We start from the raw sequence: 56,570 nt of genomic DNA on the forward strand, positions 1-56,570 counted from the left end.
AGATTTGTCTAGCACTCAAATCAGATTTAGATGTTCATGGAAGTGGAACTGGCTTTTATGCAGATTCAATGGCAACCGCGCTATCGGCTCATTTACTGCGGCATTACTCAACACGCGAACACAAGCTTCGAGAGTATGAAGATGGTTTACCCAAAGACAAATTAAAGCAAGCTATTGAATATATCAACGAGCATTTAACTGATAAAGAGAAATTATCATTGGAGAAAATTGCTACTAAATTGAATATCAGTCACTACTATTTTTGTCGTCTGTTTAAACAATCTACAGGAATGGCTCCTCATCAATACTTGATTCAACAGAGGGTAGAACGGGCAAAGCAGTTGTTGAAGCATACAAAGCGAACGGTTACGGACGTGGCGATAGAATGCGGATTTGCAAACCAGAGCCACTTTGCCAAGCACTTTCGCCAACATACAGGGGTTACACCTAAAGAATTTCGCAAGATGTAGCAAGATCGTGTTCAAAATTGCAAGTTTAAATTGGCAAGAATGTATTCGACTTCAATGAGCAATGTTTGCTACAGTTATATTGTTATTGTTCATGTCCTATGGTTAGAGCAAATAGGCTTATAGATAACTTGATAGACCGTACTAACATTTAGAAACGACTAATGCAGCAGGGTGCGTGATTTTTTGACAGTAATGCATTTTAGTTCAATCTAAAGTCTGCTAACAAGTTTGTGGCATTTCATCACAACACATCTATGAATATCAAACTTTTCGTGTCGTTAGCGCTTGGTAGTGCGATCGCGCTGACTGGTTCTGTAGCAGTAGGAAATATTACACCTGTCTCTAAGTTAAATTACAAAGCGTCTGGGACTGCTAATGCTGTTCTTCAAAATAGATTTTCAACTAAAAAACCAATATATGTCACACAAGCCGGTGCCAATTGGAGTGGTTGGAGTCCAATACCAAGTAATGGAACTACTGATGCAGCTGTATCAGCTGTCAGTTTTAACAATAGACTTTATTTGTTTTCCAAAGGGATTGGCGATCGGAAAATTTATATAAATACATTGTCTAATGGCACTTCTTGGAGTGGTTGGAGTCCAATACCGGGTAATGGGACTACTGATACAGCTGTGTCGGCTGTCAGTTTTAACAATAGACTTTATTTGTTTTCAAAAGGGATTGACGATCAAAAAATTTACGTCAATACATCGCTTAACGGTACTTCTTGGAGTGGTTGGAGTCCAATACCGGGTAATGGAACTACTGATGCAGCTGTGTCGGCTGTCAGTTTTAACAACAAACTTTATTTGTTTTCCAAAGGTATTGATGATAAGAAAATTTACGTTAATACATCGCTTAACGGTACTTCTTGGAGTGGTTGGAGTCCAATACCGGGTAATGGAACTACTGATGCAGCTGTGTCAGCTGTCAGTTTTAACAACAAACTTTATTTGTTTTCCAAAGGGATTGACGATCAAAAAATTTACGTCAATACATCGCCTAACGGCACTTCTTGGAGTGGTTGGAGTCCAATACCGGGTAATGGAACTACTGATGCAGCTGTGTCAGCTGTCAGTTTTAACAACAAACTTTATTTGTTTTCTAAAGGGATTAACGATCAAAAAATTTACGTCAATACATCGCCTAATGGCACTTCTTGGAGTGGTTGGAGTCCAATACCAAGTAATGGGACTACTGATACGGCTGTGTCGGCTGTCAGTTTTAACAACAGGCTTTATTTGTTTTCCAAAGGTATTGATGATAAGAAAATTTATGTCAATACTGAACTTTAGGCTCTGATATTTTCTAAAGTACTATCCAAGGAAACAAAATTGTTGATAACTAAGTGAATGTGTTAAAGAGTAATGTTTGAGGTTATGGTGAGATAACGCTCTCAGTTTCAAGCGAAGTATTTCTGGAAGTGAATTTCTCTTGAAACGCGCCGAACCAACTTAGTTTGCAATCCGCACTACTGATGCTATCTCTGGGAATTTACGAAAGGATAGTTCTTCTACTATCAGAGGCTTTGTATGTAATTACGCAGTAAATGTCAGGCACTCGCTTTTGCTGGAGGAGATTCTCTTGGGGCTTGTCCTGCTAGTGCTTCTTACGATTACAGTGACAGCAGCAACTATATTTTGCAAGCAAGATAACAACAGGGTTACGTTTTTTTGGAGACAAAAGATGAAATTTGTTACGAGAACTACTCTTGCATTACTCTTAGGAACTACAACTTTTTTATCTACTTCTTTTCTTCCTAATACATCGGCGAGAGCGGTTCCAGCTATGGGCTGGCGATCCAGTGCAATCCCATACCCACCGAGTGACTGCTCTAACATTGCTGCAAAGGTCATGGAGCGGATGGGTTTTGGGACAACTAAGGAAGGCACTTTTATCAAAGCATTTACTGGCAAAACTGGTGTTTTAGTTTTTTGCAACCCTAGCACTCAACGATTCACTGGTGCTTGTGGTGGCAGTTCGCTCGTGACGATGTTTGTGACAAGCGAAAGTTCTGAGGAGCGAGATCAAGTCCAAGCCACTATATCCAAAAAACTTTTTGATCTTGGTGCACCAGCTTGTTGGTAATTGATTTTGGATAATTTATTTTTGGTAGCCTCTTAGAAGATGACTTCTCTCTAAAAATAATGTTAATCGAAATTGGCAATTCGTCGAGTGCTGACCGAAATTTCGCTGCAAATCAGCGCTCCCTCTTTCTAAGTTTTAGGTAGTCCTGAGCAGGAATCGGGGTAGCAAAATGTTTGCTCAGGATCATGAAAGCTGTTTGTGGGCGCTCGCCCATTATGGATGAAAGAAACCATTCTGTTTTCTTAGGAGAACTTTAATACGAGCAGTTGTGTAATATCAACCAAAAAGCTTGAGAGACAACGGAATTGTTAGCTGTGCAAGTTTCAATGCTATCAATTCAGAACAATAACGACTACAAAAATTACTTTGAGGTTTAATTATGTTGGATGCTTCTGATCTATCAGGCGGGAGTTTTGATGCCAATGCTATGGGAAGTGTACTGCCAGGATTGGACGCATCGGGTTTACCGTCAGTAACTGCATACGGACTTACTAACTCACTTCAGTCAAATCCGCGTCCTCTTTCTGTTTCTAGCCTACCTACATTAGATTCACCAGTTTCAAGCTTTAGTACTGGAGTTTTTACTGTGGGTGAAACTGGAGAAGTTAGCTTTGACTATCTTGTTGATGGCGGCAAGTATCAAGGTGAATTAGCCATCTTTAGCTTGCAAGGTATTGAGCGGTATGGGATTGGGTCTAAATTGTTTGTACAGGAAGCTGCACTTCGAGCTTCAACGAATTCTGACCTTGGACACATTGTCATTTCAGACCGCACCGAGGGAGCAAGGTTTGATGGCAGTCCTAGTGAACGCAATTTTAATGCGGGACAATACCAAGGTGTAAAGAAATTCTCAATGCGAACTGGTGAACAGTTCGGTATCATGCTCGTTTCTAACGGTACGGTGCAGGATGTTTTGCGTAATCCTGATAATGCTAAGAACCGTCCGATGTTTTCGATGCCAGAAGTGAATCTTGATAGTACAGTTCAGATGGCACAGGTTGTTAACGTAGTAGCAGATGGAAATTCCTTTGCCTTTGAAGATTTGTGGCTAAATCAAAACTCAGACCGCGACTACAATGACATGGTTTTTCAGATACAAGGTGCAAAAGCACAAGTAGCACCACTTAAAGATTTGATTAATCCAGATAGAGACTGGCGTAGTTCACAACAAGGTCAGCAGTTAGAAGAATATGCAGCTAAGTCTCTAGAAGAGTATGAACAATCAATAGTAGACCCGCAAGACTTAGCTGGAAACACAATAGATAAAGCACGTAAAGTTAGCGTATCTAGCCGTGGGAAACTGTATCGGGGTTGGGTAGGCACAATTGATACTAATGACTTTTATTCTTTCAGTTTAGGCACGCGAAATGAGTTTAAATTGTCACTTGATGGTTTAACTTCTGATGCAAATGTTGAGTTATTAGACATCAATGGTAACGTAATTCAGAGTTCAAAAAATGTTGGTACAGCAACAGAGTCGATTAATACGACTTTAGAATCAGGTGCTTACAGAATTCGAGTGAATTCGTCTGGAAATATCGGTACTGCATTCAATTTAAACGTATCTGTCACTCCACTGATTCAAGTTGCAGGTGTCACTATCACAACTACAGGGTCAGAAGAAACAGGTGAAATAGCAACTGCTGAATCGCTGCCACTAATAGAAGTTATAAATTCTAATAATCCAGGCGATAATAGCTTTAGTAGCGATCCTCGTTTTACAGGGATAGATGGGCAGTTAAATAACGGAACTCGCCTTTCTACGGTAATTATAGATACAGGAATTAACTTACAGCATCCTTTCTTTGGTAACCGTATTGCTAATAGCTTTGATTTTGCAGACGATGACCCAGATGCTACAGATGATAGCGGAGATAGAGGACACGGCACGAATGTCACTAGTATAGCTGCTGGTTCTGGTACATACAACACTAGTTCTAAAGATACAGTTACTTACAGAGGAGTGGCACCAAATGCAAATATTATTCACTTGAAAGTATTCGAACAAAATTTAGATACCTTTAGTTTTGGTGATGTTGAACAGGCTTTACAGTGGGTAGTTGAAAACGCAGAAAGATTTAACATTATGAGCGTTAATATGTCGCTAGGTGATGGTAGCAATTACAATACGCTTCAATCAAGAGATTTTAATGAGAAGATCGCAGAACAAACCAGAAAGAAAGGTATAAGTGATGAACTTGAAGCTTTAGCAAGAAAAAATGTGATTGTTGTTTCTGCTTCTGGTAACAACTTTTTCAGCTTTGGTTCTGCTCAAGGTGTAACCTATCCCTCTGCTGACCCTAATTCATTATCAATTGGGGCTGTATATGATGCTAATGTAGGTTCTCAAAGTTATGTAAGTGGCGCGATCGCAAATACCACTAATGTAGACCGCATCACACCATTTTCTCAACGCCATGAAACATTGACAACTGTGTTTGGTCCAGGCGCTATAATAACTGGTGCTGGAATGGAGAATAACGATCTAAATACTAGTAATACTTTTAATGACAACTTCCTAAGTAGAATGTCTGGTACTAGCCAAGCAGCGCCTCACGTAGCAGGGATGGTGGTGCTAGCACAAGAATTAGCACTGCAAGAACTTGGAAGAATACTGACTCCTGCTGAGTTTCGCCAGCTATTACGCGATACTAGCGACCCAATATTTGATGGAGATGAAAATAATAATGGACAGGTGGATATAGGAGACGAGGACGACAATGTTATTAATACACAGCGAACATACCGCCGTGTAAATATGCTTGCTTTAGCGAATGCAATTCTCGATTTAAAGCCACCTAGTGACAGACAAATTGATTTAACTGCAAAAAGTTTTGATGTTGTAGGAGAAAAATTTAATACAGGAGATAACTTTAGTGTTGCCTTCGATATTGAGAATCTAGGTTCAGATAAGTCATATCCCTTCGATGTTAATTTTTATTTATCCTCTGATGCAACTATCTCCGAGCAAGATACTTTATTGGGTAATTTTAGAATTAACAATTTGAATCGTAATAGTAACACTGGAATTATAACACAAAATCTTACTCTACCATCACCAGATAATCCTGCATGGAATAGTTTTGGTAGCGGGAATGCTTATATTGGAATGATTATAGATGGATTAAACGAAGTTGGAGAGACAAACGAAGGTAATAACAGAAATCGTGGAGTTTCTATAGATAAAGATACCATCCAAATTAACCAGCGCGGCAAGTTAAAAGTAACTTTTAATCGAATCCAAGGCGACTTTGATGACTTTCCCTTCGGTTCATCTGACTTTTATGGAGAAGTGTATTTTCCTGGTGATACTTCTCCCCGTAAAACTCCTCAAATTGATAATAACGATGATATTTACCCGAATTGGCAACTAGATTCCAATGTTAGTGGTGTGAAGACACTAATTACTATTTCGGCACTAGACAACGATCCAGTTGTCCAAGATGCTCTGATTATTCTTTTAAATCTCATCTATAACCTTTTCTCAGGTGAAATCACTTTCATTGATGAAATCAATGAATATGTTATAGGAAAAGGAGGTAACCAGATTTATGTACCGCTTAATGATGATGATGGCAGGGGAGGAATATGGTTTACAGTAGATTTTGAACCACAAGCATAAGTAAAAAAGGTGGGTATTTTTAGTACCCACCTTTTTTACAGAATGTGCTTATGGCGCTTGGCATCTAAATGGAGTACACCCCCCTATACCTACCCTTATATTAACTCGGCAAAACTTTGAACGGCTTTTTTCCCACTCGATACTTTAGGAGTCACTTTAGAAGACTTGGGTTTGGGTTTAGCTAATCTAGAAAACGTTGATACAATGGTCAAAACCTGATTGATGCGATCGCTACTACCAGAGAAATTAACACCTTCTTACAAGTTAATAGTACCCTAGATTACTCCGGTGCTGGTTCTAGCTTCAACCTCTACCGACTCAGTTACACTTTTCCGCTATTTGAAGACTTCCGCGTGTCTTTCTTCCCTCAAGGCTTTGCTTCCGATTACGTAGATAAAAACAGCTTTGCTAATAACAGTGCAAGAAACTTCTCAACTTACGGCTTAGTCAACAATCAACTACTACTAGCAAACGATCGCGCCGGAGCAGGAGCAGCAATCAGTTGGAATCCCGGTAAAGGTGCGTTCACAATTAGGGGAGTCTATCGCGCACAACAAGCTGGTCTTGCTAACACCAAACCTGATTTTACCAACAGTAGCCAGCAAGGAGGTCTATTTGATGACCCGAATTTAGGTGTGGTTGAACTTGAGTTTTCACCTTCTAAGACTTTTGCAATTCGGCTTCAGTATAGTGGAGGAACTCAAGATGGAGAAGAATACAATGTCTTAGGTGCTAACTTAGAGCTAGCCCTTGGTAAGAAAGTTGGACTCTTTGGACGCTTTGGTTATGCCTTTAACTTTCCTGGTAATATCCAACCTACCTCTTGGTCAGCAGGTGTTGTATTCCCAGATTTTTTGGCAAAGGGTGCTAATCTTGGGTTTTCTGTAGGTCAACCTCTCATCTTTCAAGAAAGAGATAACCTTCTCGGCTTTTTTAACAGTACCCAAACTAACTACGAAGCGTTTTATAAATTACCAATCAACGATAACATATCAGTTTCGCCAATATTGCAGGTCATCACTGACCCTGGAAACTCGCAAGCAAACACGATTTACACAGGCACTTTGCGGACGGTTTTTTCCTTTTAAATTTTTGTAGAACATAAAAATAGCGTAGCGATCGCATAATTCTGGCATTCAAATGTGTTTTTATTCTAGACAATAGAAACTATTGAGAATAGGCTTGCCTTCTGCAAGAAAAATAACGATTTAAATCTTTGTTCGTAGCCATATAAACCGTAGTAATGGCACAGAGAACGACCATAATCCAACTGCCAACGATGAGAAAGGCGGATAGCTTGGAATTCAGTGCCACAACCATTGCAATTAGAGCGACAACCAACAAACTCAAAATACCCATCAGGAGGTATTTTGCCCATTTGCGACCTTGAAGAACAAAATACATCACTAAAATTGTCAGCAAGATGCGTCCGATTGCCCACCGATCCTTCGCAACAATAACCAGTGCGACATCTAGGATACAAAGCACCACAAACATAAACAGTAGTCTATTTCGCGCTTGTAAGGCAGAACGGTCGGGCTGAGGCATGGCTGCTGTGATGATATTTGCGAATATTAGGCATCTAAAAAAGATCCTAACTCCCAGCCTGCTCATTTTCTCAAGAATTTCTTATCGTTGGGTGGGATTGGATCTTATCGGCTACGCTGTTGTTTAATTCAATACCTTTGCCAATATAGAAGCCTAGACCAATTTTGCCATTTTTGCCTGGTACAAAAACTTTTGCCATTTTCACCGAAAATTTCCGATCCATGTGTATTCTTGAGGTTAAATGCCAGAATCTCAATGTCTTGCCGTGCAGGCTATTGAATAAAAATTCCTTCCGGAAAACCTGAGGCTGTTTTTTAAAACTAATGATTTTTGCCTTGGAACAGCAAAACGGGCTTTCATCATTAAAGCACCACCACTTTACCCTTCAAAAATGGCGAAGGTATTGTTAATTAAAAAACTTAAACCTAATACTTACGTTATTTAGGTGTTCTGCTGTGCAGCTAAGCGGACAGCTTCTAGATCGACTTTCAGCTCTTGAGCAATCTGCTCTACGCTCATTCCCATTTTAAGTAACAGAGGCACAGTGACTCTCAACATTTCAGCTTTCTGTTCTTCGCGACCTTCAACGCGACCTTCAACGCGACCTTCAACGCGACCCTCAGCTTTCGCTTCCTGATAAACTCTTGTCTGCTCTAAAGTCAGTCCCAGCATAGCTTCTACTTCCTCTCTACTCAATGAAGCAAATTTGTAAACGGCGATTGTGGTAATAATGTCGATGATTTCGTTTTTCGGCAGTGTCTCCGTTTCCTCTAATTGTACTCGCTCAATCAATCGACGTGCTTGCTCTGCCATTTCTTGTTCCGATGCAATTGTCAACTGCATCAAGTTGATGCCTATTGGCTGCTGATTTGGCTCCCCCAATTCATCAAGATAAATTCGCTGCACTTGGTCGCTATTCAAAAACATTCGATGGGTTTTGCGATCACTTGGTTCCAATGAGCGTGATGGAAAAATAACGACACAGAACCAATCGTCATATTCCCACCGATTTCGGTTCAAGTACATCATCGACTCAGTAAAGAATCGATAATAGAGATCTTCATCTTTTTGGAATTGAACTTCTGCAAAAAAGATAATTTTGTCTGTTGCGTCCACAGGCGGCAAAAACACGCCGTCGATGCGAAAAGAAGTTTCTTTGACTTCAACCGACTCAAATCGATAATTTTGTGCTCCTTCAGGAGGGTCATTCACTAGTTCAAACAGTAAATCTGGAAACCGCTTAAAAATCTGATAGTAGATAGAATCGCGTTTCATTGAAATATCCTTGAGGTGCTCGTGTCGGTTCTTGACACACTTTTCAGACTGATAGTCTACCAGATAAAGCTTATCTTATTAAAATAACAATGAGTTATTGCTTTGTCTGACTCAAATTTTTACTTTAGGAAAGAAAAAACATGAATTTTGTAGACGTTTTTTCCTGTGAAATTTTGACACAACGCAAAAACAGCGTAGCGATAAAACTTCAGATCGACTACGCTGTTGTTATTGAAAATTTCATCAGGATGAAACCTAAACCTAATACCCGTTTTATTTAGGTATTCTGCTGTGCAGCTAAGCGAACAGCTTCTAGCTCGACTTTCAGATCTTGTGCAATTTGTTCCGCGCTCATAACATAGTGATTGTTCTCCTTTTTACTTCGGAAATCACTGGGTCACGCCAGTGCTGCTGTTGCCTCAATCTCAACCAACGTTTCTGGAGAGGCCAGTGAAGAAACACCGATGCCAGTAATAGCTGGGCGCGACTCTCCTAAATATTGCGTGACAATTGGAGCAATGGTCTCGATGAATTCTCCAAATTCACCACGAATGTAGATGCGAAGGCTAAGCAGATTTTCTACGGAGCTTCCCGATGCATCTAAGACGATGTTTAGGTTAGTCAGCACATTCGAGAGTTGCCCCTCGACGGTATGGCATGAAACTTGGTGGTTCATGTCCCAGTCAACTTGACCAGAAATGTAAACGGTAGCCGTTGCGGTATCGATAACCGCTTTGGACATCCCGTGCGGTCTTCCATCATAAAGTTCTGGCGGATTTATTAGTTGCTTTCTCATCGCGTCTAATCCTTATGCGTGTGAAAATTGGAGAGCCAAATCAATGGTCTGGATAACCAACGCTCTTATTCTGAAGTTTAATGAGTTTCAGCACTCAACTTCTTTCAAATTCTTACAACGCTCTATCAGATTCTTAGGATGTTTACTCATTTGCTTCAAGAGTATTCAGAAGCGATCGCAGCTTGAAGTGAGTTAACTTCTGCGATCGCTCCATCAACATTGAGCGAGTTTTCAATTCTATTTAGCGTTTTTCAAGTTCTTATGGCAGTTTTTCAAATTCTTATGGGATTAACGAACCTGCTTTGGAGTCATTCCAGTGAGACGTTTAAACTGTTGCGTCAGGTGGCTTTGACTAGAGAAGCCGACTTGTAAAGCGATGTCTGCAATTGCTAAGTCCGTTTTCAACAACATCACTTTTGCCTTCTCTACTCGCTGTTGAATCACATACTGATGCGGCGAGATTCCCATTGCTTGCTTAAACAAACTTGCAAAGTAAGTGGGGCTGATGTTAACAACGCTTGCTAATTCAGCCAGAGACAAATCTCGATTGAGGTAAGTGTGAATATAATCGATCGCTTGTTGCAACTGGGCGCGAGTTAAGCTTCTATTCTGAGATGTAATGGTTTGCGTCAAGATGGGTTGCGTCAAGGTCGAATAGTGCCGCAGCAAATGAATCACTAACACTTGGGTCAACGATTCAGCATATAATTGACCCATCATGCCACCCGATCGCAACTCCGCGAACATCAGCATTCCAATGTGATGAAGTTGCAAATCTTGCTGACCGAAACAATGCACGAGGTCGAACCGTTTTGAATCAATGTCGGAGGCTTCAGCAACTTGTCTAATTAATTCCGGTTTTAAGCAGATGTGCAGTGGAGCGCAAATGACACCACTCATATCTCGATCTTGACGCCAATAGCTCGGTTGTCCAGCCGGAACAAAGAGGTTGTCCCCTTTGAGAAGGATTGATTCATGCAAGCGATCGTCCCGTCTTTGAATTAAAGGAGCGGGCTGTCCTGTATGTAAGTAGAGCCAATGATCCGATAGGGCAGGGAGTTCCATTTCAAAAGCTGAAGCAGGACTTTGACACTGCTCAACCAAAACGCCATTCCAGTTCATCTGCCGACTGGAGAACATCAGCGTTTTATTCCACCGTTGGCTGAGTTCGAGCGAGTTGAGAAAGTTGCTTGTCATCTAAAAACTTCCGGAGCAGCAAAAGTGTTCATCAGTTAGTAATCTAACATGATAACCAAAACATCAAATCACGATCCCGCGATTGATGCTTCTCCCATTAGAAAGACTTCGCCAACTCAGCAAGCGATCGATAATTTAGCCCTTTGTACCAGGTTTGCAAGGCATCACTGACCCAGACATAGCGATTTTTCTTACCAAGCATCGCGCAGGTATATAATCTCCTCAATCACCTTGAGAAAATTAGGTAATACCGTAGATGAATTTTTCTTTCGCCAAACAGCAGCAATTTGTCGAGCCAATGTTGCATCTTTCAGCACTTTATATATAACGCCTTCCCGGTGAAGAATTTGGACGTGATTGGGGAGAATAGACACACCTTTTCCTGATGCCACTAAACTCAAAAGTACAACAACTCCAGTGACTCTAATGTTAGACGCGATTTTAGGTTCAAAACCTATTTTTTTACATAAGGTAATAACTTCTCCGTAGAAAGGCAACACATCAAGTGGAGGCAAGATAATCGTCTCATTTGCTAATACTTTCAGAGAAATCTCAGTATCCTTTTGCTTAGCTAGAGCATGATTGGTTGGTAATGCAACAACAAAGTATTCATTGAGAAGAATTTGAAACTCTAAATCTGGGTCATTCCTATCAAAACTGGGAGAGCGTTGAAACACTACATCTAATTCACAATTTTTGAGCATCTGAATCTCTTGTTGAATTTTGACTTCGTGGAGTTCTAGTTCTACATTAGGAAATTGCTTTTGAAACTCTTGTAACACTTCGGGTAGAATACTGTTTGCGACAGCATTGTTAAGACCTATGATTAAACGTCCAATTTGACCAAGACTTGCTTGTTGTGCTTGTGCGATCGCTCGCTCAAGATACATGAGAGCTAACTGTACTTCTTTTAAGAAAACCTTACCGGCTTCAGTTAATTCAATGGGGCGTTTGGTGCGATCGAATAGTTTGATATTTGATGTTTTTGCATTGGCACTTAATGATTTTTCTAGTGTCTGAATACTTTGGGTAAGGTTAGGCTGATGAATTCCGAGACGCTTTGCCGCCTCAGTAAAGTTGTTTCCAGCCTGCACCACTGCCATGAAATTACAGATTTGCCGCACTTCAAGATGATTCAGATGTTGAAAGTTCATCGGCAACCCTAAGCTATATGTTTCATCATATTATAGTATGGTATATTTTACTATATAAGATATTATACTGTTGAACGATGCGGGTTAGCGTTCGATTGAAACAATATGGAACGTAATGAAAATCTGTAGTGTCATGGTTTTTCTTGACGCAAACGCTGTGTTAATTCCTCTCTTTTGTTTTCCCACCATTCCTCGCTAATTTCTATCTTGTTACCGCTATCTAACCCTTCGAGTAAGAGAAAGTCTTGGTAGGGGTGCGGCGGCAAGAGCGCCCCTACATCTTTTCCACGCCTATGTCTATTAGTTGCAATAATTTAGAAGGAGGAGCTTCCAAACCCTCGTTCCCGATCTACAACATATGACTGACAGGTTAAGCTCAAGTACCTTTGTCAATAAGTAACTTGGCACAAAATTCTCCACCCATCTCACACCTATCTTCCAATCAATGGGATATAATTTCATTGCTGATGCCAAAGTCATTAAAAAATGCCATGTGCAAGCAATTGGAATAAACATCTGAAGGAGGTATTTTATGAATAGTGGGCTAGAAGCTTTGCAATCTGTTCAATTTGTTACTGTCAAAGGTAAACGTGTAGCAGTTCTTAACTATGATGACTGGGAAGCACTGGTTGAGTGGCTAGAAACCTTGGAAGATTTGCAAATAGCAAAAACAGCATTTGCTAAGTTAAAAGCAGCAGGTGGCGATCGCCTACGTGCTGGCTGGTTGAAATGGGATGATGTGGAGCCGGAATTAAGTGAGTAATTATACTGTTTACATTCAGCCTGAAACATTTAGCGATATTAAAAATCTTCCAGGTAATATTAAGCAACGTGTTAGAAAAGCAATTCAAGGTTTAGCTGATAATCCTCGTCCTCCTGACAGTAAACGACTCGATCTCCCTGAGTTTGAAGCAGAAGTGTGGCGATTGCGGTTGGATAATTGGCGAATTGTGTACGCAATTACAGAAGAAAACAGTATAGTAGATGTCTTAGCTGTGCGTAAGCGACCACCTTATGACTATGGAGATTTAGAAACATTACTTTCAGACTTAAAGCTCTTTTAAACTTGCTGCTAACAACCAATCTATATATTGGTTACACGTAGCTATTGAGATATAGCTAAGATCTGTAATAATTAACGATCGCAAAGCTTGAAGAAATCCAGATGTAAGTTCTCACAAATCATCACGCAAGATATGAAATCTCCTCAATCGCCTTAGTTCCAAATTTTGCTTTTCACATATTGGTAATCCATAGGTAATTTACAGCTATATGTTTCATAATATTATAGTATGACATATTTTACTATATAAGATATTGTGCTGTATAAGTATAGAACATAGTTGGGCTTTGCAATAATGGAGGGAAGTCAGGATGAATCTCGATCGCGTACAGCACTTGTCCATCAGCAATTCCAATCGCTCTAGTTGGCAATTTTGGATCGATCGCGGCGGTACGTTTACTGACATTGTGGCGCAACGCCCGGATGGTGAAATCGTCGTTCACAAACTCTTATCTGAAAATAAAGAACGTTACAACGATGCTGCAATTCAAGGTATCCGGGAGATTTTAGGAATTCCATCAGATGCACCCATTCCCACAGAACAAATTGCAGCAGTCAAGATGGGAACGACAGTGGCGACGAATGCATTGTTAGAGCGTAAAGGTGATCGCACTCTTTTGCTAATAACTAAAGGGTTTCGAGATGCTCTACGCATTGGCTATCAAAATCGTCCCAACATTTTTGCTCGTCACATTGTGCTTCCCGAAATGCTGTACGAGCGAGTCATTGAAGTTGAAGAACGCTATACTGCCCAAGGAGAAGAATTAATTCCAGTTCAGATTAACGACGCTCTGAGTCAATCGCTTCAAACAGCATACGATGATGGCATTCGGTCTTGTGCGATCGCATTTCTGCACGGCTATCGTTACCCCAACCACGAACAACAAATTGCGGCATTAGCGAAAGATATTGGTTTCACCCAAATCTCAGTCTCTCACAAAGTCAGCCCCCTCATGAAGCTTGTGAGTCGAGGCGATACCACTGTTGTAGATGCCTACTTATCCCCAATTCTGCGGCGATATGTTAACCAGGTAGCAGCAGAACTAGGAAAAGATAAGAACACAACGATTCCTGCTTCATCTCCTCGTTTAATGTTCATGCAATCCAACGGTGGATTAATTGAAGCTGACAGATTTCAAGGCAAAGACAGCATTTTATCGGGACCGGCTGGTGGTATTGTTGGAGCGGTAAAAACCAGTGCAATGGCAGGTTTTCATCAAATTATTGGATTTGATATGGGTGGAACATCTACCGATGTTTCACACTTTAACGGAGAGTACGAGCGCACATTTGAAACAGAAGTTGCAGGAGTGAGACTACGCGCACCGATGATGTCAATTCATACAGTAGCAGCCGGAGGTGGCTCGATTCTCAACTTCGACGGTTACCGTTACCGAGTTGGTCCTGAGTCTGCGGGTGCAGATCCAGGTCCCGCTTGCTACCGTCGGGGCGGTTCGTTAACAGTGACGGATTGCAATGTGATGGTGGGTAAACTTCAAGCCCCGTTCTTTCCTGCTGTGTTTGGTACTGAAGGGAACTTACCACTAGATACTGAGATTGTACGGAACTTATTTGCTCAATTGGCTACAGAAATTTTTGAAAAGACGGGAAGTCAGCGCAAATCGGAACAAGTTGCTGAGGGGTTTTTAGCGATCGCGATCGACAAAATGGCTACCGCTATTAAGAAAATCTCTATTCAACGCGGTTATGATGTTACAGAATATACGCTGTGCTGCTTTGGTGGTGCGGGGGGACAACACGCTTGTCTAATTGCTGAAGCACTGGGTATGACTTCAATTTTTATTCATCCTTATGCTGGGGTACTCTCTGCTTATGGTATTGGCTTAGCGGATGTGCGATCGCTCAAAGAAAAGGCGGTGGAAGTTCAATTAACTCATGACGCAATCCCTGGGTTAGCTCAAACGCTGAGCGCACTTTCCGCTGAAGGGTATGCTGACATGATGCAACAGGGTATCGATCGCTCTCAAATTCAAGTTCTGCTCAAAGTCCATTTACGCTATGCAGGTACAGATTCCGCATTGGTGGTAGATTTTGGCAATCCAGAGGAAGTTTTACCCGACGAGGCTCGTTGTGCTATTCTACGAGAACGCTTTGAGCAAGCTTACTACCAACGGTATGGCTTCACGATGCCCGATAAAGCACTGATTGTTGAAGCGGCTTCAGTGGAAGCGATCGGACAAAGTGGCGAGATTAAAGAGCTAACTGTTGCATTTAGCAGAACAGCACCGCTCAAACTAATCGCCACTGTTAAAATCTATACCAAAGGCACTTGGCACGATACACCTGTTTATCAACGCCATGATTTAAGACCAGGCGATCGCATCACCGGAGCCGCCTTAATTATTGAACCTACAGGGACAAATGTAATCGAGCCGGGATGGTATGCACAATTAACGCAACAAAATCACCTGATTTTAACAAAGGATGACAGCCAGAAGTTAAAGAATGAAATAGAATCAAATCCATCTGTTATTGCTCCTTCCTCGTCTACCCCCGACCCCGTTCTCTTAGAAATTTTCAACAATTTAGTACGAGCCATTGCTGAGGAAATGGGAATTACACTGCAAAACACCAGTTACTCAGTCAATATCAAGGAACGGCTCGATTTCTCCTGTGCTATTTTTGATCGACAAGGACAACTTGTTGCTAATGCGCCCCATATTCCAGTGCATTTGGGTTCCATGAGCGAAAGTGTGAACAGTTTAATTCAAGCTAAAGGAAAAACTCTGAAACCTGGAGATGCTTACGTATCCAACAATCCCTATAATGGAGGGACGCATCTGCCAGATGTGACTGTGATTACTCCAGTTTTTGTCCCTGATTCTACCACTCCGCTATTCTATGTTGCGTCACGGGGACACCATGCTGACATTGGCGGTATTACACCTGGTTCAATGCCACCTCACAGCACTTCCATTGACCAAGAAGGTATTTTACTAGATAACGTGCAAATTGTCGAGCAAGGACGTTTTCAAGAAACAAAGATACTGGAATTGTTGAGTGCAGGGGATTATCCAGTCCGCAATCCCAGTCAAAATCTAGCCGATCTCCAGGCACAGATTGCTGCTAATGAGAGAGGCGTGCAAGAACTTCACCGCATGGTGGAGCATTACGGACTCGCAACTGTGCAAGCCTATATGCAACACGTTCAAGATAATGCAGAAGAAGCGGTGCGACGGGCGATTGATGTGCTTCAAGATGGTATTTTCACGTACACAATGGATGATAGGAGTATTATTTATGTCAAGATTACCATCGATCGCCATAACCGTTCTGCTCGCGTTGATTTCGCGGGGACTTCACCTCAGCAATCTACTAATTTGAATGCACCATTGGCAATTTGCAAAGCAGTTGTGCTTTATGTGTTTCGGACATTGGTTGAGGATGATATTCCACTGAATGCAGGTTGTCTCAAGCCATTGGAGATTATTATCCCAGAAGGCTGTCTGCTCAATCCGCGCTATCCGGCTGCTGTGGTTGCAGGCAATGTGGAAACGTCACAAGCGATCGCTAATGCATTGTATGGTGCGTTGGGTATAATGGCAGCATCTCAAGGCACCATGAATAATTTTACTTTTGGCAACGAGCAACACCAGTATTATGAAACGATTTGTGGCGGTTCTGGGGCTGGTGCTGATTTTGACGGAACTGACGCGGTTCAGACGCATATGACGAACTCGCGGTTGACCGATCCAGAGGTGCTGGAGTGGCGGTTTCCAGTTTTAGTTGAAGAGTTTGCAATCCGTCCTAATAGTGGTGGTTGTGGTAAATATAGGGGTGGTAATGGGGTAATTCGTCGGATTCAATTCCGGGAAGCTATGACAGCAGCGATTTTGTCTGGTCATCGAGTGGTTCCGCCGTTTGGGTTAGCGGGTGGTGAATCGGGGGCTGTTGGATGCAATTCTGTGGTGCGTCGTGATGGGACTATTGAATCTCTGGCTGGTAAAGCTGAAGTTCAAATGCAGCCCGGTGATGTTTTTGCGATCGAAACGCCTGGAGGTGGTGGGTTTGGTGCTTTACCCTCTTCTTAACCTTGTGTGAAAAGTAGGTTGGGTTGAGGAACGAAACCCAACATTCAAAAATCTTGTCCTGTATTGCATCAGAAAAAAGTTATAGAACCGCAGCCTGTAGCAGACGAACGCAGATAAATTTGTACTTCGTACAGGAGATAAATGATGTCAATTTCTGCACTTCCTTCCCAAATCCGTCAGCAATGTCGAACTGGTGAGTTAAAGGCTCCTACACCTGGGCTTGCTCTGGGATATGTTCAAGCTAACTTAGTTGTATTGCCATACGATCTGGCGTTTGAATTTCTGCTGTTTTGTCAGCGAAACCCCAAGCCGTGTCCAATTCTTGATGTTACAGAAGTTGGGAATCCCGAACCTAAATTGATTGCTCCTGGTGCTGATATTAGAACGGATTTACCACGCTACAGAGTTTTTCGCCAGGGTCAGCTTGTTGAGGAAACAACGGATATTAGACCATTTTGGAAAGACGATTTAGTTGCTTTTTTAATCGGTTGCTCTTTTTCCTTTGAGAATGCCATGCTCAATGCTGGGCTATCTGTACGACATATAGAAGAAGGGAAAAATGTTCCGATGTACAAAACAAGCATTCAATGTATTCCCAGTCGAACCTTTTCCAGCCCCCTAGTTGTTTCCATGCGTCCCTTACCCGCACATCATGTCGTTCGATCTGTAGAAGTCACGAGTCGCTATTACAAAGCACACGGATCTCCTGTGCATATTGGTAATCCAGAGGTAATCGGGATTGAAGATTTGGGGAGTCCAGATTATGGAAGTGCAGTTACTCTTCGCGATAATGAAGTTCCTGTTTTTTGGGCTTGTGGAGTCACGACTCAAACTGCGATTCTTCAAGCCAAGCCTGAATTCGCCATTACCCATGCACCCGGACATATGTTTGTGAGTGACTTAAAGGACGAAGAGCTTTTTATTTAGAGTCATAAAGCGTACTTAGTTCTAATGTTTGACTGCTTTTGTGATTCTTACAGTGCTTTATTAAATTCTTATGGGTTAGCGAACTTGTTTCTCCAAGCGAATTGTTAGGTTATTTCTTGCTGTGATACAGTGTGCTTTTCTATCGCTTCAAGAATAACAGACCAGTCAACGCGATGTAGTTCGTGTCCTGTTCCTGGCAATGGTAGTAATACAGCATCCTGGATCTCTGCTTGTAATACCAAGCTATGGGCATAGGGTAAAACACAATCTTCTGTGCCATGAATAACCAGAGTTGGTACAGCAATTTCGTGAAGGCGGTTAAACCATTTTTCTCCACCTTGAAGCAAGGCATGATTAAAGGTCGTCATGAGATTGGGAGTGCGATCGAAGTCAGCTCCAGCTAATTCGCGGATAGCTGATTCATCAAACGGATGGGCTGAACCGGAAATCAATCGCCACGCACCAATTTGATACTCAATCACTGCCTCACGGTTTGCCCAATCCAGTTCACTGGCTTTTGCATGGTATTCAAGGACAGATGGATCGATCCCTGGTATGGTCGGATCGGTTTCAGCCAAGGGTTCCGAGGCGATTAACGTTAGACTTTTGACCCGTTGAGGACGCTTGAGCGTCATAAGTTGAGCGAGGAATCCTCCTAGCGACATCCCCACTAAATGAGCGCTCTGAATTCCATAGCCATTGAGAACACAAAAAGCATCATCCGCTAGATCTTCAACGGAATAGTGGATGTGACCTGACTCGTAACTGGTTGAGCGCCCTGTGTCTCGGTGATCGTAGCGAATCACATAGCGACCCAGAGCAGCCATTTGGCAACAGAAATCTTCCGCCCACCACACGGCTGAAGCCATCGCTCCCATGATTAATAAAATTGGTGGATCGTTTGGAGTACCGAAAGATTCGGAGAAAAGGCGAACTCCATTATGACTAATCCATTTACTTTCCATGTCTTTTCATATATCGGTTTTCTCATATTTTAGGCAACCTTGATTCCAGAGTTTCTCCATTGTAGAAGTCGAATCATTTGGTTTTCCACAATAGTCATTCTTTGCAGCCTGACGGAAGAGAATTTTACAGCGCGTTCGCCGCGTTTCCAGCCTTGGCAAAAGAATTGACCAGTTAAAGTTTTGTACGATGCTTAAAAAAACATATGAGCTATTTACTGATTTTGGTCTATAAACAAAGTATCAAGTTTCGCTAATATTTTTAAGCCTTCTTCTGGATTGCCAGTTGCAGCCATTGCTTTAAACCCGGTGTAGGCATCAAATTCTGCTAGAGCTAAAGTCGATAATTCTTCAATCAGTTTATTGACACTTATTCCTTTGGCTTGAGCAAGTTCTTTTAACCTGTTGTGTTTTTCGTCTGGTAAACGAATAGTTAAAGTAGCCATTCTTAATTCAACTCCTGATAATAATATGATACCGAGAAGCAAAGCAGAAAACGATTTAACACGATGGCGAAGGGAGAAATCAAATGTCTATTCCCCGTTCCCCGTCCCCTATTCCCTTTACTGATTATCTAGGCTCAATAACTTCTATATCTAAACACCAAATAAAGTCATTCACATTAAAGGTATAGATTTTACTAACTTGGTTTTCTAACATAATAGCGATATGAATCAAATCAAAAATTTGACCATTTTTAACTTGTCTTTGTTCTAATAGTTTCATCCATCTTTTGTGTATACTACTTGGTGTTGGTAATATTCTTATGTGTGGCATTTGACACATTCTATTAATGCGAGTAACTGCGTCTTGAGACTCTAAAGGATTGGCTAAAATTGATGGATTAGTAACATAAGAATAAAATTCAGCCAAAACTTGAGATGATATACACAATATTTCTCTTTCACTAGGTCTAAATATTTCTAATGCCGCTCGATGCTGCGCCGCTTTGATATTAACAACATAAGCTAAAACATTAGTGTCAAGATAAATTTGTTTAGGTTCTTTGTCCATAGAGCTTACTGCGGTCAAAAGGTACTAAAATTTCACTAGTAAAAAATAAATCGTTCATATTAACATCTTCATCATGATTGGTGTAACTTGATTGTTCTTCTTTACTATTCTGATTACGAATTAGTTGATTTTTAGCGTGAAATGCCTCGATTATTGCTTTGATTTGCTCAATTTGTTCTGGAGTTAATCCAGTAATATTAAGTGTTTGATTGGTCATAGAAATTGATTGGTTATCTTCAATATTCTAATTATACCGCTTTATAAGGTGTTTTAAAAATCTAACTATTAAAGAATTAAGGTTTTAAAACCCACGTAGGTGGTGAATCCAGCCCTGTAGATTACATCCCCGCACTCTGACAGTACTGCTGAACAGTACTGGTAAGGACGAGGATCTTTCTATTTAGTTGGTTGAAACAATCGGTTTCTAAGAAGAATTCCGAAATTGAACGATCGCCGAGTGTAGCTCTAGCGGTTCGCGATTCTAATTCATAGGGATATGATTCAAGTGGTTAAAAAAGCTTGGCTTTACACATTTTGCTTGTTTCTACTGGCTGTTCTACTGAGTGTTAGTTGCACGGGTATTAATTCCAGCAACAGAGAAGATAGTTCAAACAGTCAAACAAGTACGCCGAGCGCAGTCACAATTGCCAACGTCGATCGCAGCAACGAATTACGCGATCGCATTGAACAAATCTCTCGTGCGGCTCAAGGGCGGGTGGGGATGACAGCCACAGTGCTAGAAACTGGAGAATCAGTATCTCTAAATGGAGATCGGCGATTTCCCATGCAAAGCGTTTATAAGTTTCCAATCGCGATGGCAGTTTTGGCTCAAGTAGATCGAGGAAACCTGAAGTTAGACCAGAAGATTCGGGTTGAGGCTACCGATATCGTTCGGGACAGTCGGATTCTAGAGAAGAATTCGCAAGGAAAGGAATTCAGTCTGGCTGAACTCATAAAGTACATGGTTTCTGAAAGTGATAGTACGGCTTGTGATGTGCTGTTACGACTCATCGGTAAACCACAACGTGTCACGGAGTATTTACGCAATCTTGACGTAAATGACATTGTTGTAGCGAACACAGAGAACGAGATCCAGTTCGGGAAAGAGCCAGGATTGCAGTATCGTAACTATGCAACGCCAGATGCAGCTGTTAATTTATTACGTGCTTTCCACAAAGGGCGAGGGCTTTCAAAATCTAGTCAAGCCTTACTGCGGCAATGGATGATAGAAACTTCGACAGGTCCAAACCGTATTAAGGGACTGTTACCGAAGGGAACAGTTGTAGCACACAAAACAGGTACTTCGGCTACCGTCAATGGCGTGACAGCTGCAACCAATGATGTGGGACTCGTGACGCTACCGAATGGACAACATCTGGCGATCGCAGTTTTTGTTTCAGATTCTCAGGCAACCGATGCGATCCGCGAAGAAGTCATCGCAATCATTGGCGAAAGCTGCATGGGACGAATGGAGCAAATGAGTGTAATAGATGTGAAGCATTGAGTAATTTAAGGACAAGCGATTGTGCTGCCTGTTTTCCCCAACTAGTAACAACTTCCATAACATTGTTTTTTTCTAATTGTTTCAGTTTACCAGGCGTTGCATCATAGAGGAAGGAATTGAGGTTGTATACTATGCAGTGTCCACACTATCATTGTTAAAACATGAGACTATATAAGAAGTGCTTATAAAATATTCAAGAGGTATCCTATGAACGTGCATTTGGGAGAAACATTCGATAAGTTTGTTGAGGAGATGCTTGCGGGCGGCGAATATCAGTCACAGAGCGAAGTGATTCGTGCAGGGCTGCGGCTTCTTAAAGAGAAAGAGGACTTGCGTAAGTTAAGACTTGAAGAACTGCGTCGGGAGATTCAGGATGGCTTAGACAGTGGTTTATCAGAACCCCTTAATATTGAAGAAATCATTCAAGAGGCAAAAAGAGATCGGGAAGGAAAACTGACCGCATGAGCCGAGTTATCAGAACACCATTAGCCAAAAACGACCTTAAGGAAATCTGGAACTACATCGCAGATTATAGTGAGGAACGAGCTGACTCTTTATTAAGAGTGTTGGATGAAAAAATGCAAAAACTGGCACAATTCCCATTAATGGGGAAAGAACGTGCTGAAATTCTTGATGGGCTAAGGAGTTTTCCGGTTAACAATTACATTATATTTTATCGTCCTATCGATAAAGGCATCGAAGTTATTCGAGTCTTACATGGTGCTAGAGATATTGAAAGTCTTTTTGAATAAAATTTTCTTTTTTAATAAGCTGAAGATTTGGCAAGTCCAGATTACGGGAATGCGGTTACTCTTCGCGATGATGAAGTTCCCGTTTTTTGGGCTTGTGGAGTCACGACTCAAACTGCAATTCTTCAAGCAAAGCCTGAATTCGCTATTATCCATGCACCCGGACATATGTTTGTTAGCGATTTAAAGGACGAGGATCTCTCTATTTAGAGTCACAAAGTTCACGATTAGCTGTTAGCCAGAGTTCAAGATCGGCTTGTGGTACTGCTATTAGTTTAAATTGTGATCAGTAGGGTGTGTGGGAAAACGTAATCCGTTCTTGATAAGCCAGCTATCAATGACTTCATAAATTTGGTCAATAATCTCCTGAGAATAGCCATTTGCTAACATCCAGGTTTCAAACGGATTGGTGTCTGTTGAAATTTGTTGCAACATTGCATCAAATTCTGATTCTGAAATGCCCATCGTCACCAGAAAATCAGCTTGATTCCAAGGAATGATACCGTTAGCCATCAGTTGCACGATTGAAAGCTGGTTTTCTTGTATCAGTTGCTCTAAAAAATCACGAATCTCTCTTTGGTGATTCTCTTCTAAACGGCGTCCCTTCATCTCCCGGTCGAGTTGAAGTTGAACGCGACTAACACCACCATTGGTCAACCAACTTTTGACATCATCGACAGCGCTAGAGGTTGGGCGAAATCGATCCGTTTGTAATAAAGTAATCGCTCCCTCAAAACTCCTGCGGAGAACTCCACGCCAATCTCCACGTTCTAAATATTCGATCAGTGCCATAGTTCAAGGTATTCGAGCCTTAATTATTGAACCTACAGGAACAAATCTCATTGAGCCGGGATGGGATGCACAATTAACGCAACAAAATCACCTGATTTTAACAAAGGATGACAGCCAGAAGTTAATGCAGGTTTTCTCAAGCCATTGGAGATTATTATCCCAGAAGGCTCTCTGCTCAATCCGCACTATCCGGCGGCTGTGGTTGCAGGCAATTTGGAAACGTCGCAAGCGATCGCTAATACATTATACGGTGCGTTGGGTATAATGGCAGCATCTCAAGGCACGATGAATAATTTTACTTTTGGCAACAAGCAACACCAGTATTACGAAACCATTTGTGGTGGTTCTGGGGCTGTTGGATGCAATTCTATCGTGCGTCGTGATGGGATAATCGAATTTGTTGTTTATTTACTGCTAAGATAAGCTATAGCACTTATATTTTGTCATAATCCTCTGGCTCTACATCAGGAACTTTATTTAAAACTTGCTGAAACTTGTCCCAACTACCGCGTTTGGCTTTTTCTTCTATATAATCTTTGGTCATCCATGCTGACACTTGTGCGGATAAGGCAATGGCTACCAGTTGTTCAAGGGATATATTTTCTTTGGTGGCTAAGATCTCAATTTGTTTATATAAAGAATCAGGAATTTGTACGTTTAAGTTGCTCATGGTATCTCTCCTACGTGTTGTAAAAATTCTTTAGGTGACACAACCCTAATGCCAAATTTTTCTGCAGCTTGTAAATCTTTTTGATTGTATGTGATAATAAAATCGACTCTTGCTTCGACAGCTAAATCGATAAGAAAATCATCATCTGGATCGCGTGCTAAGGGTCGCCATAGATAAAAAATACTACATCGGTTGGCAATGGCACAAATAGCTTCTATCACATCATCAATCTCTTTCGAGGTTAATGTTAATTGGTCTTTTTCTCTTTTGAGGATTTCTTCGTACTCGAAGATTAAGGCAGTAGAAATATTTAACTGCCAACGAGTATCATTGAGTATTGTTAATAGTTTGTAGGATGCGCCACGGTTGGAGCGTAAACCAGCAAGGAGTACGTTGGTATTTAGTACAATTTGATACGGTCTTGTCATTTTTTTACAGTTGCTGTTAGGCGGCTAACAGTTGACCCACGGTTGTATCCATGCTTTTTCTTGCTGTCTGCAAAACGATTGTATCAGTTTGGTTTTGAGTTTGTCGCAAAGTGTCAGAGCGTTGGTCAACTTATGCAGTAAGTGGCTATTCTAGAGCATCGGTACAGAAATCATTAGAACTGACGCATTGACAGAAAACATTAGATATGAATCAGGCATTTTTAGCGCCTCAATGTTTGATTTTTCAATACCTGAGAACCATCATCACCCAATACGGTTCGGTTAACGTAATTGGCGACCAGAGAAACCCGGTAACTTCTGCGAAACCGGGTTTCTGACAGCGTGCTTATCTGAACCGTATTGCATCATCACCTACCGTAGGGGCGCAATGCCACTTCACTGCCCAGCTTTTGCAGGGAGTCCAATAACCAATAGGTCATCTCGTCTGCTCAACTCGAAGAAACCGGGTTGTTGGGATTAATGAACTGGCGCTCTAGCATTTTGTTGGCTGCATTACCTTGACGAGAGCGCTGGTTTAGACGAACTGTAATCCCTTGTTTAGGACGGAGAGTAAGGCTTGGCCAAGGTTCTACAGGCTCCTCTTGTATCAGAGTTATTTGGTAGGCTTGAGTAATAGTTGCCAGCAGCAAGCGAGCTTCCATCATGGCGAATGCTTTGCCAATACAGATTCTGGCACCGCCACCAAAGGGGAAATAGGCTCCGGAGGGTAGGCGTTTGGCGAAATCATTAGCCCATCGGTCAGGATTAAAAGTTTCTGGATTGCTAAACCAGCGTGGGTCTCGGTGTACAATCCATTGGCTAGCGATTAATCCGTTTCCTGCTTTTACCCGATAGCCTGCAATCTCACAGTCTTGAGCAACGGTACGAGGTATTGCCCAAACAGGTGGATAAAGTCGCATTGATTCTAAAATAATCCACTCGGTGTAGGGCAGTTGGGGTAGGTCAGTCAAGGTGGGAACTCGACCTGTTAATACTGTCTGTAATTCTGTCAGTAGCTTGGCTTCAACTTCTGGATGTTTTGCTAACAAGTACCACGTCCAAGAGAGGACTAAGGCGGTTGTTTCATGACCTGCCAGAATAAAGGTCATCACCTCGTCCCTTAGTTGTCGATCGCTCATTTGGGTGCCATCTTCTGCTTGCAGGTGTAGTAGCATTGAAAGCAAATCGCCAGTTTCTTTCGTGGATGTGCGGCGTTGTTGAATTAACCGATAAACAACAGCGTCTAATTGCTTCACGGCTTTTCGGAAGCGGAGATTATCTGGAGTCGGTATACTGTTGGGAAGCAAAAACCACAGAAGGTTTGTGCTGCTTTTATCAAAATGCGTCAGAGTGACTTTTACAGTTTGGTCAATAACATCAATATCAGCTTCCACATCGCTCCCAAAAAAGGTTACCGCTACGATCGCCAAAGTCAGCTGCATCATTTCGTGATGAATATCGCGAATCTCACCATCTTGCCAAGTGGTTAGCATCTGTTGCGTATAGTCCACCATGACACGAGCGTAATCTGCAATGCGATCGCGGTGAAATGCAGGTTGAATGAGATGACGCTGCTGCTTCCAAAAGTCTCCCTCACTCATTAATAAACCGTTACCTAAGAGTGGCTTGGTAATGTTTCCCAGTCGGCTTTTTATCAAATTGTGCTGTTGGCTCACCAGCATCTGTTCAATCAAGTCCGGGTGATTGAGGAGATAGGATGGAATCCAACCTCCTAGGTAAACTATATCACCATATGTTTTGGCGCAGTGGCTGAAGAACCCTAGAGGATTGCGACTGTATTCTGGTAGCACTCCTACTAAAAAATGACCTTTAGGACCTGGAGGTAAATGCTTAGAGGTCGTTGAGGTTTTCATGACGCTCTTTCTTCCTCAAAAATCAAAGTGTTAATTTATGGTCATGTCATTTTTAGAGTAGCAGGCATAGAGATTTTCAACAGTACCCAGTAGTAGTATTTTATATAGTCAACTTATAATTTAACTGTTGTTTTCTTCCCAATCTTGGCATACATTCTTTTCCACACCATAAGGATACATACCACAAACAAAGGGTACACCATTATAGACAATACCATGGTAGTGCTTACATCCTTCACAAGCTCTTGGAGTTGCGATCGCATTCGTAAAAACTGGAGAGCTATGTATTTCTGACTCTGCCTTTTCTTGACGAGGTTTTCGAGAATTTCCAATGAAAATTATTCCTGACACTATCAAAACTCCGCCAATGCCAATAGCTTTGCTAAGTACAGGTTCTTGGAGTTTTAGCGTTTTTTCCATTTTAATAGCGATTCTTCCTGTTGGTCTTGCCTGGAAAAATATTTGTCCAACTATCAACCCGACAATTCCGACCATCCCGACAATCCCTACTATTCTTGCGGATTGTCCCGTAGCTCTGATGACTTTTAATTGACTGTATTTCATAAAAAATTCGCTGTATTTACTCCTTCTATACTTGTAGAAGGACTAGACATTGGTTTTATGAAACACCCTAATGAGCAAAAATCTTTTTCGTTATGTTTTTTGTCCGATAGCGATCGAAGCTGACTTTGTAAAGTTAGGCAGACACACCCTTATATCAGTTCTGTTCAAAAAAAATTGTTTTGATTTTTTTATTGCTATACTAAGAGTTTAAACACTAATAGTTAGCTCTTCATCTATCTCAAGAATGAATTGTTAGTGTTCTTGAAGGTAGTAGAAATATTGACTACTGAACAACGAATTTTGAGCCGGGAAAAAAGCGCGAGAACAAATTGAAAAATTGAAAATAATGGGTTTGTGAGAGATTGGGCAATATTTTGGGAACAATACTCCTGATGTTTGCAGTCATTATTTAGCTCGGTCAACAGCATGAGAGTGCCATTACCCAAAAAACACCAGAAAATGCCTCGCTCTCCCTTCTTTTCCAAGAAGGGTTGGGAGGATTGTATCGGTCAATTTATATTTCTTCTTGCAGTTTTCTGCATTTTATGGATTAGTTTGATATTTATTCCAGCACAAAGTCATGCAGCCACTACAGAAGCAACTCATACAATTAACTCGTTGCGCCAGCAGCAACAAATGGTTGACGTACAGCGTCAAAGCGTAACTCAAGAACACCAGCGCTTGAATAATTTGCAAGAAGCAGCACAAAATCGCCTCAACGGTTTGGAACAAAACCTGCAAACAACTGATGTTCAAATTCAAGATAGTGAATTTCGATTGCAAAGGGCGATTCAACGGCTACAGCAATTGCAAGCCGATCTAGCAACAGCGGAAGTCTCCTATCAGCAACGTCAAGAAGCAACTGTTGCTCGTCTGCGCTTTCTCCAACGGAATCGTCTCAGCCAAGGATGGGGAGTTTTGCTGCAAAGTCAAAACCTGAATGATTTTTTAGATCGTCGCAGTCAGTTGAAGTTAGTTTATAAAGCCGATCGACAAGTTTTGGCAAAACTGACTAAAGAAGCAAATTGGCTGAATGCTCAAAAAACACAGGTAGAACAGCAAAGAAACGAAATAGACTTGATTCGTCAGCAATTGTATGCTCAAAAAGCCGATTATCAAACACAAGCGCAGTTGCAAGGGGACTTAATACAACGTCTGAACAGCGATCGCTTAGCCCTAGCAGCAGCAGAAAGTCAACTTGAGAGAGATTCTCAGGCTTTGGAATCGTTAATTCAGCAAAAGGTTGCAGAAGAAGAAGAGAGACTGAAAACAAACAGTCGTAACAGCGTTATTATTCGTGGAACTGGTATTTTTGCTTATCCTAGTAATGGTCCGACAAGCAGTTCCTTTGGTTGGCGGACACACCCGGTGCTTGGGTATCGTCGCTTTCATGCTGGGTTAGATTTTGCTGCTAGTTATGGTAGTACAATTCGTGCTGCCGATTCTGGAACGGTCATTTTTGCTGGATGGTATGGTGGTTATGGTAGGGCTGTGATTATTAACCACGGGAATGGGATCTCAACTCTTTACGGTCATAGCAGCGAGTTGTTTGTTTCTGAAGGACAAACAGTAGAGCGAGGACAAGCGATCGCATCTGTGGGTTCGACAGGATTATCAACTGGTCCCCACCTCCACTTTGAAGTGAGAAAAAATGGTGCGCCAGTTAACCCCATGAATTTCCTCTAAAACCACCAATTGAAAAAATGTTTGCAAGAGAGAGTTAGGTAGAATCAAGCCCAAGTGAGGCGTTTTCAATCTAAAATCCAAAATCTAAAATCCAAAATGGTATAGATTGGCTGCAAAGTTAGCATAAAAGTGCTATACTACGAGAAGATGTGGGCGTGTAGCTCAGTGGATAGAGCAACAGATTCCGGTTCTGTTGGTCGGGGGTTCAAATCCCTCCACGCTCGTTTTGTCGTTTGCCAAATTATTTGACCGCGTTGACAAACTGTGTTTCACAGAATAATTGTGCCTAGAAAAATATGGTATCCTTATACTACTCCAAAGTAATCATTGGATTAAGGGATTTCCAAGAAATAAATTATCCAATCTTGTGGTACGGGCGCCCTCGCCCGTCCTATATAAGTGGCGGGCGGGACGCCCGCACCACAAGAGAAAGTTGGATATTTTTTTATTTGGAAGTCCCTAAGTCGGCAATTAAGTGCCTGGATGATAGTGGCGAAGAAGTGAAGGATTGGAAGGTCTCTTTCAACAGCTAACGGAAATCTTAGTTCAGGTGATGTTGCATACCTGACTCCCAATCGCTATGCTACTTCTGTTAACTCCTTCATAATATCTCATGCCCTTAGAGAGTGGCGATCGCTTAACTCGTGCTGAGTTTGAGCGCCGCTATGAGGCAACCCCGGAAAAATTTATGCCATATAGTCAATTTACTATCGAACAAATTAAAAATAACTTTGGGATAGTTATATCTGAGCAATTTGGAATTTTTGCTGATATACCAGAGATAAACTACAGTGATTTTCTTGCCCAATCTCTTAAAGAATATTTACCTCTAGCATTGGCGATCGACACTGAAAAAGCACGTTCTGAGCTGATTGTCATGCCTATTTTAGTAGAAATCAAAAGACAACTGGCATCAAAAATAAGTATATTTTCTGGCAAAGACTTTACTGTAGATGTTACAAAAGGATTAAATGGATTTTGTGGTTTCTTAATTAGCCTTTCTTCAGAGCAAATTGTTATCGAAGCACCAGTTGTGACTCTAGTGGAAGCCAAAAATGACAATATTCAATCTGGTTTGGCACAATGTATGGCAGAAATGATAGCTGCTCAAATTTTTAATGAAGTTAAAGAAAACCAAATTAGCACGATTTATGGTGTAGTAACGACTGGAACTAACTGGAGATTTTTGCGTTTGAAAGGGAAAACTATAGAGATAGATTTTAATGAATATTTTATCAGTCAGGTAGGGAAAATATTGGGAATTTTGAAAAGTACAGTAGTTGCTGACTAAAAACGTAAGCACTTAGATAATTTAAGTCATTGGTCTGTTGGAAGCATTGAAAGCCCATAACGGAGGGATAAAGGCGCTTCACAATTCTTAATGTTAAAAATGAAATTTAAGGACAGTATATTGTTGGCATCATTACCAGTTCTTAAATATCAACCTTTATCCTAAATCTTATAGGTAACTTTAAGGTGAAAGTAAATCTCTCTTTCCCCTAACCCCTAACCCCTTAGAAGATTCAGCCTTCGGTGTCTGGCGTCCTATATTTTTAACTTAGCAAAAAATTTATGTATCAATTCCAGATTAGTGCATACACGCAAACGGGCGAATCTATCGGTCTCGTCGGTTCTACTCCCGAATTGGGATTGTGGAATGTGACGAAATGTGTTCGCCTTCGTACAAGTGCCGATCGCTATCCATTATGGTGGACAGATACGAAAATCGACTTTCGGTCAATTTTAGAATCAGCCACTCCCTTAATGGCTGCAGGACAAGTGTTAAGCGATCGCCAGAAGATTGAGTATAAATATGTACTTCTAGATTCCAAAGGCAACGCACGATGGGAAGCTCTTGGGGCAAACCGTTGGATACCAATTGACAGAGCAGACCAATACACTACTATTGTTGTGGATGATGGTGCATTTAGTTATTTGCAGCCTTATCCCTTTGGGTACGTCGAGGAACCTCCTGTTAAGACGGCTTTGAAAGAAAGATCTGAAGGACTAAAAATCGTTGTTGTTGGCAGTTCCGTTGCACTAGGTCATAAAGCTTGGTTGTTGAAAGGTTGGGCTTGGCTGTTGGGACAGGCTTTGCAACAAACATACGGACATCAACTTGTGAATGTGTCGGAGGTGGGGGCAAATGTCGGCAGAACAATCGAGCGCTTTCCATCAGTCGTTACGCCAGAAAAACCGGATGTCGTGATTATTGCCCTGTCTCTGGGTAACGAAGGGTTAGCTTATTGTCAGCCTCACGAACGACGGACAATCCAAAGGCGGTTTGAAAGTGGCTTGCAGCAGCTTGTGAAAATGACACGGGAAATAGGAGCACGTCCAATTCTGGGCGGAGTTTATCCTCATGGCAACTATAATTCCGAGCATTACTGGGTGCTCAAGGGGACGCACAACCGGATGCTCAATTGGGACGTTCTGGTACTGGATTGGTTGGCAATCCTGGATGATGGGCAAGGAAATTGGAAGGCGGGGACATCCTTCGATCCATCTCACCCCAACATCATAGGTCATCGCCTCATGTATCAGGCGATTGACTTGCGCTTGTTTGAGATCGACAAAGAGGAGTTGGCAAAAGAAAAACAAAGTTTCCAGCAATTGAACAAAGCCCCTATTTACTTTGACAATGCGGGCTTCCAAATCTCTGCCTGTATTGAAGAAAAGCGTTTGCGGATTGTCAATTCATCACCGTACAGCTACACCATCGCTCCCTATTGGCAGGAACTGCAAACTACACTGCAAAGTAAGGCAGGATTGATACCGGGTGTCTACATTGCGAAATCTGCTCAACAAGGAATACTCCCTTTCTTTGCTGTCCAAGAGGATGGCACTATCGAAACTACAGTAGATATTCCCCCTGGTGCTAACCTGGAATACAGTGCCGCTTTCAATGTCTTTTCGCCACACAACTCACAAGTTTTGTTTCATAACGAGCAATTGGGAATTGTGCAAGAGGACGAGCATCACCTTTGGGTCATTAACGAATCAGACCACGAGTACAACATCCATCCTATGTGGCAAGAAGTACGTAGCGTACTGAAAGCCATGCCAGGGGGTGTTTATGAAGATCCATTTTATCCCGATATCCCTTTCCGCACCATGATGATTGGTAGCCATGGCTTGGAAAGCCGGGTAAAAGTACCAGCCCGGTCTGCTGTGGTGTTCCAATACAAATGCAAATTATCGGATATCAGCCGTGTTGCAATTATCCCGGTGGGCGATCGCTGTGCTGTGCGGATGATGTTATACAAGATGGAGTATGATGGTCCCGCTTTTCCCTTCGATCTAACCCGCACTACAAATATTGCAGATGTTGCGGATATGATTGAAAACCGTTTTTATGATATGTGGAACCCCCGCTTCCTACATTACAATCCAGACGCAAACAGAATTTATCACAGCAAGTGGACGGGTTTGTCTTTTGCTCATGAAGTCGAGGACACAGACAATCCCCTTCACGATTTGTCTCCTGTTTTTGAACGCATGCGCGTTCGCTACACAGCACGCTCTGAACGATTTTGCTACACGATCCAAAACTGTGATAAGGCGCTTTTCGTCCGCACGGGTATTGCTGACCGAGGTGGTGTTATAGATCTGGTTAATAAGCTGGAAAAACAATGTCAGGGGAAGCCATTTCACCTCTTGCTCCTTTCTCCCCAATCCAGTCATGAGTTTTCAGACCTTCCCAACGTGCTACATTCCGATCTGGAGTTTAACCCTGATTGGATGTATGAGGATTTAGGTCACTGGATGTACTGCACAGATGTGATGCGAGGAATTCTTGAATCCCTTGGTGTATCTAGCAAAAACCTCTTCTGGTGTCCTCCTAAACCGCCAGTGGCTAGCTTACACCAGTTTTCAAATAAATGAACCACACTATGCTCTTGTGGTACGGGCGTCCCCGCCCGTACATCATAGAGGGCGGGCGAGGACGCCCACCCCACTCCATGTGGTCTAATAAAAGCGAAAATTGCTGTAAATCGGTAAAAAAATATGAATCTCCCATTGATAACTCGTGCTGAAGAACACAACGAGAAAATAGCGATCGCGACAACTGAAGGAGCATTTACTTACCGGGATTTGCTCCACACCTCCAGTCAAATCGCAACAAGTCTGCTTCAGGATGCAGAAGATTTACAAGAGCAGCGTGTTGCTTTCCTCATTCCGCCTGGATTTCAGTATGCAGCCACTCAGTGGGGAATTTGGCGGGCGGGGGGAATAGCCGTACCTCTGTGTAATTCCCACCCGCGCCCGGAATTGGAGTATGCGATCGCACATTCAAGAGCATCGATTATCGTTGCCCATCCGAATTTTGAGGATACACTGCGCCCCATCGCTGAAGCACACAATTTGCGATTTCTCCTGACTTCAGAAATGCTATCATTTAATGTTGGTCGCCTCCCTGAAGTAGAGATCGCCAGACGCGCATTAATTCTCTACACGAGCGGTACAACAGGTAAACCCAAAGGTGTGGTGACGACTCATTACAATATTCAAGCTCAAGTGACTAGCTTGATTGCTGCATGGGGATGGACATTGAGCGATCGCATTCTACACGTACTCCCATTACATCACATTCACGGGATTATTAACGTACTGACGTGTGCTTTATGGGCTGGGGCGGAGTGCCATATACTGAGCAAATTTGATGCCGATATCGTTTGGAACCGAATTTCTCAGGGTGAATTAACCCTATTTATGGCAGTCCCTACGATTTATGTCAAGTTAATTGCTGCTTGGGAAGCGGCTTCTAGCGATCGCCAACAAACGATGTCAGAAGGCTGTGCCAAAATGCGACTGATGGTTTCTGGCTCAGCAGCGTTACCAGTTCAAGTTTTAGAAAAATGGAAGACCATCAGCAACCACTTTCTGCTTGAGCGTTATGGCATGACTGAAATTGGCATGGCGCTATCAAACCCTTTACACGGTCAACGGTATGCGGGATATGTGGGGAAGCCTCTCCCTCAAGTGGAAGTCAGATTAGTGGACGAAAGTGGAGAGGTAGTTCCACCGGGGACACCAGGAGAGATCCAAGTCAAAGGACCTGGGGTGTTTCTGGAATATTGGCAAAACCAAGAAGCAACAGCAAAAGCCTTCCAAGATGGCTGGTTTTTGACTGGGGATCTTGCCGTAGTTGAGAACGGTAACTACCGCATTTTAGGAAGGATGAGCGTGGATATTATCAAAACAGGAGGGTATAAAGTTTCAGCACTGGAAATTGAGGAAGTGTTGCGAACTCATCCAGATATTCAAGAATGTGCAGTGGTTGGGATTAAAGATCCAGAATGGGGCGAACGAGTTTGTGCGGCGTTAGTCTTGCAACAGTCAGATCGGTTAACATTGGAAACTTTTAGGAGTTGGGCAAAAGAGCGATTGGCTGTTTACAAAGTCCCAACCCGAATTCTGTCAGTTGAAGAATTACCTCGCAACGCTATGGGGAAAGTAACTAAGCCAGCAGTGACTCAGCTTTTCACCTGACCAGTGACCAGTGACCTAATTTTTTCGGATCTGGGCTAAGCGTCATCGTATACAGATAACGCTAGTCTTGCAATTCTTATGTTTTAGTTATTATGACTTTGTTGCAATCTTCTCAGCCAACAAAAGAAAGAGATATACGTACTGTTGGGCGGTCATATCAGCCCTTATCTTTTATATTGCTAGCTTTATTATTAGTTACGGGTATTGGTGCTCGCTTGGCTTACTTACAAGTCCTTGAAGGTCCAGAACTTCGGAAAAGAGCAGAGTCAAACCGGGTGCGGATGATCCCCAAACAACCAGAACGAGGTAACATCTTCGATCGCAATGGTAAAGTCATAGCCACAACTCGCTATCCCCGTTCTGTATACTTGTGGCCAATGGCACACACAAAACCAGCATGGTCGGTTGTGAGTCCGCGCTTGTCAAAAATTCTCGGTATGACCGAAGAAGAAATTGTCGATAAATTAGAAGAGGCTGGCGCTAATTCTTCTCTCGTGCGGATTGCTCGCGACCTCAACGAAGCGGAAATCACTGCTTTAAAAGAGTATGAAAACGAACTACCAGGTGTTGATGTTCATACGGAAGCAGTACGTTATTATCCTCACGGGCAAGCTTTAGCTCACGTATTGGGTTATACACGAGAACTTACAGCCGAACAGTTGGAAGAACGGAAAAAAGACGGTTACCGACTCGGCGATGTGATTGGTCAAATGGGAGTAGAAAAGGCGTATGAAAAAACATTACGAGGTGAATGGGGCGGTCAGCAAGTAGAAGTCGATAGTAGAGGGCGATCGATACGCGTATTGGGAGAAAAACAAGCCAAATCGGGTAATGACCTTCATTTAACTTTAGATCTCAACGCACAACTAGCAGCAGAAAAAGCGTTAAAAGGTCGCAACGGTGCTGTTGTAGCGCTTGACCCAAATACTGGTGGTGTTTTAGCAATGGTATCTCACCCCGGTTTCGATCCAAATATTTTCTCCAAGCAAAGACTTTCCAAAAAAGATTGGGACAGCGTACAAGGAAAAGGCTTTCCTTTGCTCAATCGTGCAGTCAGCAGTGTTTACCCACCTGCTAGTACTTTCAAAGTTGTCACTGCAACGGCTGGGTTAGAGTCAGGAAAATACTCTCCAAGCACAGTGCTACAGACCTTTGGTTCTCTCACTGTTGGTGGAGTAACTTTCGGTGAGTGGAATCATAAAGGATTTGGTCCGTTAGGATTTGCAGGTGCTTTAGCATGGAGTAGCGACACCTTTTTCTACCAAATTGGTCGAGGAGTTGGCGGTCGAACTCTCATTGAATGGACTCGCAAATACGGATTTGGGGAGAAAACAGGTATTGAGTTTGAAGCCGAAGAAGCCAAAGGTAACGTTCCAGACGAAGCATGGAAGCAAAGAGTGTGGAAAATGCCTTGGACAGTAGGCGACAGTATCAATATGTCTATCGGTCAAGGTGCTTTACAAACCACACCGTTACAAGTTGCGGCGATGTTTGCTGTTCCAGCCAATGGTGGATATCGAGTCAAGCCCCATTTGCTCAAAGATAACGAAGAAGCATCTAAGTGGCGCACATCCTTAAATATGAAACCATCCACCATCAAAGTTCTCCGTGATGGATTGCGGAAGGTGGTATCTGAAGGTACGGGTGCTGCTCTCAGGGTAGAAACAATTCCTCCGGCTGCTGGTAAAAGCGGTACAGCCGAAGCATGGAAGGGGAGAGAGAAAGCCAACCACGCTTGGTTTGGAGCATATGCGCCAGCTGATAAGCCAGAGATTGTAGTGTTAGCATTTGCCGAACACTCTGGTGGAGGCGGCGGTAGCGTTTCTGCTCCAATAGTGTTGCAAGTGATGGAAGAATATTTTCACAAGAAGTACCCAGGGAAGTATCAAAAACCCAAGGTTGAGAATTCACAGCAAAAGGCTCCAAGCACGGCAAACAGGCGGCGGAATTGAGGAGGAGACAAGGGGCTAGGGGAGAACAACCAATTCCCTACGTCCTCTCAATTCTATATAACTTACAGCAGTTTTCACCTAAATGAACCACACCGTTTGTAAGGGCGCAATGCCTTGCGCCCCTACGGCTGTGGTCTATTTCCTGAAAATGGCTGTAATCTAAGGTTAGAGGACTAGAGGATAAGCCGAAGGCTCAACGGCTAAAGCCCTATCGCGCTATACTTGATTATGCATACTCTAAATTAGTACAATTGCATTAAAATAAAAAAGTTACTGTATTACACTGAGAGGCGAAATGAAAGCAGAGCTTCTCAAGAGACTGTTTAAAGCGATCGCTCTTTCAGATCGAGAGGCGATTGATAAGCTCACACAACTAGTGATTGAAGAAGAGCGTAGCAAGGGACACATACTCTTAGCTGACCAGTTAGAGAATATCACTAAAAAAAGTCAGAAAGAAAAGCCAGAAGAGCGCAGCCAACCTGCTCCCTTAGTATCAGAACCTTCCGCTCTGAGTGAACTGCCAAGCAGTAAACGGTTCAATCTTCCGTTACATAAGACCTACTCAAAACTACTCATTGCTAGTCATTCTTCGTCATTGGACTAACAGAGCTTTGATGCTTAATTCCTGCTTCACTCTGGCGGTGTCGGCACTCAACCAGTCCACAGGCTCACACTGCCTAACTAGCAGCGATGGACGAATAGTTTTTTAGATTGATTGCAGCGTTCAAGTCTCTATTAAGACTAAGACCACAATCACAATTGAAGACTCTCTCTTTTAAGGAGAGTTCTTTTTTAATAGTTCCGCAATTGGAACAAGTTTTAGAACTAGGGAACCACCTATCAGCAATGACAAGTTTTGTACCAAAAAGCTCACACTTGTAAGTCAACTGTCTACGGAACTCAAAAAATCCCATATCTTGAATGCTTGCTGCCAGTTTCTGGTTTGCCATCATGCCTGAAACATTTAAATCTTCAATAACTACAAGGCCGTGGTTTTTGGCTAATAGTGTAGTCAACTTATGTAATGTATCTTTACGGATGTTGGCAATTTTTCTGTGCAATCTAGCGATTTGGATATTGGCTTTTTTCCAGTTAGCTGAACCTTTAACTTTATGGCGATTCAACCATTGCATTCTGGCTAACTTGTCTTGGAACTTTTTGTATGATTTGGCTCCTGCTATAACTTCTCCAGTAGACAAGGTTGCTAAGTTTAAAACTCCCAGGTCAACACCTACAGTAGGAAAAAACTAAAGATCTTCCAACTGAACATTAGGAGCTTCAACATCAAATCTAAAAGAGATAAACCATCTATCAGCTTCACGACTAATAGTTACTGATTTTGGTTCAACTTGAGGTAAGCGCTCGTAGGTTTTGAGGACACCAATTACAGGGACTTGAATCTTGTTATTGCCTGTGATTTTAACTGTGCCTTCTAAAGTGAATGAATCATGTTTACCTTTTTTCTTGAACTTAGGCACTCCTGCTTTTTTCTCAAAACACTTTTTCCACGCTAACCTTAAAGCCATCAATGCTTGTTGTGGTGTAGATTTAGAGCATTCGTAATACCAAGGACACTCAGGTTTTATCAATGCTACTAACCATTTATGCAAGTCAATAGCTGTGGGAAACTTGATTCTTTCTGTAGGATTAGCCTGATTCCAATCAAGGATTTGCTTGGTTAATCCCAGTCCCCAATTCCAAGCATGACGTGCAACACCACAATGTTTTAAAAATTCTGTGCTCTGTTGATTATTAATTTTTAATTCTGTTTTGTATCCGAGTAACATGGCAATCCTTTAATCCATTCTCTAAATGCTTGAGACATATTCCAACCTTGCAATTCAGCATGAGCTTGTAATTTATCTAACTCTTGTTGAGTTAGTAAAACTTTAAACCATCTATCTCGTTGTGGCATAGCCTTTATTTCACTCTATGGTCTAAATATAACTAAAATTAGACCATGTAGTAAGTAGAGAAAACCGTATATTAGCCGAACGACAAAGATCAAAAGCTCATCATTTTTGAAGAGCAATGTATAGACTTGTATAGAGATTAAGTAACAGCTTCTAACCCCTAGTCACTGTCATACCCAGGGAAAAACTGCGGCATCACATGGTACTGCAAGAATTTTGTACCGCGCAGTGGTAAAGAAAAAGCTGTTTGTTAGATTCAAAATGCTAGAATTCTCGATGCTGATTGTAAACTACCTGAACAGCTATTTCCACCAAATATACTAGGTGATATTATCGATTTTTATCATAAGGTAACAAAAACTAAAATTTTTAATCATTCCATAAATGCAGCAGCGCCCTTCCGCAACCGATATATGAGCGCTTGGGCTATAGCGAAGTTCAAGCGCAAGCAATTCACCAACACGTTGATTACGCAAGCAATTCACCAACACGTTGATTATGTAATTACCTCCAATTGATATTGAACGAGCGATCGCACGAAAACTTTTATTTGAAGAAAACCCAGAAGCCCACACCTACGTAGAGGAACAAGAAGATGACCAAGATTAGCGATGCCATAAAAATCATTGACAAAATGACCAGCAGCGACCCCGATCTTGAGGCATTAGTAGAGGAAGCTTCCATGAATGCTCTTGTAGCACAACTAATTTATGAAGCCAGAATAAAAGCTGGGTTAACACAGAAACAGCTTGCTGAACTTGTTGGTACAAAACAGTCTGCGATCGCACGGCTTGAAGACGGTGATTACGAAGGACACTCCCTTTCAATGCTGCAAAAAATTGCTGGCGCTCTCAATCAACGGGTAGTGATTCAGCTTGCTCCATAGGAGCAGAGTGCATAGTGTGTTCTGGAGGTAAAGAAATTTTACTGAGAGTTACTATCTAACTGAAAATTGCAGGAATTTTTGAGAATAAATATACCGTTTTCTTTGATTAAATCGCCCGTACAAAGGACTGGTAATCGCTCTTGATATGCTTTGATAGCTATTATATAGTCACGGTCAACTAATTCTGTTTTGATTGGACGCAACCTATCAACAACTACGCCAAATAACATAATTTCCCCACTCATCTTGTCAGCAAATGGTGTTTCAATGTGTGTGACTAATCCTTGAATGGTAATGTTGGGTGCATTAGTAACGAGCGAGCTAAAAATCTCAATCTGAGAGCGATTCTCTGCTAAGGCAAGGGTTTCTAACACTTCTGCCATCCGCCTCTTAAAGTCAACAATTTCTGGTTTGAGGGGGAGTAGGATTTCAAAATCGTCTAGAGTCCAAAGGTCAGCCTTATCACCCTTGGGTTGTTGTTGATGCCAACCATGCGATCGAAGATAAGTCTCTACTTGTTGGGGATCTAGATATCTTAATTTTTCTACATCTGAGATAATAGTTATCATAATTTTTATCCATTAGCGATGCGTTCCATTATCATAAGAAGTGAGTTGGGGCTAAATATAAGTAAGTCGGCGAGAAAAAACCAAGCTATGTAACGAAAAGTCAAATCTTTGTATTTGGCTCGTAGTAGCGCTTTAGCGCATGTACCACAACTACAACCTAGTGATAATTATTTACGCCGCCTTACTTATTTTGACGCTTAATGTCAATGGTGATGGTCGAAAGATTGTTAACTGGGGGTTGTCCGCGTAGCGATCGCTCCTTACCACACCGTTTCAAGCACAGGGATTCTTCCGCTTGAGATAACCAGTCGTTAATATCGTCCGGAATCAGAACCAGGATTAAGAGTTGCGGTACGAAGGGGTCATCTTCCCGAAGTTCATCGTAGTTTTTGATGCTGAGTGGGTATTTGATAAATGTTTCTTTAGTTACATCTTGGGATGTGGATTTAATTTGTATATCAAACCTTGGCAGTCGTTTGGAGTTGAGTTTTCCCGGTACGGTAATAGTGGCATCAATGCCGCTATCATCTAATCTACGTGTGGCTGCTTGTAAGGAATAGCCAGCAGCAGCTGTGACAGCATAGACATAAGCATAGCTAAAATCTTCTTTTTGAGTGTTAAGGATCATTCTTTTAGCTTAGTGAGTGTCAAAAATTTTAACATTTGTAGTTTATCGAACTTTATTCTTATAAAGAAATTGATAATTTTTGATAAAGAGTTCTTAAAAAATGTCACTTAATCCGAGAATTCTGACTTCGTTTGTCTAATGGTGAATTATATTCACCCAAACCTTTTCAGAAGACTATCAGCCCAAACGAATAGAATTCGTGGCTATACAATCAAAACCCGCCTACGCGGGTTAATTTTATGATTAATAACCATTATGCATGAGTTAGGAATTACTCAAAACATTGTCGCCATTGTATCCGAACACGCTCAAGGTCAAAAAGTGCAACGAGTTTTACTAGAAATTGGAAAACTTTCAGCCATTATGCCTGATGCTGTGAGATTTTGTTTTGATGTTTGTACTCAAGGAACTGTTTTAGAAGGTGCAACGTTAGAAATTCTGGAACCTTTGGGATTAGCACGATGTTGCCAATGTGGCTCGGAAGTTACTCTGGAAAAGCCTTTTGGAAATTGTCAGTGTGGCAGCATACATTTAGATGTAATAGCAGGTACAGAATTAAAAATCAAAGAGATAGAAATTTAATTGTGAAGTTTTTATTTTAAATTATTTATGTGTGTAACTTGTGGTTGTTCTGACGATGCTGAAGTCACAATGACTGATCCTGAAACGGAGGAAGTACAAGCAATATCTGGTAACGGAAATGCTCATCCACATTTTCACACTCACACTCTACCGGATGGAACAGTCATTTCCCATTCTCATACCCACGATCGCGATAGTTTGACAGAAGCTTATCACATTCATGCCAAAACTCATTGCACAACAATATCATTAGAGCAAGATATTTTAGCAAAAAATAACCTGATAGCAGCACAAAATCGAGGTTGGTTTAAAGGTCGAAATATTCTGGCTTTAAATCTTATGAGTTCTCCGGGTGCAGGAAAAACAACTTTGTTAACTAGAACTATCAATGATTTAAAGCACCAATTAACCGTTAGTGTCATTGAAGGCGATCAAGAAACTGCTAACGACGCTAAAAAAATTCAAGAAACAGGTTGTAAGGTTGTACAAATCAATACGGGAACGGGGTGTCATTTAGAAGCAGCAATGGTAGACCGAGGACTACAACAACTCAATCCTCCGTTGAATTCAGTTGTGATGATTGAGAATGTAGGTAATTTAGTGTGTCCCGCTTTATTTGATTTGGGTGAAAATGCTAAAGCTGTGGTTCTCTCAGTCACGGAAGGAGAAGACAAACCAATCAAATATCCTCATATCTTTCGTGCAAGTGAGGTGATGATTCTTACTAAAATTGATTTACTACCCTACGTACAGTTTGATGTTCAGCGCTGTATAGAGTACGCTCAACAAGTTAATCCTCACATTCGGATTTTCCAAGTTTCCGCTTTGACTGGTACGGGATTAGATAATTGGTATAGCTGGTTATTAAGTAAACTTGCAAATATAGCAACCCTAAATCATTTGTGAAAAGTTAGATTCCTGACTTCCTTAAGGATTCTGTTGGTGGAATAATTGAGTTTATAAGATTTAGGCATTGACAGAAATCGTCAGATATGTCATAGTGAGCATTTTTAGCGCCGCTACGTTTGATTTTTTAACGAATGAGAACCATCATCACCCACGGTAGGGGCGTAAGGCATTGCGCCCCTACAAGTCGGGAATCTGACCAAACTTACGGTATACTAACTACCTGCATCAAAAACTTGTCTTGCAGTTAAAGTTAGTCCAGGAAATGTTGAAGACACAATGAGATCGTCACCTCTAAACTGATTAAGTTGATAAATACTCTCAACTAATGAGTAAACTGAAATAGTTTTTTGCTTGGGATTGCCAATAAATCGCCTACCACCAAGAGCAAGGTAATCTACAATCCAGTATTCGGAAATGCCGAACGATTCATATTCCTCTAATTTCAAAGCGTAATCGTCCTCCCAGTTGGTTGAAACCACTTCAACTATGAGTCGAACAGAATCACCTCGTGTAATGATAGACTCCTTTTTCCAACGGGATTCATGATTAGCAACTTGTTGTTTATCTAAAACAATGATATCGGGTTCATAACCACCATTGTCTCTTGGTTTAATAACACATTCTTTAGGAATGAAGTAAGGTAGTGAAGAACGACGAATTTCTATAAATAACTCACCGTTGAGTAACCCTGCTACTTCTGAATGCGGTCCTGTTGGTTTAGGCATTTCAACAATTACACCATCATGTAATTCGTATTTGTGTTCTGAATTTTCTGGATACCATTCAATGAATTCATCAAATGTTACTGTTTTTGATAAAGCTTGGGTCATAAAACTTCACGTTGTAAATCTCGATCAGAAAGGTTTTTATGATTCCGCAATGCCCCCGCCCATTTTAACTCTAAAGGTTTAGTGGAGGCGCGGTGTTTATTCAGAAAAAACTCAGCAAATTCTCTGACTTGCTGTTGTGAATCTGGTGGTAATTCGTCTAAGATTTCTTGTATACAGTTAATGCTACTCATAGTATTGTATTTATCTCTATTTTTCTAATCATAGCATTCTATGGACTGTGAGCGGCTGTGTTTCTGTAATGTTGTCTGTACATCTCATGTCAGAATTCTATGGGCTTTCAGTGTCATGCCTGTAAGCTGGTAAATGCGCTGAAAATTAATTGCAAGATTTTGATAGTTACACAAGAATCGTATAGTTGGATGTGGAGCATTTTTCTAAACTGGTTTCAATTGCTTCACGCGCCATATACAGTTCTAGATATTTTGTCATGACTTTTTTCACCGATCGCTCTAATGTTCGGACTGAAATTCAGGAATTTCTTAAACTTGCTATCCCATTAGTCAGCGCTCAACTTGCCCAATCTGTTACGGGTTTTGCCGATACTGTCGTTATGGGTAGATTAGGACAAGACACTTTAGCAGCAGGTGGATTAGCCTCCATAACCTTTATGACGCTGTTAAACACCGCAACTAGCATGGTGGTGGGAGTCAGTCCTCTTGTAGCAGCAGCGCATGGTGCGGGAGATAAATTACAAGTTACGCAAATAACACGTCAGGGATTATGGATATCAGTCGTCCTAACAATATCTTTGATGCCGATTGTCGGAAATTTGGATGCGCTCATGCTTCATCTCGGACAAACTTCTAGAACGGCTTTTCTAGCAAATGAATATCTAGATGTAGCACTTTGGGGAATATTTCCTGCTTTGGGGTTTACCGTACTGAGAAGTCTAGTAGCTAGTGTATTTCAAGCTCGTCCGGTAATGGTCATTGCGATCGCTTGGACGTTGTTTGATATTGTAGGCAATTATGCACTAGGGCTAGGTATGTTTGGTTTTCCAAAAATGGGATTGGTGGGTTTGGCATTGACTAGCGCTCTCAGTTTTTGGGGAAGGTTTTTGTCTCTAATCGTCTACATTCTCTGGCATAAACAACTTAAAACTTACTGTATTTTTCAATCGTTACATCAAATTAAACCATTCATTATTCGGCAATTACTTTGGCTTGGTGCGCCAATTGGTATAGCCACAGCTATAGAGTACGGAATGTTTAATGTCGTTACATTCTTAATGGGTGCTTTAGGAACTGAGATTTTGGCAGCACACCAAATTGTTTTACAAACCGTAGGCATTTTTTACATGATTCCATTGGGAATGTCGTATGCTACAACGGTGAGAGTTGGTCAATGGTTTGGACAACACAATATAAAAGCAGCCAAACAAGCTGGATACATTAGCATGGTTTTAGGTGCAGGAGTGATGACACTCATAGCGATCGCAGTATTAATCTTTCCTCAACACATAGTAGGATTATTTATCGATTTGCGCGATCCTGCAAATGCAAAAGTTTTATCAATTGCTGTCCCTATGCTGTTTGTAGTAGCTTCAGGAGAAATTGTAGATGGAGTCCAAAGAACTGCTAATGGCGCACTGCAAGGGCTTCAAGACACTCGCATCCCCATGTTACTCAGCTTTTTTGCTTACTGGGGAGTTGGTTTGACTAGTGGCTATCTGCTAGGTTTCCAATTTGGTTTGGGTGGCGTGGGCTTGTGGATTGGACAAGCAATAGGGCTAGGAGTTGCATCCATTGCTTTCATCTGGCGGTTTCGTCAACTGTAAATCTCAAAACAATAACCAGTAAATGTTGGGTTTCGTTCCTCAACCCAACCTACCTGCGTGTTTTCGTATTTTTAGGCTTAACCGACAAGTATTGAAAGAGGAATAAAAAATTAATTTGGGTTTCACAACAATAACCAGTAACCTATTATTATCGGTCACTGGTCACTGGTTACTGGTCACTGATTAAAGCCAATCTCTATAAGCCGATATCTCATTCACACTCACTTCAATTGGTGCGCCTTTGCCAAAGGGAGGATGAACAGTAATTTTTGCATTACTAGCAAACCTCTCTAGCCGATTTCCTATTTGTGGAATATTGCTGACTATATGCCAATACGTAACTATATCGGGACAGTCAATAACTAGGGTTAAAATGCCATCGTTTGTGGTGATATACCACTGACAACTATATAGTAACGCTCGCGTAACGCGATCGCACGCTTCAAAGAAGCATCTACCGGTAGACTGTTCTAGTTGCGAGCGCAGGATTCTATCTATTTGCGTTGCTTCTGTGGGTGGCATATCTTCCGGGGGGAGGAAGGGTCTCTTCATCATAATATACCCCTTCTAGCTAATAGAATACGGTTAATTTAAGTGCCTTAAGTTTAAGTTCTAGACGTAGTTCCGCACTTCTTGGTTGTAGCGCGTTAAACTCTCTAGGTTCTTTTGCAAACTAAAAGATGAAGGTTTCAGTGCTAAGGTCCCTAAATTAAGTTCATCCTGAAATCTTTTGATTTTATCGCGACAAGTTTTAACGTCTCCAATGATAGAGTTCTCAATTAAGTAGTCCTCATCAAAACAGATGTTTGTGCGATCGAAGGGTTTCAGGTTCTGATTTGGGCTGTTCTGTAGAACTTGAGCGGTGTTGGCTTTCATTTTCATACTGAATTTACGGATGAAAGGTAAAGCCTCGTTGACGGCTTCATCATCAGTCTTAGCGACATAGAAAAAGCGTGCTAGCATCAAGTTTTCAGTACCGCCGGAATTTAAGGCCCGATATTGAGTAACTGTTTTCTTCAATCTTTCTAGGGAAAACGGGGGTCCTCCCATCAAAGCAAAGGAATGTTGTGCGGCGAAAGCAATAGCATCGTCATTACCGCTTGCGATATAAACTGGAACTTTTTTTTGCAATGGCTTTGGGTAAACTGTAATGCGATCGCACTGATAATACCGTCCCTTGAACGATACATCCGTTTCATACAAAAGCTGATGAATCAAAGCCATCGCCTCAAGCATTTTGGGGCGGGATTCACTCATAGGTATGGCGAAGTGCTTGTTTTGATCTGGAAATGGTCCCCCTTTGGCGACTCCAAACAAGAGCCTTCCATCACACAGATTGTCCAGTGTAGCAATGTCTTCCGCCACTCGGATCGGGTTATGAAACGGTAGCAAAACCGCAGCCGTACCCAGCTTGATTGTTGAAGTCACACCTGCTAAGTGTGCTATCAACACCAAAATTGATGGGCTGAGATTGAATTCATTGAAATGATGCTCTGAGATCCAGGCTTCTTCAAAACCCAGACTTTCAGCATATTGTACTACCGTAACTTGCTCTTTAATAGCAAGACGCGAGTTTTGGTGATAGTTTTCGTAGTTACAGAAAAGTCCAGTTTTCATTGCAAGCGTCATTTTTTCTTCCTAGGTGGAAACCCAGTGCAAATCCAACCACAAGCGTGGATGTGCTTCTTTCAGCTTGGACATTGGATCGCGTAGCAGTCGCGTTGCATTTAGGAAAACTACCTGAACTAGCCCCATGTTTTCTGCAACTTCTCGGAGTATTTCCTTGTGAGATTGCACGTGGTGCATTATGTTGTCAGAGCAATAAATTCCTAAATAGAGCAAGCGTTTGGGAGGTCGTCCCCAGTAAGTAGAGATAACTTTCACATAGCAACCGTCTAATAATTCCCCTACTTTTGGGTAATAGTGATTGACGACCCGGAGAAATTCTTGGGTTAGAATGTCTTCACTAATCATTAGAAAATGTGACATTTGTAGGGATTATCACTTTATCTAATATAACATATATTTGTTATATTTATATGACAAATAATTGAAAGAATTACAAATTTAATAATTTATTTCTTAAGTAGGGTGGGCATTGTCCACCATATTTATTTTTGAAGGCAATGCCCACCATATTTATTTGTTGGTGGGCATTGCCCACCAACTACATAGATTTCAAATAAGATGTCTATAGAACAACCGATAAAATTTGTAATTCGTAATTGAATTCCTTTAATTACGAATTACAAATTGATAAATTATCCGGTCACTGGTCACTGGTCACTGGTCACTGGTCACTGGTCACTGCTTACCGAGTGTTACGTTCTGATACCAAAACCTCAGCGACAAGATATGGCAAATCTTTTAGGTCAGCGTACCCTTCCAAACCACGAATAGGAGAGACAAATGTATAGTCTGGATCGCATGCTCCAGTGTCGTAGACTTGAATGTACCAGCGATCGGGTAACCCTGCGACAGACAGTTCCACAACATACCAAGACTGACCAGTAAGACGAGAATTAACAATGACGAACCACTGTCTGTCCTCATCTGAGATATTCCACTCAGCCATGAGAAATTCTAACGCGATGAGTCCTGCGTCAATTTCAGTCAATAGCATTGTTCTTTGTTACTCCTTTCCTTCTTCTGTGGAATTTGGAATTTCAGGATAGAATCCGAGTTGTTTGGAAAGTTCTTTTGTAACATGAATGAGAAATTTTGCACCATCCTGATTGCCTTGGTGTGCAAATCCAGTTGCTACCTGTAACATTGTTTGTATTAAACCAGCATCAATTAATTCTAAATGGGCTTCTAAAACTTCTGGTTCTTGACCGTTAGGACAGCGGAGTAATTTGTCAATAAGTTCGCAATACAGTTTGTGACGTTCTTCTAAAGATTGCTCTGAAGTTGGTTCCGAAATTTGTTCTGACATAGGTTTTTATTGCTCAATATTTTGTTGCCAAATTCTTTCCAGCATTTCTACTTGTTGCTGAAAAGTAACTGTTCGATAAATAAGATACTTGTCGTATAAAATAACGAACACTCCTATAAAGATAGGAAAGAATAAAAAAATAAATTGTAATATTTTAACAATTTGATACTTTTCTAAAGAAATTAGGGATTGGTTGGTAAATTTAGTATCAAATAATTGTGTTTGAGATTTGTCAGAATAAGAGTTTGTACCTTTTTGCATGGGTGCTAATTGAACTGAGTTTTCACGACTCCGCTCGATTTCACAACCTAATGACCGTATTTGCACTAGCTCTGTGTGTCGTTCCCAAATTATGCTAAACACAACTAGCGCTGGAGAAAGTACGACGAAAGTTACAAAACAGACTGTGAAGAATTGAACAAATCTAGATTTCATATATCAGTTAACAGTTAGTAGTTAATGGTTAACTGTTTGAAGAAGCCCCCCCTATTTCCTTGGCTTTCGCTTTAGAATATAGGGGGGTAGAGGGGAATCTCTGCGTAAATCCTATAGCTTTTATATCAGGAGGGCTGTTTTAGAATAGTTTCACTCAACCGGATCAAGTTAATTAAATTAATTAGAGTTGTACTCAGGGGTTGGAGTTTTTACTAAATAAGAGTTTTAAAATTATTTTGGGTTATGGGTGCTGGTGTTTTGGCTGGTGGGTACTAGTTTTTCTAAGGTGGGGTTCTAGCATTTGTGTACTCAAGTTTTTTTGCTATGCACTCATTCGCTACAGCTTAATTTCTATATAGAAATAACCTTAATAGGTAGGTTGGGTTGTCCTCATCCCCAACCCAACTCCGTTGAGAGAGAAAGGAGACGAAATCCATTCCCAACTCCGTTGAGAGAGAAAGGAAACGAAATCCATTCCCCTCTTCTTGAGGGAGTGGGTTAGGGTGAGGGGAAACAACAAGGTTTATTTATAGGAGCGGATTGATGCGAATTGCTCGTGATGTTACAGAAGTTATTGGACGGACTCCTTTAGTTCAGTTAAACAAAATACCTCAGTCTGAAGGATGTGTGGCTCGAATTGTGGTGAAATTGGAGGGGATGAATCCCGCCGCGTCCGTAAAAGACCGTATTGCTGCAAGTATGATAAAAGCAGCAGAGGAAGGGGGGTTGATTGCGCCAGGAAAAAATATTTTAGTTGAGCCTACATCTGGTAATACGGGGATTGGGCTAGCTATGGTAGCAGCAGCACGTGGCTATCGTTTAATTCTAACTATGCCTGAAACTATGAGCCTGGAACGACGTGCTATGTTACAAGCTTATGGTGCTTCTTTGGAATTGACTCCGGGAACTGAGGGGATGCGCGGAGCAATTCGCAAAGCAGAAGAAATTGTTGCCAACACTCCTGGCGCTTTCATGTTACAACAGTTCTGCAATCCAGCTAATCCCAAAATTCACAAACAAACCACGGCTCTTGAAATTTGGGCGGATACAGATGGGGAAGTGGATTTTATTATTGCAGGTGTTGGTACGGGTGGAACAATTACTGGAATTGCGGAAGTTATTAAAGAACGTAAGCCAAGTTTTAAAGCGATCGCAGTAGAACCAGCGAACAGCCCTATTTTATCTGGTGGTGAACCAGGATCTCATAAAATTCAAGGTATTGGTGCGGGATTTATCCCAGAGGTTCTCCGCAGAGATTTCATAGATGAAGTGATAAAAGTGAGTGATGAGCAAGCAATGGCTTTCGGTCGAAGATTAGCCAGGGAGGAGGGTTTATTGTCTGGTATTTCTTCTGGTGCGGCTTTGTGTGCAGCAATACAAGTTGCTCAACGTCCGGAAAATGCAGGGCGTTTAATCGTGATGATACAACCTTCTTTTGGGGAACGTTATCTGAGTACGCCAATGTTTCTAGGGAAATTTACTGAATAAAAATTAATACATTTAATTGAAGAAGCCTTTAAGTTTTGTGAGCGTTCGGTTGTGATTGTCTTGTGGAACGGGCGTCTCACCCGCTACATATGACCTTGCTGAATCACGGATTTAAAAAGTCTAAATGCTTACCTGCTTGAGAACGCAATTCTTCTAAAGAACCTTGCATTTTGACTGTACCCCGATCCAACAGCACAATCCAATCTGCACGCTCAATAACTCTTGGGCGATGGCTGACTAGAATTGTGGTTTTCCCTTGCCTATCAAATAACAGCTTGTCTAAGACTTGCGCTTCATTCGCAGGGTCAAGTCCGCCGGTTGATTCATCTAAAATCAGCACGGGTGGATTGTTGACAATGGCGCGTGCTATAGCTAAACGTTGCCTTTGTCCACCAGAAAGATTAACTCCAAACTCTCCTAAAACGGTTTGATATTTTTCGGGTAGCTTGCTGATAAAGTCGTCTGCTTCAGCAATTTGGCAAGCTTTAACAATTTGTTCAAAACTCACACTCGGATATCCTAATCGGAAGTTTTCAACAATAGACCGACTCCAAAAGTGAGCGTCTTGGGGAACAAGCACAACTTGTTGCCGCAAGCATTCTAAAGAAAGGTCTTGCAGGTTATAGATACCAAAGCGGATATTTCCCGATTGAATTTGATATAAACCAGCAATCACTTTTGCTAGGCTACTTTTACCACATCCTGATTCGCCAATGAGGGCAATAACCTTACCACCAGGAATTGTTAAGGAAAAATCTTGCAGTAATTCAACTCTGCCCGGATAATGAAAGTTTAGTTGCTTGCAAACTATATCTGCATTATCGGGAATGTTAACCCAAGCTTTTTCCTCATCACCTAGGGTTTCTGGTGTAGAGTCGATCACTTCTGCTAGTCTGGAAGTTGCTGTTTGTACGTGAGTAAAATCGTCAACAAAATCTATCACAAAATCAAATAAAGAAACCAGATTCCGATTCAGACTTATGAACGCCAGCAGTTGACCTATACTTAATTCTTTACTAATAACCAGGATACTACCAAGCCACAGTAAAACTGCACCGCCAATCTCATAAACCCACCTTGAGAATTGTTTATTAATAATCTCAATTTTAATTGTAGTAAATGCTAGATTAGCTAAGCGACCAAATCTAATTTGCAACTCTTCCCAAAATTGAGGAGCAGCAGTAGTTGTTTTTAGTGTCAATGCACCCTTAAATGTTTCTACCAATACACCCTGGTTTTCTGCTTCTAAAACTATAAGATTGCGAGTTTTTTGCTGTAGTGTTGGAAGAAAAACAATCGTAGATAAAGTCATCATACAAGCTATGACAAAAGCTACAAGCGTTAACTTCCAGCTATAAAATAGCATTATACAAAAACAAATAACCGCAATAAAAAATTTACTGGGAAAACTAACAACTGCTTGTGAAATCAACCTATTAATTTGTTGAATATCTCTTAATCGACTAACAATTTCACCACTTCGACGAGACTCATAGTAATCCAAAGGTAAGCGCAAAATTTGTTGACCAAACTCTAAGATAAGCGTTAACTTAAAGCGCTGGGCAAAATTAGCAATTAGGATATTTTCTACAAGTGTAAGGCTACTTCTGACAGTGTACATTGTTATGACTGCCAGTACGACACCAGTCAGAAGCTGAGCATCACCCCGAACTAAAACATCATCGGTGAGAATTTGGATGAGGAAAGGCGAAGATAAAGAAAGAAAACCTATGAACAGGGCACACAATAAAGCCTCAACGATAATAGCTTGGTAAGGCAAGATACCTTGAAGAAATTTTCCAAAGTTGTTAACTTTATCTTCAGGTAGTGCAAAAAAGCGATTTGGATCTGGCTGTAGTAATAGCAACACCCAATCTTTCCAACCCTCGCTCAACTCCTGTTTGGAAAGATAACGAATACCTACAGATGGATCGCCAACAACATACTTTTTACCATGCTGACCATACAAAACTACCCAGTGATAGCCCTTCCAATGGATAATTGCTGGAAGTGGCATCTCTTTAAGCTTGCTGAGAAACTCAGAGGACGCTTTAGCAGAACGCGTATAAAAGCCCATAGCTTCTGTCCCGCGCCTTAAACCTAGCAAAGTAGTTCCAAGTTGCCCGGTACCTATTGCCTCACGAATGCGGTTGAGGGTAAAGGCACGCCCATAATATCTGGCAATGGAAGCAACACAAGCAGCCCCGCAATCTTCTTCACTATACTGTCGAATAACCTGGTATTTCTTCATGACACAAAATTAACTATATACCTCTCTAGAGGGTCAAAGGAATACAAAGAAAGGGTGCTACTGGCTTTTTATAAAGGGAGATAAATGTCCTCAGAGTTGGCATTTAAATAAGGATGTTGCAACCCAATACCCAACTGGGAGAAATGTTTGTGTATACAGTTCATTCGCCCTTGTTCTGAGTTGTCACCTTTGTGCCAAGCTTCTAATAACGCATTAGCAATGATTCGGCAGCGATTCATGCCAAAATCTTCTTGGGCAGCAAATTTGCAATCGGGTTCTTCCGCCAAACTCAGTCCTGGTGTTAAAGGCTTGGTGAATAGGGGTAATTGATTGCGAAAATGGCATTTATTCTCTATAGAAATACTCTGAAGGACTTGGTGAACTAGTTGGTAGTTGTGACGCTGAAACTGGAGAACTCCACAGTCGTAGCGATAGTATTTATCGGGATCGTATAAAACCTTAAAGGTGAAGGGGATACTCATTTCGTTGAGTTGCTGCGTTAAGCTTTTCATCACAGCAAGAGCACCTTCGGAACTAAAATTAAAATAGATATTTACAGTTTGAGTCGCTTCTTCTTCACAACTGTCCATCAACCCTGCATCCCCAACTGCCACGTAAAATTCCTGTTCTAGCAGGTTGGATGGCATCTTTATGGCAACGATATCACCTACAGTGGCAGATTGTTGGGTGAATTGCGGATAGCGAGCTTCCTGAGAGTAATCTACGCTAACGCGCTCAACATGCAATGTCAAGTTATCTTTTTGTACAGCCAGCAGATCGTCGCTTTCTTGCCGCAACACGCGCCATCCAAGATCGAAGTAGCCTTTTCCACAATTACTTTTTTGCAAACCTTCGTAAAAATCCCGGTTTAGTCCCCTGATTGTATTGTTCTCTAGATTTTCCTCGCTTTCTAAAGAATCTGAGTTGGTACTCATTGCCAGAGTCTCTTTTAAGTCACCGTTATAATAAATTCCATAGAGAAAAGTTCGCAGTTGTAAGTTGAGATACTTATTTTGGATCTCCGTCGGTAGTTGTTGCAGGGAAGCGACTACTTCTGCTGACAACTCTAATGGGTTGTAGTCTGGATGAATAATACAAAAATTCGCTTGAATTTGAACCTTGCTAACAATGTCAGAAATAGGACTTAGCAGTTGATTTGGCAGAGCACCTAGTAATTGCATAATCAGTGTTACATTTTGTCTAAAAATTTGCTGTTGTAGCTTTAACTTGCCTACTACGTGACAATACTTGACAGCATTGAATTATACATTTGCAAATTTCGCGCTTAAGCGCTAATAGGATGAAGATCGCTTAGTTCAGATGCTGTCTTCCCAAAGATAATCGGTAACGATCGCTCCGGTTCGCACAATAGTGTCTTGGCAACCTGAAGCATACAAACTCCTCTGTTGCCAAAGGGTTCGTGATAGCGAATCCTGATTTGAATTTTTTCTAACAATGCCATACCAGTGAATTGCATGACTTTTAGCAAAAAATTTGGGTAAGCATCTATGATTTCAGGAAATTTCTGAAAATAACCTTGTATAAGTGCATTAATACTTGGTTGGATCTTCTCTAATGGAGTGGTGGCTAGTTGCAAAGCTATTGCTAAATCAATCTCTGTACTGATAATTAAGCTACTGAGCCATATATTTAGGTAGCTGGCAATAACTCTTCCTAAATCAAATGCAGGATCGCCCCAAGTACATCTTTCCCAATCAATGATTCGTATGATACTGTTGGCTGATTCATCTATATTGGAAAGCGATTGCTGCCATTGATTGTTCAGTAAAATATTGTTCAGTTTTAAGTCATTGTGGATTAAACAGCGCCGCTGATAAGTGTTTTTTAGTTTTGCGATCGCTTCCCCAAAACTTTCATAACGCTGATAAAGTTTAAAAAACTTGAAATTATCAGATGTAACCCGAGCAAAAATTTCTGGTTTCAGCTTTTCTAAACCCTGTAAAAAGTTTGGTTTTTTCTCAAGTTCTTGACTATCATAAAATAAAAAAAATTTATAAATATTGCTTTCAAAAGTCTTGCTATGAAATATCGCAAGCGATTTTCCAATTTCCCAGGCAATAGATGTCGGAAAAGTCTGTTCTTGATCGTAATAATCTTCTAAATCGCAATAGTTATCCAAGTAGTTAAAAATAATTATGTAACTACTTGGATCGAAATGAACTACCTCGGATATAAATGAGCTAATATGTGCTACTTCTGGAAAAGCTGACAACCATTCATGAAATCTCCATTCTTTTACAAACTCATTTTTTGTCTTTCCTTCTTTGTTATAACGCTCTTGCTTAATTAATAAATGACGATTATTTGGAATAGTGACTAATAAATTGAAGTTTTTCGAGCTTCTGGATTCAATCTTGCTAAGAGCTTGCTCTTTTTGAGTGCATAGCCCATGTTCAATTAAATAATTAACAACATTATGAGAACTTAATACAAATGTCATAGCTAATAATTATAATCAAATACGTTAAAAAAGTCTTTTTGAGTTAAAGCTTCGCTCTACCAGATTGATGACAATGCAAGAATAGTAGAGTTCTTATGACCATTGAACGATTACATCAATGGCGATAAAAACCCTACTTTTCATCAAGAAATAACGATTACAACCTCTGAAAAAGGCTCTGAAAAGCTTTCGGCTATAGCTGCTGTAATTCGTCAAAAGGTGACGAATTGAGAACAAATTAAAAAGAATAGCTTTACCATTGGTACCCGCAACTATAGCTGTTGCTTTTACGCTTTAACTCTTACTCTTACTCCGACTCTTGCTCCGACTCTTACTGCCACTCTTGGACGAGTTGTATTTGCCCCGTTTGCCACCACCAGTTATCGTGGATTCATCTTCTGCTGATAAATCTGTAAGGAAATTTTCAGCAACAGAAAACAGGTTTAATGCACCCATCTTACGCCTCCAGTATGAATAAAGTGTTCTAAAGTAGCCTACTCTTAACTTGATTTTAACTTTGAGTAAACCTGATATTAACCAATATCATAAAAATAATACAGAAAAATCGTTACTAAGGTAGATGACTGCAAAATAGTCTTCTACTCTATGTCTTTCTTCAGTAAAATTATTTAAGTAATTTTATGTTTTTTGTAATACATATTACTTTTTTTAATTGAATTATTAGAAAATACTTAGTATTCTTGCCCGGATTTAAGGGAAAATTTTATTCAACCTAGCGAGAGCGAAATTGCGGCTATACAAATGAAATCAGACGGGCGTGGGTTATTTTAATAAAGTCCACTTAGGTGGACTTTGTTTGTATAGTTGCGAATTATATTCGCGCCTAGTGGTTGTGAATTTCTCATGAATGATTTAGGATTGCTATACTAAAGTATTCTGAGTGAAACTAACCAATAAATTGTAGTTAAGTGCTATCTGTGTAAAAAAGTGGTTAGTTATTACAAGAGATAAATTAAGTATTAAATGTAAATAAAATTACTGTTCTCAAAGTTAAGTTGATTCTTTATTTTGTTACATATAACACTAATTTTTCAGTGTTATAATTCGCTAAATAAAATAGTGAATTTTTAAGATAAACTTTACTAAAGTAAAAGTTTGGGTAAGCGCTGCAACTACAGCCCAATGCTTTGTCGAGAAAGGAGTCCAATTTATTTAGCAATAGTTTTTTACATTAATTAATTAATTATGATTGGAGAAAAACACCCAGAGTTTTTACGTACAGTTAAAAGTGACGAATTTGTACCAACAGTCAGCCGTTGGGTAACCCTCGGAGGACTGATTTTGATTGGGAGTTGTGGCGTCGCTATTTTACTTGCCAGTATTATCCAATACCCAATCAGTGTGAGAGCCGCCGCTAGTGTTCGACCTGCGGGAGAATTGCGAATTGTGGAAGCAGCAACATCAGGAGTCGTAAACAATATCCTGGTGAAAGAAAATCAGATTGTTGACAAAGGTCAAGAAATAGCCACTATTGACAGTTCCCAACTCCGAACCCGAAAAAATAATATAAAGCTCAATATTCGGCAAAATTACTTAAAACTTGCCCAAATCAATGCCCAGATGAAGGCACTACAAACTCAAATCACGGCTGAGTCAAATGCGATGCAACGAGCGATCGCATCTGCGGAAGCTGAACTCAGTCGCAGTCAACGGGAATATCAAGACAAACAACTTATCGCTCAAGCGGAAGTACAAGAAGCCTTAGCTACTTTGGAGTTTGCAAAAGAAGAAATGAAGCGATATCAACAGCTAGGGAAAACAGGGGCGATTTCCCTGTTACAAATCCGGGGGAAAGAACAATCTTTCAAAGCTAGCCAAGCTAAACTTCAACGCGCCAAAGCTGCACTTAATCCCAGTATATCTACAGTGGCGATCGCACAAGAAAATATTGCCCAACAAAGAGCAAGAGGTGAGTCTACTCTTGCTGGATTGAACAAAGAAAAAGAAAGCATGCTTCAACGTCGGATTGAAATTGAAAATAAAATTAGCCTTGACTATCAAGAACTTCAACAAATTCTCAAAGACCTGGAAAAAACTATCATTCGCACACCAGAGAGAGGCACTATTCTCAAACTAGAACTGCGAAATGCCGGTCAGGTTGTACGCCCCGGACAAGCAATCACTCAAATTGCTCCCAGCAACACCCCTCTGGCGATCAAAGCCCGTATTGCGGCTGACGATATTAGTAAAGTTCTACTTTGTAAAGCCTCACAAGTTGCAGATTGCAAACAGGGGAACGTTCAAATGCGGGTGTCTACTTATCCTTACCCAGATTACGGAACCCTCAAAGGAGCTGTCAGAGCAATAACTGCCGATACTATTACACCGCAACGTAATAGCAATATCTCAATACCGCCCTTCTACGAAGTGACTATCGAACCAGAGAAACTTTATTTAGAGAAAGGAAATCAGCAATATCCCATTCAACCAGGTATGGAAGTTACAGCAGATATTATTTTCCAACAAGAGACGGTGCTGACATTTATTTTGAGAAAAGCTAGGTTATTAGCAGGTTTTTAAGCTGACAGTTCTTGAGCTATGGTAGGGTTAGCACATCTAAAAATGTAGCTAATTGTACAGACGTTTAATTACGTCTTGGAATAGGATGAGACCCACAAAAAGCCCTCTCCCAAATAGGAAAGGGCTGTAGTGCTAGACTACCTTAAGATATAGGAAACACACGCTTAAGGTGTCATTTGCTCCTCAATCTAGCCAAAGCTAAGGACTTTCCAAGAAATAAATTATCCATTTTGTGGCACGGGCGTCCTCGCCCGTTCTAGACTGTTGGCGGGCGGGACGTCCGCACCACAAGAAAAAGTTGAATATTTTTTTATTTGGAAGTCCCTAAATTAAACCAAGTATCTGGTGTTGGGTACTATGGGGAAAAAGGCGTATTCGTACCATGCTGTCCAGATAAAACTACGAATCCACCGTTGGCGTTTTTCGGGATTCAATTCATACTCAAATGCGCCCCGTGCTTCGTC

Annotated in this window: 58 protein-coding genes, 1 tRNA gene and 2 pseudogenes (2 of these 61 only partly in view); 28 read left to right on the forward strand and 33 right to left on the reverse strand. The window is 41.2% G+C overall.

All coding sequences use genetic code 11. From position 1 onward, the window contains the following. The 5 genes from WA1_RS04775 to WA1_RS04800 form a co-directional block, all read left to right on the forward strand. On the forward strand, positions 1 to 470 hold the 3' portion of the coding sequence (locus WA1_RS04775) for a helix-turn-helix domain-containing protein (protein ID WP_017743189.1). It extends 445 nt beyond the left edge of the window; the window shows 470 of its 915 coding nt (coding positions 446-915); its start codon lies off the left edge, out of view; the stop codon is at positions 468 to 470. A 254-nt stretch (positions 471 to 724) separates the two neighbouring features. After that, complete coding sequence (locus WA1_RS04780; protein WP_017743188.1) at positions 725 to 1,765, forward strand: DUF8189 domain-containing protein; 1,041 nt, start codon at positions 725 to 727, stop codon at positions 1,763 to 1,765. 391 nt (positions 1,766 to 2,156) lie between these two features. After that, entirely contained in the window at positions 2,157 to 2,558 is a 402-nt protein-coding gene (locus WA1_RS54635; RefSeq protein WP_017743187.1) for a hypothetical protein, read from the forward strand. Positions 2,559 to 2,937: 379 nt separating this feature from the next. After that, positions 2,938 to 6,180 (forward strand): S8 family serine peptidase, encoded by a 3,243-nt coding sequence (locus WA1_RS04795; RefSeq protein ID WP_017743186.1) that lies wholly within the window; start codon positions 2,938 to 2,940, stop codon positions 6,178 to 6,180. Positions 6,181 to 6,425: 245 nt separating this feature from the next. Then, the gene (locus tag WA1_RS04800; RefSeq protein ID WP_272819406.1) at positions 6,426 to 7,268 is read left to right on the forward strand and encodes a carbohydrate porin; all 843 of its coding nucleotides are present in this window, start codon (positions 6,426 to 6,428) and stop codon (positions 7,266 to 7,268) included. A gap of 79 nt (positions 7,269 to 7,347) precedes the next feature. On the opposite strand, the gene WA1_RS04805 is transcribed toward WA1_RS04800, so the two are convergent. The 4 genes from WA1_RS04805 to WA1_RS59385 all read right to left on the reverse strand — a co-directional run bounded on the left by WA1_RS04805 (position 7,348) and on the right by WA1_RS59385 (position 10,996). Further along, positions 7,348 to 7,728, reverse strand: a complete 381-nt coding sequence (locus WA1_RS04805; RefSeq protein ID WP_026134628.1) for a hypothetical protein — start codon at positions 7,726 to 7,728, stop codon at positions 7,348 to 7,350. A gap of 441 nt (positions 7,729 to 8,169) precedes the next feature. Beyond that, entirely contained in the window at positions 8,170 to 9,003 is an 834-nt protein-coding gene (locus WA1_RS04810; protein ID WP_017743182.1) for an Rpn family recombination-promoting nuclease/putative transposase, read from the reverse strand. 397 nt (positions 9,004 to 9,400) lie between these two features. After that, positions 9,401 to 9,799: a RidA family protein gene (locus WA1_RS04815; RefSeq protein WP_026134627.1), complete on the reverse strand. Its 399-nt coding sequence runs from the start codon at positions 9,797 to 9,799 to the stop codon at positions 9,401 to 9,403. A 288-nt stretch (positions 9,800 to 10,087) separates the two neighbouring features. Then, positions 10,088 to 10,996, reverse strand: coding sequence for an AraC family transcriptional regulator (locus WA1_RS59385; RefSeq protein ID WP_017743179.1), 909 nt, complete (start codon positions 10,994 to 10,996; stop codon positions 10,088 to 10,090). Between the two features lie 48 nt (positions 10,997 to 11,044). Here WA1_RS59385 and WA1_RS59390 point away from each other — a divergent pair, with 48 nt between their 5' ends. Beyond that, positions 11,045 to 11,167 (forward strand): hypothetical protein, encoded by a 123-nt coding sequence (locus WA1_RS59390; protein ID WP_272819068.1) that lies wholly within the window; start codon positions 11,045 to 11,047, stop codon positions 11,165 to 11,167. Positions 11,168 to 11,187: 20 nt separating this feature from the next. Here WA1_RS59390 and WA1_RS04825 read toward each other — a convergent pair whose 3' ends face one another. Both WA1_RS04825 and WA1_RS59395 read right to left on the reverse strand, forming a co-directional pair. Beyond that, on the reverse strand, positions 11,188 to 12,150 hold the full coding sequence (locus tag WA1_RS04825) for a LysR substrate-binding domain-containing protein (protein WP_026134626.1): 963 nt from the start codon (positions 12,148 to 12,150) through the stop codon (positions 11,188 to 11,190). A gap of 131 nt (positions 12,151 to 12,281) precedes the next feature. Next, the gene (locus WA1_RS59395) at positions 12,282 to 12,416 is read right to left on the reverse strand and encodes a hypothetical protein (protein WP_017743177.1); all 135 of its coding nucleotides are present in this window, start codon (positions 12,414 to 12,416) and stop codon (positions 12,282 to 12,284) included. A 266-nt stretch (positions 12,417 to 12,682) separates the two neighbouring features. Here WA1_RS59395 and WA1_RS04835 point away from each other — a divergent pair, with 266 nt between their 5' ends. From WA1_RS04835 to WA1_RS04850, 4 genes are all read left to right on the forward strand, one after another. After that, positions 12,683 to 12,913: a hypothetical protein gene (locus tag WA1_RS04835; protein WP_017743176.1), complete on the forward strand. Its 231-nt coding sequence runs from the start codon at positions 12,683 to 12,685 to the stop codon at positions 12,911 to 12,913. Further along, positions 12,906 to 13,214: a type II toxin-antitoxin system RelE family toxin gene (locus WA1_RS04840; RefSeq protein WP_017743175.1), complete on the forward strand. Its 309-nt coding sequence runs from the start codon at positions 12,906 to 12,908 to the stop codon at positions 13,212 to 13,214. The genes WA1_RS04835 and WA1_RS04840 overlap by 8 nt, the downstream gene beginning before the upstream one ends. A gap of 310 nt (positions 13,215 to 13,524) precedes the next feature. After that, a complete protein-coding gene (locus WA1_RS04845) occupies positions 13,525 to 17,265 on the forward strand; it encodes a hydantoinase B/oxoprolinase family protein (RefSeq protein WP_017743174.1) in 3,741 nt (1,246 codons plus the stop codon). Between the two features lie 144 nt (positions 17,266 to 17,409). Beyond that, positions 17,410 to 18,192: a putative hydro-lyase gene (locus WA1_RS04850; protein ID WP_017743173.1), complete on the forward strand. Its 783-nt coding sequence runs from the start codon at positions 17,410 to 17,412 to the stop codon at positions 18,190 to 18,192. Between the two features lie 104 nt (positions 18,193 to 18,296). Here WA1_RS04850 and mle read toward each other — a convergent pair whose 3' ends face one another. From mle to WA1_RS04870, 4 genes are all read right to left on the reverse strand, one after another. Then, positions 18,297 to 19,157: an alpha/beta fold macrolide esterase gene (gene mle / locus WA1_RS04855; protein WP_017743172.1), complete on the reverse strand. Its 861-nt coding sequence runs from the start codon at positions 19,155 to 19,157 to the stop codon at positions 18,297 to 18,299. Positions 19,158 to 19,369: 212 nt separating this feature from the next. Beyond that, entirely contained in the window at positions 19,370 to 19,600 is a 231-nt protein-coding gene (locus WA1_RS04860) for a toxin-antitoxin system HicB family antitoxin (protein ID WP_017743171.1), read from the reverse strand. 124 nt (positions 19,601 to 19,724) lie between these two features. Next, complete coding sequence (locus tag WA1_RS04865; RefSeq protein WP_017743170.1) at positions 19,725 to 20,168, reverse strand: type II toxin-antitoxin system VapC family toxin; 444 nt, start codon at positions 20,166 to 20,168, stop codon at positions 19,725 to 19,727. Further along, positions 20,152 to 20,385 carry a hypothetical protein gene (locus tag WA1_RS04870; RefSeq protein WP_017743169.1) on the reverse strand — a complete coding sequence of 78 codons (234 nt, stop codon included), beginning with the start codon at positions 20,383 to 20,385 and terminating at the stop codon, positions 20,152 to 20,154. Before WA1_RS04870 ends, WA1_RS04865 begins: the two co-directional genes overlap by 17 nt. 279 nt (positions 20,386 to 20,664) lie before the next feature. Here WA1_RS04870 and bla point away from each other — a divergent pair, with 279 nt between their 5' ends. The 4 genes from bla (at position 20,665) to WA1_RS04890 (ending at position 22,631) form a co-directional block, all read left to right on the forward strand. Next, entirely contained in the window at positions 20,665 to 21,672 is a 1,008-nt protein-coding gene (gene bla / locus WA1_RS04875; RefSeq protein WP_017743168.1) for a class A beta-lactamase, read from the forward strand. A gap of 207 nt (positions 21,673 to 21,879) precedes the next feature. Next, positions 21,880 to 22,137 carry a type II toxin-antitoxin system ParD family antitoxin gene (locus WA1_RS04880; protein ID WP_017743167.1) on the forward strand — a complete coding sequence of 86 codons (258 nt, stop codon included), beginning with the start codon at positions 21,880 to 21,882 and terminating at the stop codon, positions 22,135 to 22,137. Further along, positions 22,134 to 22,424 (forward strand): type II toxin-antitoxin system RelE/ParE family toxin, encoded by a 291-nt coding sequence (locus WA1_RS04885; protein WP_017743166.1) that lies wholly within the window; start codon positions 22,134 to 22,136, stop codon positions 22,422 to 22,424. The genes WA1_RS04880 and WA1_RS04885 overlap by 4 nt, the downstream gene beginning before the upstream one ends. Positions 22,425 to 22,451: 27 nt before the next feature. After that, on the forward strand, positions 22,452 to 22,631 hold the full coding sequence (locus WA1_RS04890; RefSeq protein WP_017743165.1) for a D-glutamate cyclase family protein: 180 nt from the start codon (positions 22,452 to 22,454) through the stop codon (positions 22,629 to 22,631). Positions 22,632 to 22,691: 60 nt separating this feature from the next. Here the strand turns inward: WA1_RS04890 and WA1_RS04895 are convergent, their stop codons facing one another. Beyond that, positions 22,692 to 23,213, reverse strand: coding sequence for a hypothetical protein (locus tag WA1_RS04895; RefSeq protein ID WP_017743164.1), 522 nt, complete (start codon positions 23,211 to 23,213; stop codon positions 22,692 to 22,694). 120 nt (positions 23,214 to 23,333) lie between these two features. On the opposite strand from WA1_RS04895, the pseudogene WA1_RS04900 reads away from it, so the two are divergent. Then, positions 23,334 to 23,567: pseudogene (locus WA1_RS04900) on the forward strand (hydantoinase B/oxoprolinase family protein); the annotation flags it as partial. Positions 23,568 to 23,646: 79 nt separating this feature from the next. On the opposite strand, the gene WA1_RS04905 reads toward WA1_RS04900, so the two are convergent. The 4 genes from WA1_RS04905 to WA1_RS04920 all read right to left on the reverse strand — a co-directional run bounded on the left by WA1_RS04905 (position 23,647) and on the right by WA1_RS04920 (position 26,749). Next, the gene (locus WA1_RS04905) at positions 23,647 to 23,883 is read right to left on the reverse strand and encodes a hypothetical protein (protein ID WP_017743162.1); all 237 of its coding nucleotides are present in this window, start codon (positions 23,881 to 23,883) and stop codon (positions 23,647 to 23,649) included. Next, complete coding sequence (locus tag WA1_RS04910; protein ID WP_017743161.1) at positions 23,880 to 24,311, reverse strand: putative toxin-antitoxin system toxin component, PIN family; 432 nt, start codon at positions 24,309 to 24,311, stop codon at positions 23,880 to 23,882. The genes WA1_RS04905 and WA1_RS04910 overlap by 4 nt, the downstream gene beginning before the upstream one ends. A gap of 449 nt (positions 24,312 to 24,760) precedes the next feature. After that, positions 24,761 to 26,185, reverse strand: coding sequence for a cytochrome P450 (locus WA1_RS04915; protein ID WP_017743160.1), 1,425 nt, complete (start codon positions 26,183 to 26,185; stop codon positions 24,761 to 24,763). Between the two features lie 120 nt (positions 26,186 to 26,305). Beyond that, the gene (locus WA1_RS04920; RefSeq protein WP_017743159.1) at positions 26,306 to 26,749 is read right to left on the reverse strand and encodes a hypothetical protein; all 444 of its coding nucleotides are present in this window, start codon (positions 26,747 to 26,749) and stop codon (positions 26,306 to 26,308) included. Positions 26,750 to 27,175: 426 nt separating this feature from the next. Between WA1_RS04920 and WA1_RS04925 the strand changes: the two genes are divergently transcribed. From WA1_RS04925 to WA1_RS04955, 7 genes are all read left to right on the forward strand, one after another. Beyond that, positions 27,176 to 28,435 (forward strand): murein hydrolase activator EnvC family protein, encoded by a 1,260-nt coding sequence (locus WA1_RS04925; RefSeq protein ID WP_017743158.1) that lies wholly within the window; start codon positions 27,176 to 27,178, stop codon positions 28,433 to 28,435. Positions 28,436 to 28,586: 151 nt separating this feature from the next. Next, positions 28,587 to 28,659 (forward strand) — tRNA-Arg (locus tag WA1_RS04930). 464 nt (positions 28,660 to 29,123) lie between these two features. Then, on the forward strand, positions 29,124 to 29,726 hold the full coding sequence (locus WA1_RS04935) for a hypothetical protein (protein WP_026134623.1): 603 nt from the start codon (positions 29,124 to 29,126) through the stop codon (positions 29,724 to 29,726). A gap of 281 nt (positions 29,727 to 30,007) precedes the next feature. After that, complete coding sequence (locus WA1_RS04940) at positions 30,008 to 32,320, forward strand: DUF1796 family putative cysteine peptidase (RefSeq protein ID WP_017743156.1); 2,313 nt, start codon at positions 30,008 to 30,010, stop codon at positions 32,318 to 32,320. Between the two features lie 123 nt (positions 32,321 to 32,443). Continuing rightward, entirely contained in the window at positions 32,444 to 33,928 is a 1,485-nt protein-coding gene (locus WA1_RS04945; protein ID WP_017743155.1) for an acyl-CoA synthetase, read from the forward strand. Positions 33,929 to 34,020: 92 nt separating this feature from the next. Further along, positions 34,021 to 35,880, forward strand: coding sequence for a penicillin-binding protein 2 (gene mrdA, locus WA1_RS04950; protein ID WP_017743154.1), 1,860 nt, complete (start codon positions 34,021 to 34,023; stop codon positions 35,878 to 35,880). Between the two features lie 295 nt (positions 35,881 to 36,175). Beyond that, on the forward strand, positions 36,176 to 36,484 hold the full coding sequence (locus tag WA1_RS04955) for a hypothetical protein (protein WP_066612722.1): 309 nt from the start codon (positions 36,176 to 36,178) through the stop codon (positions 36,482 to 36,484). Between the two features lie 73 nt (positions 36,485 to 36,557). On the opposite strand, the pseudogene WA1_RS61275 reads toward WA1_RS04955, so the two are convergent. The 3 genes and pseudogenes from WA1_RS61275 to WA1_RS54640 all read right to left on the reverse strand — a co-directional run. After that, positions 36,558 to 37,106, reverse strand: a pseudogene (locus tag WA1_RS61275) (RNA-guided endonuclease InsQ/TnpB family protein); the annotation flags it as partial. Between the two features lie 21 nt (positions 37,107 to 37,127). Continuing rightward, complete coding sequence (locus WA1_RS61280) at positions 37,128 to 37,667, reverse strand: RNA-guided endonuclease InsQ/TnpB family protein (RefSeq protein ID WP_336389796.1); 540 nt, start codon at positions 37,665 to 37,667, stop codon at positions 37,128 to 37,130. Continuing rightward, on the reverse strand, positions 37,640 to 37,795 hold the full coding sequence (locus tag WA1_RS54640; RefSeq protein WP_148662619.1) for a DNA-binding protein: 156 nt from the start codon (positions 37,793 to 37,795) through the stop codon (positions 37,640 to 37,642). The genes WA1_RS61280 and WA1_RS54640 overlap by 28 nt, the downstream gene beginning before the upstream one ends. 593 nt (positions 37,796 to 38,388) lie before the next feature. On the opposite strand from WA1_RS54640, the gene WA1_RS04965 reads away from it, so the two are divergent. Beyond that, a complete protein-coding gene (locus WA1_RS04965; RefSeq protein ID WP_017743153.1) occupies positions 38,389 to 38,679 on the forward strand; it encodes a helix-turn-helix domain-containing protein in 291 nt (96 codons plus the stop codon). Positions 38,680 to 38,717: 38 nt separating this feature from the next. Here the strand turns inward: WA1_RS04965 and WA1_RS04970 are convergent, their stop codons facing one another. Together WA1_RS04970 and WA1_RS04975 are read right to left on the reverse strand one after the other, a co-directional pair. Next, positions 38,718 to 39,248, reverse strand: a complete 531-nt coding sequence (locus tag WA1_RS04970) for a hypothetical protein (protein ID WP_017743152.1) — start codon at positions 39,246 to 39,248, stop codon at positions 38,718 to 38,720. A gap of 181 nt (positions 39,249 to 39,429) precedes the next feature. Next, a complete protein-coding gene (locus tag WA1_RS04975; protein WP_017743151.1) occupies positions 39,430 to 39,876 on the reverse strand; it encodes a DUF4365 domain-containing protein in 447 nt (148 codons plus the stop codon). 255 nt (positions 39,877 to 40,131) lie between these two features. Here WA1_RS04975 and hypA point away from each other — a divergent pair, with 255 nt between their 5' ends. Further along, positions 40,132 to 40,458 carry a hydrogenase maturation nickel metallochaperone HypA gene (gene hypA / locus WA1_RS04980; protein WP_017743150.1) on the forward strand — a complete coding sequence of 109 codons (327 nt, stop codon included), beginning with the start codon at positions 40,132 to 40,134 and terminating at the stop codon, positions 40,456 to 40,458. 27 nt (positions 40,459 to 40,485) lie between these two features. Next, on the forward strand, positions 40,486 to 41,364 hold the full coding sequence (gene hypB, locus WA1_RS04985; RefSeq protein WP_017743149.1) for a hydrogenase nickel incorporation protein HypB: 879 nt from the start codon (positions 40,486 to 40,488) through the stop codon (positions 41,362 to 41,364). 215 nt (positions 41,365 to 41,579) lie between these two features. Here hypB and WA1_RS04990 read toward each other — a convergent pair whose 3' ends face one another. Then, positions 41,580 to 42,197, reverse strand: coding sequence for a Uma2 family endonuclease (locus WA1_RS04990; protein ID WP_017743148.1), 618 nt, complete (start codon positions 42,195 to 42,197; stop codon positions 41,580 to 41,582). Continuing rightward, positions 42,194 to 42,388, reverse strand: a complete 195-nt coding sequence (locus WA1_RS04995; protein WP_017743147.1) for a DUF2281 domain-containing protein — start codon at positions 42,386 to 42,388, stop codon at positions 42,194 to 42,196. Before WA1_RS04995 ends, WA1_RS04990 begins: the two co-directional genes overlap by 4 nt. A 257-nt stretch (positions 42,389 to 42,645) precedes the next feature. Here WA1_RS04995 and WA1_RS05000 point away from each other — a divergent pair, with 257 nt between their 5' ends. After that, a complete protein-coding gene (locus WA1_RS05000; protein WP_017743146.1) occupies positions 42,646 to 43,995 on the forward strand; it encodes an MATE family efflux transporter in 1,350 nt (449 codons plus the stop codon). A 183-nt stretch (positions 43,996 to 44,178) separates the two neighbouring features. Here the strand turns inward: WA1_RS05000 and WA1_RS05005 are convergent, their stop codons facing one another. The 6 genes from WA1_RS05005 to WA1_RS05030 form a co-directional block, all read right to left on the reverse strand. Then, positions 44,179 to 44,550, reverse strand: coding sequence for a hypothetical protein (locus tag WA1_RS05005; RefSeq protein ID WP_026134622.1), 372 nt, complete (start codon positions 44,548 to 44,550; stop codon positions 44,179 to 44,181). A gap of 57 nt (positions 44,551 to 44,607) precedes the next feature. Then, the gene (locus WA1_RS05010) at positions 44,608 to 45,612 is read right to left on the reverse strand and encodes an LLM class flavin-dependent oxidoreductase (RefSeq protein WP_026134621.1); all 1,005 of its coding nucleotides are present in this window, start codon (positions 45,610 to 45,612) and stop codon (positions 44,608 to 44,610) included. 21 nt (positions 45,613 to 45,633) lie between these two features. Further along, the gene (locus tag WA1_RS05015; RefSeq protein WP_017743143.1) at positions 45,634 to 45,969 is read right to left on the reverse strand and encodes a hypothetical protein; all 336 of its coding nucleotides are present in this window, start codon (positions 45,967 to 45,969) and stop codon (positions 45,634 to 45,636) included. A gap of 337 nt (positions 45,970 to 46,306) precedes the next feature. Continuing rightward, a complete protein-coding gene (locus WA1_RS05020) occupies positions 46,307 to 46,618 on the reverse strand; it encodes a hypothetical protein (RefSeq protein WP_017743142.1) in 312 nt (103 codons plus the stop codon). A gap of 9 nt (positions 46,619 to 46,627) precedes the next feature. Further along, the gene (locus tag WA1_RS05025) at positions 46,628 to 46,930 is read right to left on the reverse strand and encodes a hypothetical protein (protein WP_017743141.1); all 303 of its coding nucleotides are present in this window, start codon (positions 46,928 to 46,930) and stop codon (positions 46,628 to 46,630) included. 6 nt (positions 46,931 to 46,936) lie between these two features. Beyond that, positions 46,937 to 47,365, reverse strand: coding sequence for a hypothetical protein (locus WA1_RS05030; RefSeq protein ID WP_017743140.1), 429 nt, complete (start codon positions 47,363 to 47,365; stop codon positions 46,937 to 46,939). A 543-nt stretch (positions 47,366 to 47,908) separates the two neighbouring features. Here WA1_RS05030 and cysK point away from each other — a divergent pair. Beyond that, entirely contained in the window at positions 47,909 to 48,853 is a 945-nt protein-coding gene (cysK, locus tag WA1_RS05035; protein WP_017743139.1) for a cysteine synthase A, read from the forward strand. 103 nt (positions 48,854 to 48,956) lie between these two features. On the opposite strand, the gene WA1_RS05040 is transcribed toward cysK, so the two are convergent. The 4 genes from WA1_RS05040 to WA1_RS56615 all read right to left on the reverse strand — a co-directional run bounded on the left by WA1_RS05040 (position 48,957) and on the right by WA1_RS56615 (position 54,021). Beyond that, positions 48,957 to 51,104 carry a peptidase domain-containing ABC transporter gene (locus WA1_RS05040; protein ID WP_017743138.1) on the reverse strand — a complete coding sequence of 716 codons (2,148 nt, stop codon included), beginning with the start codon at positions 51,102 to 51,104 and terminating at the stop codon, positions 48,957 to 48,959. A 68-nt stretch (positions 51,105 to 51,172) separates the two neighbouring features. Continuing rightward, complete coding sequence (locus tag WA1_RS05045; RefSeq protein WP_017743137.1) at positions 51,173 to 52,285, reverse strand: T3SS effector HopA1 family protein; 1,113 nt, start codon at positions 52,283 to 52,285, stop codon at positions 51,173 to 51,175. A 104-nt stretch (positions 52,286 to 52,389) separates the two neighbouring features. Beyond that, the gene (locus WA1_RS05050; protein WP_017743136.1) at positions 52,390 to 53,565 is read right to left on the reverse strand and encodes a phosphotransferase; all 1,176 of its coding nucleotides are present in this window, start codon (positions 53,563 to 53,565) and stop codon (positions 52,390 to 52,392) included. 294 nt (positions 53,566 to 53,859) lie between these two features. Next, a complete protein-coding gene (locus WA1_RS56615) occupies positions 53,860 to 54,021 on the reverse strand; it encodes a hypothetical protein (RefSeq protein ID WP_158516596.1) in 162 nt (53 codons plus the stop codon). A gap of 750 nt (positions 54,022 to 54,771) precedes the next feature. Between WA1_RS56615 and WA1_RS05055 the strand changes: the two genes are divergently transcribed. Then, a complete protein-coding gene (locus WA1_RS05055) occupies positions 54,772 to 56,106 on the forward strand; it encodes a beta-barrel domain-containing protein (protein WP_017743135.1) in 1,335 nt (444 codons plus the stop codon). 329 nt (positions 56,107 to 56,435) lie between these two features. On the opposite strand, the gene WA1_RS05060 is transcribed toward WA1_RS05055, so the two are convergent. Continuing rightward, positions 56,436 to 56,570, reverse strand: the 3' portion of a protein-coding gene (locus WA1_RS05060) for a hypothetical protein (RefSeq protein ID WP_017743134.1). 645 nt of this gene lie beyond the right edge of the window; only the last 135 of its 780 coding nucleotides appear in the window; its start codon lies off the right edge, out of view — the gene reads right to left on this strand; its stop codon occupies positions 56,436 to 56,438.

The organism is Scytonema hofmannii PCC 7110, from assembly GCF_000346485.2.
Classification (GTDB): domain Bacteria; phylum Cyanobacteriota; class Cyanobacteriia; order Cyanobacteriales; family Nostocaceae; genus Scytonema; species Scytonema hofmannii.

What these genes read in the sequence shown, in the direction of transcription:
- WA1_RS04880 (WP_017743167.1), top strand. Translation starts at nt 21,880, where the DNA reads ATGAACGTGCATTTGGGAGAAACATTCGATAAGTTTGTTGAGGAGATG.
- WA1_RS04965 (WP_017743153.1), top strand. Translation starts at nt 38,389, where the DNA reads ATGACCAAGATTAGCGATGCCATAAAAATCATTGACAAAATGACCAGC.
- WA1_RS05015 (WP_017743143.1), bottom strand. Translation starts at nt 45,969, where the DNA reads ATGATTAGTGAAGACATTCTAACCCAAGAATTTCTCCGGGTCGTCAAT.
- WA1_RS04955 (WP_066612722.1), top strand. Translation starts at nt 36,176, where the DNA reads ATGAAAGCAGAGCTTCTCAAGAGACTGTTTAAAGCGATCGCTCTTTCA.
- WA1_RS04815 (WP_026134627.1), bottom strand. Translation starts at nt 9,799, where the DNA reads ATGAGAAAGCAACTAATAAATCCGCCAGAACTTTATGATGGAAGACCG.
- WA1_RS04810 (WP_017743182.1), bottom strand. Translation starts at nt 9,003, where the DNA reads ATGAAACGCGATTCTATCTACTATCAGATTTTTAAGCGGTTTCCAGAT.
- mle (WP_017743172.1), bottom strand. Translation starts at nt 19,157, where the DNA reads ATGGAAAGTAAATGGATTAGTCATAATGGAGTTCGCCTTTTCTCCGAA.
- WA1_RS04825 (WP_026134626.1), bottom strand. Translation starts at nt 12,150, where the DNA reads ATGAACTTTCAACATCTGAATCATCTTGAAGTGCGGCAAATCTGTAAT.
- WA1_RS04935 (WP_026134623.1), top strand. Translation starts at nt 29,124, where the DNA reads ATGCCATATAGTCAATTTACTATCGAACAAATTAAAAATAACTTTGGG.
- WA1_RS05000 (WP_017743146.1), top strand. Translation starts at nt 42,646, where the DNA reads ATGACTTTTTTCACCGATCGCTCTAATGTTCGGACTGAAATTCAGGAA.
- WA1_RS04905 (WP_017743162.1), bottom strand. Translation starts at nt 23,883, where the DNA reads ATGAGCAACTTAAACGTACAAATTCCTGATTCTTTATATAAACAAATT.
- WA1_RS04995 (WP_017743147.1), bottom strand. Translation starts at nt 42,388, where the DNA reads ATGAGTAGCATTAACTGTATACAAGAAATCTTAGACGAATTACCACCA.
- WA1_RS04865 (WP_017743170.1), bottom strand. Translation starts at nt 20,168, where the DNA reads ATGGACAAAGAACCTAAACAAATTTATCTTGACACTAATGTTTTAGCT.
- WA1_RS05025 (WP_017743141.1), bottom strand. Translation starts at nt 46,930, where the DNA reads ATGTCAGAACAAATTTCGGAACCAACTTCAGAGCAATCTTTAGAAGAA.
- WA1_RS05045 (WP_017743137.1), bottom strand. Translation starts at nt 52,285, where the DNA reads ATGCAATTACTAGGTGCTCTGCCAAATCAACTGCTAAGTCCTATTTCT.
- WA1_RS05030 (WP_017743140.1), bottom strand. Translation starts at nt 47,365, where the DNA reads ATGAAATCTAGATTTGTTCAATTCTTCACAGTCTGTTTTGTAACTTTC.
- WA1_RS54640 (WP_148662619.1), bottom strand. Translation starts at nt 37,795, where the DNA reads ATGCCACAACGAGATAGATGGTTTAAAGTTTTACTAACTCAACAAGAG.
- WA1_RS04920 (WP_017743159.1), bottom strand. Translation starts at nt 26,749, where the DNA reads ATGAAATACAGTCAATTAAAAGTCATCAGAGCTACGGGACAATCCGCA.
- WA1_RS04970 (WP_017743152.1), bottom strand. Translation starts at nt 39,248, where the DNA reads ATGATAACTATTATCTCAGATGTAGAAAAATTAAGATATCTAGATCCC.
- WA1_RS61280 (WP_336389796.1), bottom strand. Translation starts at nt 37,667, where the DNA reads ATGTTACTCGGATACAAAACAGAATTAAAAATTAATAATCAACAGAGC.
- WA1_RS04850 (WP_017743173.1), top strand. Translation starts at nt 17,410, where the DNA reads ATGTCAATTTCTGCACTTCCTTCCCAAATCCGTCAGCAATGTCGAACT.
- WA1_RS05005 (WP_026134622.1), bottom strand. Translation starts at nt 44,550, where the DNA reads ATGATGAAGAGACCCTTCCTCCCCCCGGAAGATATGCCACCCACAGAA.
- WA1_RS04845 (WP_017743174.1), top strand. Translation starts at nt 13,525, where the DNA reads ATGAATCTCGATCGCGTACAGCACTTGTCCATCAGCAATTCCAATCGC.
- WA1_RS04940 (WP_017743156.1), top strand. Translation starts at nt 30,008, where the DNA reads ATGTATCAATTCCAGATTAGTGCATACACGCAAACGGGCGAATCTATC.
- bla (WP_017743168.1), top strand. Translation starts at nt 20,665, where the DNA reads ATGATTCAAGTGGTTAAAAAAGCTTGGCTTTACACATTTTGCTTGTTT.
- WA1_RS04975 (WP_017743151.1), bottom strand. Translation starts at nt 39,876, where the DNA reads ATGATCCTTAACACTCAAAAAGAAGATTTTAGCTATGCTTATGTCTAT.
- WA1_RS04795 (WP_017743186.1), top strand. Translation starts at nt 2,938, where the DNA reads ATGTTGGATGCTTCTGATCTATCAGGCGGGAGTTTTGATGCCAATGCT.
- WA1_RS04780 (WP_017743188.1), top strand. Translation starts at nt 725, where the DNA reads ATGAATATCAAACTTTTCGTGTCGTTAGCGCTTGGTAGTGCGATCGCG.
- hypA (WP_017743150.1), top strand. Translation starts at nt 40,132, where the DNA reads ATGCATGAGTTAGGAATTACTCAAAACATTGTCGCCATTGTATCCGAA.
- WA1_RS05010 (WP_026134621.1), bottom strand. Translation starts at nt 45,612, where the DNA reads ATGAAAACTGGACTTTTCTGTAACTACGAAAACTATCACCAAAACTCG.
- cysK (WP_017743139.1), top strand. Translation starts at nt 47,909, where the DNA reads ATGCGAATTGCTCGTGATGTTACAGAAGTTATTGGACGGACTCCTTTA.
- WA1_RS59390 (WP_272819068.1), top strand. Translation starts at nt 11,045, where the DNA reads ATGATAACCAAAACATCAAATCACGATCCCGCGATTGATGCTTCTCCC.
- WA1_RS59385 (WP_017743179.1), bottom strand. Translation starts at nt 10,996, where the DNA reads ATGACAAGCAACTTTCTCAACTCGCTCGAACTCAGCCAACGGTGGAAT.
- WA1_RS04910 (WP_017743161.1), bottom strand. Translation starts at nt 24,311, where the DNA reads ATGACAAGACCGTATCAAATTGTACTAAATACCAACGTACTCCTTGCT.
- WA1_RS04805 (WP_026134628.1), bottom strand. Translation starts at nt 7,728, where the DNA reads ATGCCTCAGCCCGACCGTTCTGCCTTACAAGCGCGAAATAGACTACTG.
- mrdA (WP_017743154.1), top strand. Translation starts at nt 34,021, where the DNA reads ATGACTTTGTTGCAATCTTCTCAGCCAACAAAAGAAAGAGATATACGT.
- WA1_RS56615 (WP_158516596.1), bottom strand. Translation starts at nt 54,021, where the DNA reads ATGGGTGCATTAAACCTGTTTTCTGTTGCTGAAAATTTCCTTACAGAT.
- WA1_RS04895 (WP_017743164.1), bottom strand. Translation starts at nt 23,213, where the DNA reads ATGGCACTGATCGAATATTTAGAACGTGGAGATTGGCGTGGAGTTCTC.
- hypB (WP_017743149.1), top strand. Translation starts at nt 40,486, where the DNA reads ATGTGTGTAACTTGTGGTTGTTCTGACGATGCTGAAGTCACAATGACT.
- WA1_RS04885 (WP_017743166.1), top strand. Translation starts at nt 22,134, where the DNA reads ATGAGCCGAGTTATCAGAACACCATTAGCCAAAAACGACCTTAAGGAA.
- WA1_RS05055 (WP_017743135.1), top strand. Translation starts at nt 54,772, where the DNA reads ATGATTGGAGAAAAACACCCAGAGTTTTTACGTACAGTTAAAAGTGAC.
- WA1_RS05050 (WP_017743136.1), bottom strand. Translation starts at nt 53,565, where the DNA reads ATGACATTTGTATTAAGTTCTCATAATGTTGTTAATTATTTAATTGAA.
- WA1_RS04990 (WP_017743148.1), bottom strand. Translation starts at nt 42,197, where the DNA reads ATGACCCAAGCTTTATCAAAAACAGTAACATTTGATGAATTCATTGAA.
- WA1_RS04860 (WP_017743171.1), bottom strand. Translation starts at nt 19,600, where the DNA reads ATGGCTACTTTAACTATTCGTTTACCAGACGAAAAACACAACAGGTTA.
- WA1_RS04915 (WP_017743160.1), bottom strand. Translation starts at nt 26,185, where the DNA reads ATGAAAACCTCAACGACCTCTAAGCATTTACCTCCAGGTCCTAAAGGT.
- WA1_RS04925 (WP_017743158.1), top strand. Translation starts at nt 27,176, where the DNA reads ATGAGAGTGCCATTACCCAAAAAACACCAGAAAATGCCTCGCTCTCCC.
- WA1_RS04870 (WP_017743169.1), bottom strand. Translation starts at nt 20,385, where the DNA reads ATGACCAATCAAACACTTAATATTACTGGATTAACTCCAGAACAAATT.
- WA1_RS05020 (WP_017743142.1), bottom strand. Translation starts at nt 46,618, where the DNA reads ATGCTATTGACTGAAATTGACGCAGGACTCATCGCGTTAGAATTTCTC.
- WA1_RS04945 (WP_017743155.1), top strand. Translation starts at nt 32,444, where the DNA reads ATGAATCTCCCATTGATAACTCGTGCTGAAGAACACAACGAGAAAATA.
- WA1_RS04835 (WP_017743176.1), top strand. Translation starts at nt 12,683, where the DNA reads ATGAATAGTGGGCTAGAAGCTTTGCAATCTGTTCAATTTGTTACTGTC.
- WA1_RS05040 (WP_017743138.1), bottom strand. Translation starts at nt 51,104, where the DNA reads ATGAAGAAATACCAGGTTATTCGACAGTATAGTGAAGAAGATTGCGGG.
- WA1_RS54635 (WP_017743187.1), top strand. Translation starts at nt 2,157, where the DNA reads ATGAAATTTGTTACGAGAACTACTCTTGCATTACTCTTAGGAACTACA.